Source organism: Micromonospora sp. KC213 (assembly GCF_004348325.1).
Classification (GTDB): domain Bacteria; phylum Actinomycetota; class Actinomycetes; order Mycobacteriales; family Micromonosporaceae; genus Micromonospora.
In genome coordinates this window covers 1-42,357 of record NZ_SMKF01000029.1, presented here as the reverse complement: position 1 = coordinate 42,357, position 42,357 = coordinate 1, and the positions used below count along the sequence as shown (strand labels likewise).

Annotated in this window: 35 protein-coding genes; 20 read left to right on the top strand and 15 right to left on the bottom strand. The window is 72.8% G+C overall.

The window, feature by feature from the left end; all coding sequences use genetic code 11:
- Positions 1-103 precede the first annotated feature (103 nt).
- Positions 104-538 carry a hypothetical protein gene (locus E1166_RS09570; RefSeq protein WP_132337657.1) on the top strand — a complete coding sequence of 145 codons (435 nt, stop codon included), beginning with the start codon at positions 104-106 and terminating at the stop codon, positions 536-538.
- Positions 539-569: 31 nt separating this feature from the next.
- Entirely contained in the window at positions 570-2,105 is a 1,536-nt protein-coding gene (locus E1166_RS09565) for a serine/threonine-protein kinase (RefSeq protein WP_132337655.1), read from the top strand.
- On the opposite strand, the gene E1166_RS09560 is transcribed toward E1166_RS09565, so the two are convergent.
- Complete coding sequence (locus tag E1166_RS09560; protein ID WP_132337653.1) at positions 2,092-2,406, bottom strand: hypothetical protein; 315 nt, start codon at positions 2,404-2,406, stop codon at positions 2,092-2,094. The genes E1166_RS09565 and E1166_RS09560 overlap by 14 nt on opposite strands.
- Positions 2,407-2,666: 260 nt before the next feature.
- Here E1166_RS09560 and E1166_RS09555 point away from each other — a divergent pair, with 260 nt between their 5' ends.
- The 3 genes from E1166_RS09555 (at position 2,667) to E1166_RS09545 (ending at position 6,579) form a co-directional block, all read left to right on the top strand.
- Positions 2,667-4,466, top strand: a complete 1,800-nt coding sequence (locus tag E1166_RS09555; RefSeq protein WP_132337651.1) for an alpha/beta hydrolase — start codon at positions 2,667-2,669, stop codon at positions 4,464-4,466.
- A gap of 137 nt (positions 4,467-4,603) precedes the next feature.
- Complete coding sequence (locus tag E1166_RS09550) at positions 4,604-5,542, top strand: transporter substrate-binding domain-containing protein (protein ID WP_132337649.1); 939 nt, start codon at positions 4,604-4,606, stop codon at positions 5,540-5,542.
- Positions 5,539-6,579, top strand: coding sequence for a hypothetical protein (locus E1166_RS09545; RefSeq protein ID WP_132337647.1), 1,041 nt, complete (start codon positions 5,539-5,541; stop codon positions 6,577-6,579). Before E1166_RS09550 ends, E1166_RS09545 begins: the two co-directional genes overlap by 4 nt.
- Positions 6,580-6,666: 87 nt before the next feature.
- Here the strand turns inward: E1166_RS09545 and E1166_RS09540 are convergent, their stop codons facing one another.
- Both E1166_RS09540 and E1166_RS09535 read right to left on the bottom strand, forming a co-directional pair.
- Complete coding sequence (locus E1166_RS09540; RefSeq protein ID WP_132337645.1) at positions 6,667-7,425, bottom strand: metallophosphoesterase family protein; 759 nt, start codon at positions 7,423-7,425, stop codon at positions 6,667-6,669.
- 174 nt (positions 7,426-7,599) lie between these two features.
- Positions 7,600-8,277: a Crp/Fnr family transcriptional regulator gene (locus E1166_RS09535; protein WP_088976469.1), complete on the bottom strand. Its 678-nt coding sequence runs from the start codon at positions 8,275-8,277 to the stop codon at positions 7,600-7,602.
- Between the two features lie 213 nt (positions 8,278-8,490).
- Between E1166_RS09535 and E1166_RS09530 the strand changes: the two genes are divergently transcribed.
- Genes E1166_RS09530 through E1166_RS09505 form a run of 6 tightly spaced genes read left to right on the top strand, consistent with a single transcriptional unit; the run spans position 8,491 to position 13,828 of the window.
- Positions 8,491-9,201: an adenosylcobinamide amidohydrolase gene (locus E1166_RS09530; protein ID WP_132337643.1), complete on the top strand. Its 711-nt coding sequence runs from the start codon at positions 8,491-8,493 to the stop codon at positions 9,199-9,201.
- Between the two features lie 11 nt (positions 9,202-9,212).
- Positions 9,213-10,379, top strand: coding sequence for a CapA family protein (locus tag E1166_RS09525; protein WP_132337641.1), 1,167 nt, complete (start codon positions 9,213-9,215; stop codon positions 10,377-10,379).
- 52 nt (positions 10,380-10,431) lie between these two features.
- Positions 10,432-11,220, top strand: coding sequence for an endonuclease III (nth, locus tag E1166_RS09520; RefSeq protein ID WP_347813016.1), 789 nt, complete (start codon positions 10,432-10,434; stop codon positions 11,218-11,220).
- Positions 11,217-11,879, top strand: coding sequence for a TlpA disulfide reductase family protein (locus tag E1166_RS09515; protein WP_132337637.1), 663 nt, complete (start codon positions 11,217-11,219; stop codon positions 11,877-11,879). Before nth ends, E1166_RS09515 begins: the two co-directional genes overlap by 4 nt.
- Positions 11,880-11,892: 13 nt before the next feature.
- Positions 11,893-12,591 carry a CoA pyrophosphatase gene (locus tag E1166_RS09510; RefSeq protein WP_132337635.1) on the top strand — a complete coding sequence of 233 codons (699 nt, stop codon included), beginning with the start codon at positions 11,893-11,895 and terminating at the stop codon, positions 12,589-12,591.
- 58 nt (positions 12,592-12,649) lie between these two features.
- Positions 12,650-13,828 carry a MarP family serine protease gene (locus E1166_RS09505; protein WP_132337632.1) on the top strand — a complete coding sequence of 393 codons (1,179 nt, stop codon included), beginning with the start codon at positions 12,650-12,652 and terminating at the stop codon, positions 13,826-13,828.
- Positions 13,829-13,865: 37 nt separating this feature from the next.
- Here E1166_RS09505 and E1166_RS09500 read toward each other — a convergent pair whose 3' ends face one another.
- The 3 genes from E1166_RS09500 to eccCa form a co-directional block, all read right to left on the bottom strand.
- A complete protein-coding gene (locus E1166_RS09500) occupies positions 13,866-14,618 on the bottom strand; it encodes a phosphatase PAP2 family protein (protein WP_132337630.1) in 753 nt (250 codons plus the stop codon).
- A gap of 40 nt (positions 14,619-14,658) precedes the next feature.
- The gene (mycP, locus tag E1166_RS09495; RefSeq protein ID WP_132337628.1) at positions 14,659-16,014 is read right to left on the bottom strand and encodes a type VII secretion-associated serine protease mycosin; all 1,356 of its coding nucleotides are present in this window, start codon (positions 16,012-16,014) and stop codon (positions 14,659-14,661) included.
- 75 nt (positions 16,015-16,089) lie between these two features.
- Complete coding sequence (gene eccCa, locus E1166_RS09490; RefSeq protein WP_132337626.1) at positions 16,090-20,049, bottom strand: type VII secretion protein EccCa; 3,960 nt, start codon at positions 20,047-20,049, stop codon at positions 16,090-16,092.
- A 101-nt stretch (positions 20,050-20,150) separates the two neighbouring features.
- Here eccCa and eccD point away from each other — a divergent pair, with 101 nt between their 5' ends.
- Positions 20,151-21,551 carry a type VII secretion integral membrane protein EccD gene (eccD, locus tag E1166_RS09485; RefSeq protein WP_132337624.1) on the top strand — a complete coding sequence of 467 codons (1,401 nt, stop codon included), beginning with the start codon at positions 20,151-20,153 and terminating at the stop codon, positions 21,549-21,551.
- Between the two features lie 54 nt (positions 21,552-21,605).
- On the opposite strand, the gene E1166_RS09480 is transcribed toward eccD, so the two are convergent.
- Entirely contained in the window at positions 21,606-22,112 is a 507-nt protein-coding gene (locus tag E1166_RS09480) for an inorganic diphosphatase (RefSeq protein WP_132337622.1), read from the bottom strand.
- 307 nt (positions 22,113-22,419) lie between these two features.
- Here E1166_RS09480 and dacB point away from each other — a divergent pair, with 307 nt between their 5' ends.
- The 3 genes from dacB to tilS all read left to right on the top strand — a co-directional run bounded on the left by dacB (position 22,420) and on the right by tilS (position 26,061).
- Entirely contained in the window at positions 22,420-23,910 is a 1,491-nt protein-coding gene (gene dacB / locus E1166_RS09475; protein ID WP_207914126.1) for a D-alanyl-D-alanine carboxypeptidase/D-alanyl-D-alanine-endopeptidase, read from the top strand.
- Between the two features lie 83 nt (positions 23,911-23,993).
- A complete protein-coding gene (locus E1166_RS09470) occupies positions 23,994-25,061 on the top strand; it encodes a zinc-dependent metalloprotease (protein ID WP_132264731.1) in 1,068 nt (355 codons plus the stop codon).
- Positions 25,062-25,071: 10 nt separating this feature from the next.
- A complete protein-coding gene (gene tilS, locus E1166_RS09465) occupies positions 25,072-26,061 on the top strand; it encodes a tRNA lysidine(34) synthetase TilS (RefSeq protein WP_132337617.1) in 990 nt (329 codons plus the stop codon).
- An 18-nt stretch (positions 26,062-26,079) separates the two neighbouring features.
- Here tilS and E1166_RS09460 read toward each other — a convergent pair whose 3' ends face one another.
- Complete coding sequence (locus E1166_RS09460) at positions 26,080-27,045, bottom strand: helix-turn-helix domain-containing protein (protein ID WP_132337615.1); 966 nt, start codon at positions 27,043-27,045, stop codon at positions 26,080-26,082.
- Positions 27,046-27,087: 42 nt separating this feature from the next.
- Between E1166_RS09460 and E1166_RS09455 the strand changes: the two genes are divergently transcribed.
- The 4 genes from E1166_RS09455 (at position 27,088) to folE (ending at position 31,192) form a co-directional block, all read left to right on the top strand.
- Positions 27,088-27,342: a hypothetical protein gene (locus tag E1166_RS09455; RefSeq protein ID WP_132337613.1), complete on the top strand. Its 255-nt coding sequence runs from the start codon at positions 27,088-27,090 to the stop codon at positions 27,340-27,342.
- Positions 27,343-27,433: 91 nt separating this feature from the next.
- Positions 27,434-28,009, top strand: coding sequence for a hypoxanthine phosphoribosyltransferase (gene hpt / locus E1166_RS09450; RefSeq protein WP_132264721.1), 576 nt, complete (start codon positions 27,434-27,436; stop codon positions 28,007-28,009).
- A 472-nt stretch (positions 28,010-28,481) separates the two neighbouring features.
- Positions 28,482-30,488 (top strand): ATP-dependent zinc metalloprotease FtsH, encoded by a 2,007-nt coding sequence (ftsH, locus tag E1166_RS09445; protein ID WP_132337611.1) that lies wholly within the window; start codon positions 28,482-28,484, stop codon positions 30,486-30,488.
- A 38-nt stretch (positions 30,489-30,526) separates the two neighbouring features.
- Positions 30,527-31,192: a GTP cyclohydrolase I FolE gene (gene folE, locus E1166_RS09440; protein ID WP_132264715.1), complete on the top strand. Its 666-nt coding sequence runs from the start codon at positions 30,527-30,529 to the stop codon at positions 31,190-31,192.
- 9 nt (positions 31,193-31,201) lie between these two features.
- Here the strand turns inward: folE and E1166_RS09435 are convergent, their stop codons facing one another.
- Positions 31,202-31,837 (bottom strand): hypothetical protein, encoded by a 636-nt coding sequence (locus tag E1166_RS09435; protein WP_132337661.1) that lies wholly within the window; start codon positions 31,835-31,837, stop codon positions 31,202-31,204.
- 92 nt (positions 31,838-31,929) lie between these two features.
- Positions 31,930-34,488 carry an FtsK/SpoIIIE domain-containing protein gene (locus E1166_RS09430; protein ID WP_132337609.1) on the bottom strand — a complete coding sequence of 853 codons (2,559 nt, stop codon included), beginning with the start codon at positions 34,486-34,488 and terminating at the stop codon, positions 31,930-31,932.
- Between the two features lie 201 nt (positions 34,489-34,689).
- Here E1166_RS09430 and E1166_RS09425 point away from each other — a divergent pair, with 201 nt between their 5' ends.
- On the top strand, positions 34,690-35,259 hold the full coding sequence (locus E1166_RS09425; protein WP_132337659.1) for a hypothetical protein: 570 nt from the start codon (positions 34,690-34,692) through the stop codon (positions 35,257-35,259).
- A 5-nt stretch (positions 35,260-35,264) separates the two neighbouring features.
- On the opposite strand, the gene E1166_RS09420 is transcribed toward E1166_RS09425, so the two are convergent.
- From E1166_RS09420 to E1166_RS09400, 5 genes are all read right to left on the bottom strand, one after another.
- Positions 35,265-35,867 carry a hypothetical protein gene (locus E1166_RS09420; RefSeq protein ID WP_132337607.1) on the bottom strand — a complete coding sequence of 201 codons (603 nt, stop codon included), beginning with the start codon at positions 35,865-35,867 and terminating at the stop codon, positions 35,265-35,267.
- Positions 35,864-37,054, bottom strand: coding sequence for a M23 family metallopeptidase (locus E1166_RS09415; protein ID WP_132337605.1), 1,191 nt, complete (start codon positions 37,052-37,054; stop codon positions 35,864-35,866). The genes E1166_RS09420 and E1166_RS09415 overlap by 4 nt, the downstream gene beginning before the upstream one ends.
- Entirely contained in the window at positions 37,051-37,608 is a 558-nt protein-coding gene (locus E1166_RS09410; protein ID WP_132337603.1) for a hypothetical protein, read from the bottom strand. The genes E1166_RS09415 and E1166_RS09410 overlap by 4 nt, the downstream gene beginning before the upstream one ends.
- Positions 37,605-39,557 (bottom strand): MFS transporter, encoded by a 1,953-nt coding sequence (locus E1166_RS09405; RefSeq protein ID WP_132337601.1) that lies wholly within the window; start codon positions 39,555-39,557, stop codon positions 37,605-37,607. The genes E1166_RS09410 and E1166_RS09405 overlap by 4 nt, the downstream gene beginning before the upstream one ends.
- A gap of 1 nt (position 39,558) precedes the next feature.
- A partial coding sequence (locus tag E1166_RS09400) for an ATP-binding protein (protein ID WP_243710262.1) occupies positions 39,559-42,357 on the bottom strand: 2,799 nt, incomplete at its 5' end.

The window sequence follows — 42,357 nt, the reverse complement described above, 5'->3', positions numbered from 1 at the left end:
GCCCGAGGTCTGACGGTTCCGGGGATGTGTGGGTCGGGGGATGCCGTTAGCCTCTGGGGTCCAAGAGGCCGCCCGCCGTGGTGGCCGTGGACGGGGAGGACGGATGAGGCTGCCGCGTTCCGGCGCCGGCTGGACAATCGCGGTCTTCGGCGTCCTGGCGCTGCTGCTCGGCGCGCTCGGTCTCGTCTGGCCCGAGACACAGCTGCGGCTGCTCGGCTTCCAGGTGCCGGCGCGACGGGAGGCCGGCGACTACACCGGCACGTTCCTCACCGCGGCTTCGATGGCCTCGTTCAACATGGGGGCCTACTACCTGCTGGCGGCGGCCACCGAGTGGCGGGCCTTCTACCGCTTCACCGTGGTCTTCCGGCTGGTCACCTTCACCGTCTTCACGTTGATCGTGCTGGCCGAGGTGGCACCGGCCGAGTTCTTCGGGGTGGCTCTCTGGGAGGGGCTCGGCGCGGTCGCCACCGCGATTGGCCTGCGGTGGGACGCCGGTCGTGTCGCCGGCCCCGGTTCCACCGTCGGTACGGTCGGCTGAGCGGCCCGGTGGGACAGGTATTTTCGAACCCGTGACCGACACCCCGCCTGGCGCCCTGCGGCTGCCCATTGTGCCCGGTCTGACCGATCTGCGGGTGTTCGCCCGAGGTGGCTATGCCACCGTCTACAAGGCCACCCAGATCTCGGTGGGGCGAGAGGTCGCCGTCAAGGTGGAGAACCGGACGCTGGACAGCGAGCGGGACCAGGCCCGGTTCCTCCGGGAAGCGCGTGCCGCCGGCCGGATGTCGTCCCATCCGCACGTGGTGGACCTCTTCGACGTCGGGGTCACCGTCGACCAGCACCCATATCTGATCATGGAACTCTGCGACGGCTCGTACGCCGAGCGGATGCGCACCTCCCCGCTCGGTGCCGCGGAGGCCCGTGACCTCGGCGTCAAGATCGCGGACGCGCTCGCCCACTCACACGCGGCGGGGGTGCTGCATCGCGACGTGAAGCCGGCGAACATCCTCTACTCGCACTTCAATCCGGCCGTCCTCGCCGACTTCGGGCTCGCCGTGCTGGCCGAGGCGCGCGACGCCTCGGTCACCCTGGAGGTGCTGACCCCCGCGTACGCGCCGCCGGAGACGTTCAACCACGACCCCCCGTCGCCGGCCGTCGATGTGTACGCGCTCTGCGCCACCCTCTACGCGGTGATGTACGGTCGCCCGCCGCGCTGGCAGTCCGAGCGGAACCCGAGCCTGGTCACCGTACTGGAGCTGTTCAACCAGCCGATCCCGGAGCTGCCCGGGGTGCCGACCGAACTGGTCGACGTGCTGCGTGCCGGGATGTCCAACGATCCCGGTGCCCGCCCGTCCGCGATCGAGCTGCGCGACCTGCTCCGCGCCCTGCCGTTGGACCCGGCCTCGGCGCCGGTCAGTGGCGCCCCGGTGAGCGGCACCCCGGCCCCGGGCGGTGCCACCACCACCGGCGGCAGCATCTTCGGCAGGTACACAGTGGATCCCTCCGGCCCGCCCCGGCCGCCGGCGGCGGGTAGCCAGCCGCCAGCGCAGCCGGGCCGGCGGCGGCGACGGTGGTTCCTCGGCGGTGCCGGAGTGCTCGCCCTGGCCGCGTCGGCGAGCGCCGGGGCGTGGGTGGCCGGTGGTGCCCCGCTGGTGGTCGCGCCGACCCCGACCCCGGTGGCCGGCGCCACCTCCGGTCCGACCGCGAGCTGGGGCACCCTGCCCGGATGCTCGGGGGCGACCATGGCGACCCTGCCGCCGGGGGCCGGCTGCACGTCGCAACTGGAGTGCTTCGGGCCGGTCCGGCTGCGTGGGGGGCGGGCCGAGGCGGCCGAGGTCTCCTGCGACCGTCGGCACACCTGGGAGACCTACGCCCAGGGCGAGCTACCGGTCGCGCTGGTCGACGCGGAGCACGCCGAGATCGTCGCCCATCCGGCCGTGAATCAGGTGTGCAGTCTGCGGACCTTCCGGTTGACCAGCGGGATAGAGCAACCTCAGGGGTGGCGCCTGGAGGTGCTGCCGCCCAGCACCGACTCCGACCGGACCTACCGCTGCCTCGCCGGCAGGGGCGTCGACGCGCTGCTGGCTCCCACCCTCACCGGTCGTTGAGGCCCAGCTGGGCGCGGACCGCCGCACTGTCCAGGGCGTCCAGGGTGTCGGCGTCGAGACCAACGGGCAGGACGTCAGGCTGATCTGGCGGTGCCTCACCGGTGCTCGACCGGTCGGTCCGCTCGCGCGCCGCGGCCACCGCCGTGCCGGTGATGGTGGTGAGCACGACGCAGAGCAGCGCCAGCCCCACCATGAGGAGGTTGGCGGGATGCCAGACGACCAGTGCCGCCAGCGTCGCGACGGCCGCGAGCGACGCGAGCAGCGCCACGACGCGCGCGTCCGGCCGGAGGATTCGCCTCACCCGACAAGCATCGCCGCGTCGCGCCGGGTGTCAAGCCGGGGGTGTCGGCCCGGTGCGCCCACCGCGACGGAACGGTGATGCCTGGAGACGGTACGGAGAAAACCAGCGTCGATCATGAAAAATTCGTTACATCGGTCGAAAAAATCGGATGCTTTACGGCGTTTGTCGGGCTGCTTGTGTTGCCGTTCGTCCCTAGAGTGACGGAGGCCGAGAGGGTTGCCCTCTTCGGCAGTCCCCATCCTTTACCGGAAGGCATCCACATGCCACGTACGTCCCGGTCCCTGGCCGCAGCCGGAGTCGCCGGCCTCTTCCTCGCCGGATCGGTGGTCGCGCCCGCGACCGCGTCGCCGAGCAGCGCCAACTGGGGCCGTCCGACCACGTCGGACCGCACCAGCCCGGCCGAGGCCAAGCGGGTCGACCGCGTGCCGACGCCCAAGCTCGACTGGTACGCCTGCTACGACTACGCCGAGTGCGCCACGGTCGACCTGCCGCTCGACTACGACCAGCCCAAGGGCGCCACCACCGAGGTCGCCCTGCTGCGGGTCAAGGCCCGCGACCGGCAGGCCCGAATCGGAAGCCTCTTCGTCAACCCGGGCGGCCCGGGCGGCTCCGGCACCGACATCGCGCTCGCCGCGCCGTACTTCCTCTCCGACGAGGTGCTGGACCGGTTCGACGTGGTCGGGATCGACCCGCGCGGCGTCGCCGCCAGCCAGAACGTCAAGTGCTTCCCCTCGGTCAAGGACCAGACCCGGGCGTACGCCGGGCTGAACGTGGCCTTCCCGTGGACGAAGGCCGAGGAGAACGCGTACATCGCCTCGTCCCGGGCGGTCGGCAAGGCCTGCTCCATCACCGGAAAGCCGCTCACCGGCGCCATGTCGACCGCCGAGGTGGCCCGCGACATGGACGTGCTGCGGCGGGCCGTGGGCGACAAGAAGCTGAGCTACCTCGGCTTCAGCTACGGCAGCGCGCTCGGCCAGTACTACGCCAACATGTTCCCGGACCGGGTCCGCGCGGTCGTCATCGACGGCGTGCTCGACCCGAACGCCTGGGTCGGCCAGGGCAAGGCCCGCGACCAGCTCCAGGAGACCCGGCTGCGCAGCGCCGACGGGGCGTACAAGGCGCTGCGCGAGATCCTCGACCGGTGCAAGAAGGCCGGTACGGAGAAGTGCTCCATCGCCGCCAACCCCGTCGCCGCGTACGAGAAGGTGGCGAAGCGGCTGCAGAAGGCTCCGCTGGTGATCGAGGACCCGGGATTCGGCACCGTCACCATCAAATACTCCGACTTCGTCGGCGCCAGCCTCGGCGCGCTCTACAGCCCGAACGGCTACTCCGACATCGACGCCATCACCGCCGAACTGCTGGCCCTCATCGAGCCGACGTCGGTGAGCCCGGCCCGGCGGGCGGAGGCGAGCAAGAGCCTCACCGCGCGGGCCGAGCGGGCCCGCCAGCAGCGCCGGTTCGACTTCCCGTACAACAACGGGCTGGAGACCTTCCTCGGAGTCGACTGCACCGACGGGTACCACCCGAAGAAGGTGGCCGACTGGCCGGCGCTGAGCGCCGCGGAGGACAAGCGCGCCCCGTACTTCGGCCGGGCCTGGGCCTGGGCCACCGCGTCCTGCGGCCGGGACGCCTGGACCGTCCGGGACGAGGACGCCTACACCGGTCCGTTCAACCGGAAGACCGCCGCCCCGGTGCTGGTGGTCGGCAACTACTGGGACCCGGCGACCAACTACGACGCGGCGGTCAGCTCGGCCAAGCTGCTGCCGAACAGCCGGCTACTCAGCAGCGACAACTGGGGTCACACCGCGTACGGCACCTCGGACTGCGCCACGGGGGCCATCGACGCGTACCTGCTCAACGGCACGCTGCCGAAGAAGGGCACCGTCTGCGTCGGTGACGTGCAGCCCTTCATGGACCTGCCGGAGGAGCCCGAGGTGACCCGGGCCGCCGAGTCGAAGAGCACGCTGGCCCGCGAGGGCCGGCCGGCCCGGGGCGAGCCGAAGCGGCTCCCGCCGGTCGTCGCGCCGCTGCCCGCGGTGGGGATTCTCACCCTCCGCTGACAGACACCGGGGTACGACGGGTGCTCGGGCCACCCGTCGTACCCCGGTTCCCTTCGGACATCCGGACGATCACCGCAGTGGAGTGTGGCGGCTACGCTGGGTGCTTCGCAGACCCGTGCCCGTCAGCGAGGTAGCCGATGTACCACCTCTTCACCCACCGGCTCCGTTCGGTCGCCACCACTCTGGCGGTGGCCATGACTCTGAGCCTCTCCGCGGCGGCCGGCTGCGACAACCGGCGGGAGCCGTCGCTCCCCTCGGTGCTGGACAAGCTCCGCGAGTCGCAGATCGACGGGCAGCCGCGGATCAGGATCGGCGTTGCCGCAACCGAGCCGCTGATGGGCGAACTGCGCAACGGCACCTACGTCGGCTTCGACGTCGAGATCGCCCGGTACATCGCCTCCTCACTCGGCTACGAGGGCGACCAGCGGATCGAGTTCGTCCCACTGGCCACCGAGGACCGCATCCCCGCCCTGCAGGGTGGGGTGGTGGATCTGGTCGTCTCCAGCTTCTCCATGAACGAGGACCGCAAGAAGCTGGTCGCCTTCGCCGGGCCGTACTTCGTCACCACGCAGGAGGTGATGGTGCCGAACCGGCTCAAGGACAGGATCCGCACCATCGAGGACCTTCGCGACCCCGCGTACAAGGTCTGCACCAGCGGCGGCTCCACCACCGAGGCCGAGCTGGAGAAGCACCAGATCAAGGCGCTGGTGGTGAAGCGGGTCGCCGACTGCGTCAAGGGCATCCGGGAGGGCCGGTACGACGTGGTCAGCTCCGACGAGACGATCCTGGCCGGCTTCCTCTCCCAGCACCCGACCGAGTTCGAGATCGTCGACATGCCGTTCGGCACCAGCGAGACGCTCGGCATCGGGGTGTCGATCGGTGATCCCGCGCTGCGCGACCTGGTCGCCTTCTTCCTCGACAAGAGCTACCAGCAGGGTCGCCAAGGGCTGACCAGTCCCTGGCTGGCCGCGTACCACCGGACCCTCGGGCCGTGGATGAAACAGCCCAAGACGCAGCCGCAGCCGCTGGACGTGCCGAAACTGGTGGACTTCGACGACAAGGCGCCCCGGCGGTGAGCGCCCCGGCGGCGCCCGTCACGGAAGGCGTGGCCCTCGCCGGGGCGTACCAGGACGGGCCGGACCGGGCCGAGCGGCGGGCCCGCGCCAGCCAGTCCTTCTGGACCGCCGTGGTCGGCGTGCCCGCGGTCTTCTCCGTGCTGCGCCTCGGCGTGGAGGCCGGCGGGGAACTCCAGACCACGCTGCTGCTGGTGGCGAACGTCGGCCCGGTCAACCTGCTGGCCGGCTTCCTCACCACGGCCGCACGGCTGCTCTCCACCGGCCTGGTCGCCGTGTTCGCCCTCGGTGCGGTGCTGCGGGTCAGCGTGGAACGGATGCCCCCCGGCATCCGCCGGCCGCTCTTCGTCCGTTGGATGGACATCGTTCCGGCCTGGTTCGTGGTGGCCAGCTTCCTGCTCGCCCTGGTCACCTGGCCGCTGCTCTATCTGCCGCTGCTCATCCCGGCGTTCGTCGCCGCGTTCCAGCTCACCCCGGCCCGGCTGCACGAGCAGCGGATACCTCGGTTGCTCCTGCTCGCCGCGCTCCTCGCCGGGTACGGCTGGCTGCTCGCCCCCACCCTGATCGAGGCCGGGCGGCAGCGGGAGGTGCTGGCGTTGCTGCTGTTCGTCGCCCCGCCGGTGTTGGCGTTGGGCGTCACCGGCCCACTGCCGGCGGCGGTGATCCGGCCCCTGGCCTCGGTGACCGAGGCGGCCGTGCTGGCGATGCTGGTCTGGGCGGCGCTGCCGGTGATCAGCACCCCCGTGCTGCCGCTGACGGTCACCACCGTCGAGTCCACCGAGGGCGTCACCGAGGACGTGCGGGGGCACGTGGTCACCGTCGACGACGTCAACCTGGTGCTGCTCCAGGAGCGGGGCGGGGTCCGTTACCTGCCGGTGGACCGGGTACGCGCGCAGGTGCTCTGCCCCAGCGAGGAGGAACTGCCCCGACGCCAGCTACGGGTGCGGGACATGCACGTCGAGGACTCGCTGCTGGAGGGACTGGGCCGCCGGGTCCGCCCGGTGCACCGGATCGACGCGGCCTGCCGCACGGCGCGCTGAGTGGGGGTGGCCGCACCTCGGCCCACGCGGCCTGCTGCGGGCGTGTGCCCAGCGATCGTGTTGGTGCCCCTGCCCGAGCCCTGCGCTCTACAGGGAAGCGCTGCGGCCGTCGTACCGGGCGAACACCGTCAGCGCGTCGGTGTCGCTGTGTTGGGAGCGCACATACTCATCAGCCCACGCGGCGGCGTCGGGGTAGCTCGACCCGGCAGTGACCCGGGCGCAGGCGATGTCCACGTCGAGGATCGTGCGCCGGAGCTGTACCCCCGTCGGGCCGAGCAGAGCCCAGAAGGCACCGGGACCGCCGTACGGCATACCGACGCTGCCCGGATTGACGACGAGCCGGCGGTCGACCAGTCGGACGAACGGCATGTGGGTGTGCCCGCAGACCACCGTGCGGACCTCGGCCGGCACTGCGGCGAGCACGTCCACCCAGTGCTCCAGCCGCGAGTCGACCAGGACGACCTCCTCGTCGTCGCGGGGTGTGGCGTGACAGAAGAGCACCGGACCGATGCCGCCGATCTCCAGGGTGACCGTCAGCGGCAGCGCCGCCAACCGGGCGACCTGGTCGTCGCGGAGCTGCCCGGCCGCCCAGTTCGAGACGTCGATCGGGCTGGGACGCCCGGCCCGGGCCTCGACCAGTTCCCGGTCGGCGTTGCCGCGTACCCAGCACACCTGGTCGCCGAGCCCGGCTAGCCGGTCCAGCACCTCCACCGGCTGCGGGCCCGCTGCGACGTCGCCGTTGACCACGATCAGATCAGCGCTCGCCACGTCCGGTTCGGCCAGTACGGCCTCCAGCGCCGGCAGGACCCCATGTACGTCGGACAGGACAGCGACTCGGTAGAGCATGGCTCCACCGTCACCATCCTGAGCCGACATGTCGAGGGATTCTGCGTCGGGCAGAAGCGGCGAGCCGGTCCCGGGCAGCTTGATCGACTCGACTGTGCCGCAGGCGGGGCTGTCGCGGGTACGGGATGCCCCGGCTGCGGCAATCGGGTGTCGATCAAACCCGGCCGGGTGGCGTCAGACCCGCGCGCGGCGGGCCAGGCGCTCCGGGTCGAGGATGATGATGCTCTTGCCGTCCAGCCGCAGCCAGCCACGGGAGGCGAAGTCGGCCAACGCCTTGTTGACCGTCTCCCGGGAGGCGCCGACGAGCTGGGCGATCTCCTCCTGGGTCAGGTCGTGGGTGACCCGCAGGACGCCGCCGTCGCGGGTGCCGAACCGGCCGGCCATCTGCAGCAGGTTCTTGGCGACCCGGCCGGGCACGTCCGTGAAGATCAGGTCGGCCAGCGAGTCGTTGGTCCGGCGCAGCCGGCGGGCCAACACCCGCAGCAGCTGCTCGGCGATCTCGGGCCGGTTGTTGAGCCAGGGCCGCAGCGCCTGCTTGCGCAGGCGTACCAGTCGGGTGTCGGTCACCGCGGTGGCCGTCGCCGTACGCGGACCGGGGTCGAAGAGCGACAGCTCGCCGACCATGTCCGACGGGCCCATCACCGCGATGAGGTTCTGCCGGCCGTCGGCCGCCCGGCGCCCCACCTTGATCTTGCCCGACAGGAGGATGTAGAGACTGTCGCCGGGCTCGCCCTCGTTGAACACGACCTCGCCCTTGCGGACGTCGATCGTCTCCATCTCCTTGGCGAGTGCCTCGGCAGCCTCCGGGTCGACACCCTGGAAGATCCCGCTGCGGGCCAGTACCTCGTCCATCGCGCACCTCCGGTTGCGCGCCGCCGTCCGTCGGCCGGGTCCGCCGTCCGCTTATCCCTCGCGCGCCGCCAAGTCTAAGTGCATGTGAGCACGAATCAGAGCTGCACCCCTCGAAACTTGATCGTTGGACGTAACCTTCCCGACCTGATCAAGGGCTAGTATCCGGCGGCCCGTCACTTCGGGTCGCCGCGACGGGGCCGTAGGGTGACCGGCGTGCTGACCGAGCCCTTCCTCACCACCCGCCCCGAGGACGGATGGGACATCCCGATGTTGGTGTGGCGGGTCGACACGCCCCTGCGGGCGGTCAGCTCGGGCCCCCTCGGCGGCGGGGTCGGGGTACGGCACTGGGTCGTCAACGCGACCGTGCCGATGTCGTATCACCGCGACGACCCGGCGGACCACCTGGCCGCGCTCGCCGACCGGCTGGGCCTGGCCGGGCCCGGGGTCGGCCTGCTGACCGGCGTGGACGTCGCCGAGGTGGTGCGCCGGGTCGACACCGGCGTCCGGGTCTGGGCGACGGTCGGGCTGGGCAACCCGATGCAGGCCGCCGCGCCAGCCCCGGCAGCGCCGGCCCAGCGGGTGGGCACGGTCAACATCGTGGCGTACGTCCCGGCGGCGCTCGGCGACGCCGCCCTGGTCAACGCCGTCGCCACCGCGACCGAGGCGAAGACCCAGGCGATCCGGGAGTTGGGTCCGATCGCCACCGGTACGCCCACCGACGCGGTCACCGTCCTCTGCCCCGCCGAAGGGCCAATCGAGCCGTACGCCGGACCCCGCTCCACCTGGGGCGCGCCGCTGGCCCGGGCGGTGCACGCCGCCGTCCGCGACGGCGGTGCCGTGCCCTGCGTGCCGTGGTCCGACCGGCGGGTGGCCGGGCGATTTCCGGCCGATCGGCGGGCGGCGGAGCGACACCCGCCCGAGTAGGGTCCCCGGCGATGCCCTCTTCCGTGCCTGTGCCCTACCGTTCCGCCCGCCGTGCCGCGCTCGCCGCCGGGGCGGTCCTCGCCGTGCTGCTGGCCGTCGGTTGCGGCCGGTCGGCGGACCCCGGGGCGGTGTGGCAACCCGGGGCTGGTGCCGGGGCCAGCAGTTCCCCGCCGCCCGGCGGCGGCAGTGCCGAGCAGCCCGCGCCGCGCGCGGCGATCTCGCTCTCCGCGACCGGCGACATCATCATGGGCAACGCCCCGTCCCGGCTGCCCGCGAACGGCGGTCGGGGATTCTTCGACGAGGTCGCCGACGCCCTCTCCGCCGACCTGGTGATGGGCAACCTGGAGGAACCGCTCACCGAGGACACCGGCACCGGCAAGTGCGCGCCGAACTCCACCGCCTGCTACCAGTTCCGGGCCCCGCCCGGTTACGCGGCGCACCTCAAGCAGGCCGGCTTCCAGCTGCTCAACCAGGCCAACAACCACGGCCACGACTACGGGCCGCAGGGCTACGCGAACACCCGCAAGGCGCTGGAGGAGCACGGCCTCAAGCACACCGGAGCACCGGACCAGATCACCGTGGTCGACGTCAAGGGCGTGAAGGTGGCGGTGGCCGGCTTCTCGTCGTACGCCTGGTCGAACAGCCTGACCGACATCGACGCCGCCACCGCGGTCGTCACGAAGGCCGCCACCATGGCCGACCTCGTCGTGGTGCAGGTGCACATGGGCGCCGAGGGCGCCGACAAAACCCGGGTGAAGCCCGGCACCGAGATCTTCTACGGCGAGAACCGGGGCGACCCGATGAAGTTCTCCCACGCCGTGATCGAGGCCGGCGCCGATCTCGTCGTCGGGCACGGCCCGCACGTGCTGCGCGGCATGGAGTTCCACCAGGGCCGGCTGATTGCGTACAGCCTCGGCAACTTCGCCGGCGGCGGCCGGTCGCTCAACCCGAGCGGTCGGCTGGGCTGGGGCGGAGTGCTGAAGGTGTCGCTGCACCCCGACGGCAGCTTCGCCGGCGGCTCGTTCACCTCCACCCGGATGAACTCCGTCGGCAAGCCGACCATGGACCCGGCGAACCAGGGTCTCGGCCTGGTCCGGCAGCTCAGCCGCAACGACTTCCCCAGCACAGCGGCCCGGTTCGGCACCGACGGGACGATCAGCGCGCCGGAGGCCGGCTGAGCCGGCGGGCGTGACCGACCGGTGGTCGCAGCGGCGACGTAGGCTGGCCGGCGTGACTGTCAGCTCTCCCGACCGGGCCGAGACGGACCTCGGTCGTACCCGACGGGCCCGGCGGATCGGTCGGGCACTGACCGAGGCGCACCCCGACGCGCACTGTGAACTCGACCACGCCAATCCGCTGGAACTGGCCGTCGCCACCATCCTCTCGGCGCAGTGCACCGACAAGAAGGTCAACGAGGTCACCCCGAAGCTCTTCGCCCGCTACCGGGAGGCCGCCGACTACGCGGGGGCGGACCGGGCCGAACTGGAGGAGCTGATCCGGCCGACCGGTTTCTACCGCAACAAGACCAGCTCGCTCATCCGGCTCGGCCAGGCCCTGGTGGAGCGGTACGACGGTCGGGTCCCCGGCAGGCTGGCCGACCTGGTGACCCTGCCCGGCATCGGCCGCAAGACCGCCAACGTGATCCTCGGCAACGCCTTCGACGTCCCGGGGATCACCGTCGACACCCACTTCCAGCGCTTGGTGCAGCGGTGGCGGCTGACCGCCCAGACCGACCCGGTGAAGATCGAACACGAGATCGGGGTGCTCTTCCCGAAACGGGAGTGGACCATGCTCTCGCACCGGATCATCTTCCACGGCAGGCGGGTCTGCCACGCCCGCAAGCCCGCCTGCGGAGCCTGCACGCTGGCGAAGCTCTGCCCGGCGTACGGGACCGGGCCAACCGAGCCGGCCGCCGCCGCGAAGCTGCTCAAAGGCCCCCGCGCCCGGGACCTGGCGGCCGCCGCCGGAATCGACCCGGACCTGGTGCCGGCACAGGCGGTCGCCGCGGAGGTGCCGTGAACCGGCGACTCGCCGCCCTGCTCGTCCCCGCGCTGCTCGCCGTGGCCGGCTGCACCGGCACCGAAGCGCAGCGGTCCACCATCCCGACCGGCCGGGCCGAGCGGCCGTCACCGTTCGCCGACTGCGCCGCACTCACCCGCCCGCCGGGCGACGCCGCGCCCGGGCCGGCGGGTACGCCCACGCCCGGGCCGGCCGCGACCGTCACGGCGGGTACGCCCGCGCCGGCCGGCGACGGGAGTCGCCTGCCCGCGCTGACCCTGAACTGCTTCACCGGCGGCGCCCCGGTGGCCTTGCGCGACATCCAGGGTCCGGCCGTGATCAACCTCTGGGCCTCCTGGTGCCCGCCGTGCCGCAAGGAACTCCCCGCCTTCCAACAGCTCAGCGAACGGACCGCCGGCCGGCTCCAGGTGCTCGGCGTCAACAGCCGGGACACCCGCACCGCGGCCCAGGCGATCGGAGAGGATTTCGGCATCCGTTTCCCCGTCCTGGTCGACCAGGGTGAGGCGCTGCAACGCGAGCTGAGGCGCAACGCCATCCCGCTCACCCTGCTGGTCGACGCCGAGGGCCGGGTCCGCCACGTCGACGCCAGCGGCGCCCTCGACGACGTCCGTCTCGCCGCGCTGGTGCGGCAGCACCTCGGCGTGGCGGTGCCGGCGTGAACGGGGTGCGCCGGTGACCGGCCGTCCGCCCGACTGGATGGGCCCGCTGCTGGCCCGGCTCGGCACCGCCCGGGCCGAGGACTTCACCCGGCTCACCACCCCCGAGGAGGGCGGCCGGGAGAGCGCCGTGCTGGTGCTGTTGGGCGAGGAACCGGCGGTCGGGCCGGACGTGCTGGTCCTCCAGCGCGCCGCGACGTTGCGCAACCACGCCGGCCAGCCGGCGTTCCCCGGCGGCGCAGCCGACCCGGAGGACGCCGACGCGCCGGCGACCGCGCTGCGCGAGGCTAACGAGGAGGTCGGGCTCGACCCGTCCAGCGTCACCGTCCTGGCCGAGCTGCCCCGGCTCTGGATCCCGGTCAGCGACTTCGTGGTGACGCCGGTGCTGGCCTGGTGGCACACGCCACACCCGGTGCACCCGCGCGAGCCGGCCGAGGTCGCGCACGTCGCCCGGCTGCCCGTCGCCGAGCTGGTCGACCCGGAGAACCGCATGCAGGTACGCCATCCGAGCGGCTGGATCGGTCCGGCCTTCTCCGTCCGGGGCATGCTGGTCTGGGGATTCACCGGCGGGGTGATCGCCACGCTGCTGGAGATGGGCGGCTGGGCCCGCCCGTGGCCGCGCGGCCGGGTGGTCGATCTGCCGCCCACCGGGGGCGCCCCGGCGCCGTCGGCGGGCACCGACGAGGTGGACGAGATGGCCGGTCCGCTGACTTGATCGTCACGTTCCGCATGCACAGCGCCCCGGTCGGGCGTGCTGCCCGTACCCTTGATCCGTGTCCGCCGTGGATCTCCTTCTGCTCCTGCTCATGCTCGTGTTCGCGATCAGCGGATACCGCCAGGGCTTCGCCATCGGGGCGCTGTCGCTCTCCGGCTTCTTCCTGGGCGCGTTGCTCGGCCTCCAGGTGGGCCCGATGTTCGCCCGGCAGTTCGTCGACAGCGGCACCCGGGTGCTGGTCTCCCTGATCGCGGTCTTCGGGCTGGCGGTGCTCGGGCAGGCGCTGGCGGGCTGGCTCGGCTCACACCTGCGCAGGACGATCACCAACGACGTGGCGAAGCGGGCCGACGACATCGGCGGTGCGTTCGTGTCACTCTTCGCGGTGATGCTGGTGGCCTGGCTGGTGGCCGTCCCGCTCGGCTCGTCCTCGCTGCCGTGGCTGGCCGCCTCGGTCAAGAACAGCGCCCTGCTCAACGTGGTGGACCAGGTTCTGCCGGACCAGGCCCAGGAGCTCTCCACCGCGCTGCGCGACACGGTGGACACCAACGGCTTCCCGGAGGTCTTCAGCGGCCTGGGCCGCACCCAGGCGCGGCAGGTGTCCCCGCCCGACCCCGCGCTCGCCGGTTCCCAGGTGGTGGCGAACAGTCAGCGCTCGGTGGTGAAGGTGCTGGGGTCCGCGCCGAGCTGCTCCCGCCGCATCGAGGGCTCCGGTTTCGTGTACGCCGACGACCGGGTGATGACCAACGCGCACGTCGTCGCCGGCACCCGCTCCGTCGCGGTCGAGCTGCGCGGCGAACGGTACGACGGTGAGGTGGTCGTCTACGACCCGGACCGCGACCTGGCGGTGCTGCACGTGCCGGGGCTGCCCGGCCCGTCGCTGCGGTTCGCGGCAGGCACCGCCGGTGTCGGTGCCGACGCGATCGTGCTGGGTTTCCCGCTCGACGGCCCGTACGACGCGCGCCCGGCCCGGATCCGGGACATCGACCGGATCACCGGCCCGGACATCTACTCCTCCGGCGACGTCACCCGGGAGATCTACACGATCCGGGCGCTGGTCCGCAGCGGCAACTCCGGCGGTCCGCTGCTCTCCTCGAACGGACTGGTGCTCGGGGTGATCTTCGCCGCCGCTGCGGACGACCCGAACACCGGCTTCGCGGTGACCGCCGCCGAGGCGCGGTCGGTGGCGCTGGCCGGCGCGGAGCGTACCAGCGGGGTGGGCACCGGCGACTGCACCTGACGCCGCGGTCGCGCGGAGGGCCGGCAGGCCGGGTCGGCTAACCGTCCCGGCCGTCAGCGCGCAGCGGGTCGCCGGGTGGCCGGTCCCGCCAGACGGCGAACGTGGCGCAGGTGGCCGCCAGCACGGCCGCCCCGAGCAGCCAGCCGGCCAGCACGTCGCTGGTCCAGTGCACGCCCAGCGCGATGCGGCTCAGTCCGGTCACCCCGGCGAGCGCCAGCGCCGTCACCCAGAGCGCGCCCCGGGCCCTCGACCGGTCCCGGACGGCGGGCAGGAAGATCACCAGCAGCACACCGGCCGCCAGGGTGGCGTTCAAGGCGTGCCCGGACGGGAACGCGTACCCCGTCGCGTCGGACACCGGATCGAGCAGGTCCGGACGGTGGCGCCCGACCAGCACCTTGAGCAGCGGGCCGAGCAGACCGCCGACGGCCATCGTGGTGACCACCCAGACCGCCAGCCGCCGGGCGCCCCGGCGCCACAACCCGATCACCAGCGGCAGGGCCGCGATCCGCAGCGGCCCCGGCCCGAACACCTCGGTCCAGACGTTCATCGTCGACGTCCACGCCGGGTTGTCGAGCGCGTACCGGTGCATCGCGCCGGTCACCTCGACGTCCAGCGCGTGCAGCGGCGGCCAGCTTCCCACCACCAGCGAGGCGAGCAGCGCGAACGGCACCAGCACCAGGAACGCCGCCACAGCGGCCAGAGTCAGGCGCAGGCCCAGCACATGGTCGCGGTCGAGCCGGCGGTCCCGCCAGGACCGGGCTGGGGAGCGTACCGGGGCACGGGTTTCCATGGTCGACTTGTTACCCAACGCCAAACCCGTCACGCCCGGCTCATCGGCCCCACTGCCGGAACCGGCGGATCGTCAGCGCGGCACCGGTGACCAGCGCGACGAGGATGGCCACCCCGGTCCAGAGCCGACGGGGCGCCGAGTCGTCCGTGGCACCCGCCGGCCGGGCCTCCCACCGGGTCTGCTGGCGGGGGGCGGTGAAGCCGAGGGGTTCGCTGCCGGTGCCGCCGGCCCGCGTGTCGTTCGCCGAGCCGGGAGCCGGACCGAAACCGACCACGCCCGGGGAGTTGTTGTCGTCGAGCGGGTTGTGGTGCACCAGCGGCACGTCTCTGGTCAACGCCGCGACCGGGTCGACCCGGCCGTACCCGAAACGGTCGTCGCGGCCGACGGGCCCGATGTCCTTCGCGGTGGCCAGCAGCCGGTTCACCACGTCCCCGGCGGACATCTCCGGATACCGGGCCCGGACCAGGGCGGCGGTGGCCGCGACCAGCGGCGCGGCGAAGCTCGTGCCTTGGACCCCCCAGTAGCCGCCGGGACGGGCCCCGACCAGCCGGGTGGCGGGCGCGCTGAGGATGGTGGCGCCGCCGGTGATCGAACCGGACCACAGATTCTCGCTGGCGCCCTCCAACCCGGCCACGGCGATCACGCCCGGCTCCCGGGCCGGATACCAGACCCGGGGGCTGGTCGAGGTGGCGACGTTACCGGTGCAGGCGACCACGACGACGTCCCGGGCGAAGGCGTAGTCCAACGCGGCGGCCAGGGCCGGGCTGTCCCCGCTGCCGCCCAGTGACAGGTTGATCACCCGGGCCCCGTGGTCGACCGCCCAGCGCACCCCCCTGGCGACGATCATCGCGTCGTCGTAGCGGTTCTCCTCGTCGAGCACCCGGACCGGCAGGATGCGCACGCCCGGCGCGAGCCCGGCCACGCCCTTCTTGTCGTCGTTGCGCCCGGCGATCAGGCTGGCCACCGTGGTGCCGTGACCCACCGGGTCGGGCTGGGCGGACCCGCCGGGGGAGACCAGGTCGATGCCGGGCAGCACCTGGCCGGCGAGATCCGGGTGGGAGCCGTCCACGCCGGAGTCGACCACGGCGACGACCACCCCGCGCCCGATCGAGGTGCGCCAGGCGGTGGTGGCCCGCAACTCCTCGAGCTGCCACTGGTCGTCGCGGATCCGGTCGGCCCGGGCGGCGGTCTCAACCGGGGCGAAATCCGGCTCGGTCAGCGGTCTGACGACCGCGGGCAGGGCGGCGGTGAGCGGCCGGTGACCGGCCGACGCCGGGGGCGGAGCCACACCGACGACCGTCACCGCGGTCGCCGCCGCGCCGAGCAGCGCCCGCCGGGCGAGCCGGTGCAGGCGGCTCGGGGAGCCGTACCGAACCCTGGTCACATCCTCAGCCATTCGTCGCGACGACAACATGCTGCTGGGAGATTACCGGTTTTCCCGCGTGTCACGGGTCGTTCCGCGCCGGCCAGGTCACGGCACCGGAAGGTGTGCCAGCTGGACCAGGCGTACGCCCTCCCGCCGGGTCACCAACCGGGCTCGACCCGGGGGTAGCGGGCCCGGCCGGACCCCGCCCACGAGTTGCCCCTCCTCCGGGCTGCCGCTCATCACCAGACCGGCGGTGGCGAGTTCCCGCAACCGTTGCGCGATCGGCTCGTACTGGGTCCGGCCCGCGCCGCCGCACCGGCGGGTCAGCACCAGGTGCAGCCCGATGTCGCGGGCCTGCGGCAGATGCTCCGCCAGCCCGTGCAGCGGGTTCGTCGGGCCGCTGGACACCAGGTCGTAGTCGTCCACCAGCACGAACAGCTCCGGCCCGGTCCACCAGGACCGCTCGCGCAGCTGCGCCGGGGTGACCTCCGGCCCCGGCATCCGGGCCGTCATGTAACCGGACACCGACTCGATCAGCTCGGTGGTGTACGGCGCCGCGCTGCCGTACCCGATGCAGTGCGGCAGTTCCTGGAGGCTGAACAGGCTGCGCCGGTAGTCGACCACGATGATTCGGGCCTGCTCCGGGGTGAACCGGGTGGCGATCGAGGTGGCCAAGGCACGGAGGAAGGACGACTTGCCGCACTCGGCGTCGCCGAAGACCATGAGGTGCGGCTCGGCGACGAAGTCCAGCAGCACCGGACGCAGGTCCGCCTCGGCCACCCCGACCGGGAAGGCCAGCCCGGTGCCGGCGGCGACGTCCAGTTCGGCGTACGGCAGCACCGGCGGCAGCAGGCGGACCGGTGGCGCCGGCGGGCCGGACCACGCCGCCCCGACCGCCTTGACCAGCTCGCCCGGGTCCGCGCCGGTCAGCTGCGGCAGGGCGGTGAGGAAGTGCAGACCCTGGGCGGTGACGCCCCGGCCGGGCGTCTTCTCGGGCACGGTCGCCGCCGCCGGCCGCTTCGCCACCGAATCCGACGGGTCGCCGAGGCGCAGCTCGACGCGGGAGCCGAACAGGTCGCGGATCCCCGGGCGGAAGTCCATCCAGCGCACCGCGCTCGCCACCACGTGCACCCCGTACGACAGACCCCGGGTGGCCAGATCGGTGATCAGGGGTTCCAGGTCGTCGTACTCGCTGCGCAGCGTGGCCCAGCCGTCCACGACCAGGAAGACGTCGCCGTACGGGTCGACGGTCGGCTGCCCGGCGGCGGCCAGCGCCCGGCGTCGCTGCCGCCAGGCCGCCATCGACTCCACGCCCAGCTCCGCGAAGCGGCGTTCCCGGTCGACCAGCACGGCGGCGATCTCGCCGACGGTGCGCCGGACCGTCGTCGGGTCGGCCCGCCCGGCCACCCCGCCCACGTGCGGCAGATCGCGCAGCGCGGCCAGCCCGCCGCCGCCGAAGTCCAGGCAGTAGACCTGCGCCTCGGTGGGGGTGTGGGTGAGCGCCAGCGCGGTGATCAACGTGCGCAGGGCGTGCGACTTGCCGCTCTGCGGCATGCCCACCACCGCGACGTGCCCGGCCGCCCCGTCCAGCGCCAGCCAGAGCAGGTCGCGGCGCTGCTCGAACGGCTTGTCGACCAGCGCCACCGGCACCTGGAGGGCGCCGTGCAGCTCGGGGTTGGTGACCGTGAGGCCGCGCTGCGGGTCGACGCCCGGCGGGCCGAGCAGTTCCTCCAGCGTGGGTGAGGGGCCCAGCGGCGGCAGCCAGACCTGGTGCGCGGGTGGGCCCTGCCCGGCCAGCCGGGCGACCAGCGTGTCGAGCAGGCTTTCCGTCTCCTCCTCCCCGGCGGGCGGCGTCGCGGGCGTGGCCGGTTCGGGCACCGGCACCAGGTGGGTGGAGAAGGTGAGCAGCCGGGGTGTGCTCCCCGCACCGACACCGGCCGCGCCGCCCCGGCGCCGTACCGGCCCGGAGACGTACGCGGCCCGGAACCGGACCAGCGGGTCGGTACCGGCCCGCAGGTACCCGTGCCCGGGGGAGCGGGGCAACTCGTGCGCGTCCGGCACCCCGAGCACCGTCCGGGACTCCAGGGCGGAGAAGGTCCGCAGCCCGATCCGGTACGACAGGTGGGTGTCCAACCCGCGTAGCCGCCCCTCCTCCAGGCGTTGGCTGGCCAGCAGCAGATGTACGCCGAGCGACCGGCCCAGCCGTCCGATCTGGACGAACAGGTCGATGAAATCGGGCTTGGCCGACAGCAGTTCGGAGAACTCGTCGCAGACGAGCAGCAGCGACGGCAGCGGGGCGAGTGGGGTGCCGGCGGCCCGGGCCCTCTCGTAGTCCCGCAGGCTGGCGAAGTTGCCGGCCCGGCGCAGCAGCTCCTGCCGGCGCATCAGTTCCCCGTTGATGGCGTCGACCATCCGATCGACCAGCGGCAGCGCGTCGACCAGGTTGGTGATCACCGCGGCGGTGTGCGGCAGCCGGTCGAAGGAGGCGAAGGTCGCCCCGCCCTTGAAGTCGACCAGCACGAAGTTGAGCTGTTCGGAGCTGTGCGTGGCGGCGAGCCCCAGCACCAGCGTGCGCAGCAGCTCCGACTTGCCCGAGCCGGTCGCCCCGATGAGCAGCCCGTGCGGGCCCATGCCGTCCTGCGCCGACTCCTTGAGGTCCAGTTCGATCGCGCCGCCGTCGGCGCCCACGCCGATCGGCACCCGCAGCCGGTCCCTCGGCGCGCGGGGCGTCCAGCCCTGCTCGGCGGTGAACCCCTCCGGGTCGCCGATGCCGAGCAGTTCGGGCAGGCCCAGTTCCGTCCCCGGCGCGGCCTCGCCGCCCCGGACGGTACTGGCCAGCCGGAGCGGGGCGAGCCGTCGGGCCACCGCCTCGGCGTCCGCCGGGTCCAGCCGGTCGGCGGCACCCACCTCGGCGTGCTCCTCCGCCGACCACGAGTGCAGTCGCCCGTCGCGCAGTTCCAGCAGCACGGCGTACCGGTCGAGCAGGCGGGGCGGCGGGGTGTCCAGGTCGATCACGGTGACCGCGTCGATGCCGCCGTCGCCGGTCAGGTCGACGGCGCCGGTCGGGTCGCCGCCGTCGAGCAGCACCACCACGTGCGGCCCGTCGGTGACCGGCCCGGCCGGATTGAACCGAGACCGGTTGGCCAGCACCTCGTCGAGGAGGCGTTCCAGCGCGGCGGCGGAGCTGGTGACCAGCCGCACCGGGCCGAGGGCGTCGGTGCGGCTCGGGTGATGGGCGTGCGGCAACCACTTCACCCACTCCCAGAGCTCCCGCCGTTCCGGGCCGGCGCAGACGGCGATCAGCAGCTCGTCCGGGGCGTGGAAGACGGCGAGCTGGGTGAGCACGGCCCGGGCCAGCGCCTGCGCGGCCGGGGAGCCGGTGTGCGGGGCGCCGCCGGGGCCGGGCTCACCCTTGACGTACACCCGGGCGAAGCTGCGCAGCGAGAGCGCCACCGGAAGGTCCGGCACCACCGAGTACGCGTCGAGGAAGCGCCGCAACGCCCCGGCGGTCATCGGTTCCAGCTCCTCCAACGGCCGGGTGACCGGGGGAACCAGCGGGGTGGCGAGGGTCTGCGGCCCGACGGCGACCCGGACCACCGCGAAGTCGGGGTCGGCGGGGCGGCGCTCCCAGACCCGGTGGCTGTCCACCGTCGACCAGAGCCGCCCGGGGTCGGGATGCCGGTAGTAGAGCCCGGCCCGCTGCTGCCCGGCGGCCTGTCGGACCCGGCGGCGCAGCGCGGTGAGGTGCCGCAGGTACTCCCGGCGGGCCGCCATCATCTCGGACTTCTTCGGGGTGCCCGAGGCGCTGCCCCAGGAGGTCATCAGCATCGCCAGCGAGGAGAGCCCGAACAGCCCGCCCACCAGGTACGAGTAGGGGCCACCGCCCCGGCCGAACATCATCGCCATCGCCACGCTGCCGCCCAGCATCGGCAGCACCATCAGCGCCTGCTGCCAGCGGCCCCCGGTCACCGGCGGGATCTCGGGGGGTGCCTCGACGGGCAGCTCACCGACCGGGATCTCCGGCGCCGGCCGGCGCGGCGGCCGTTTGATGACGACAGTGGACACGACGGCCTCCCTGTAGCGCTCGGTAACCCGAGCCTGGCTCATGGTAGGTAAAGTCCCCTTCGTTCGTCAGCCGTCGTCCCCGATCGATATGGAGACCGTCGATGACCACCGGGCTGGCAAAGGTCACCATCAGCGCCCCCGGGCGCCGCGTCGACGTGGCCCTGCCGGAGCAGGTTCCCCTGGCCGAGCTGCTGCCCGAGGTGCTGCGGCACGCCGGTGAGGGGTTGGCCGACGACGGCGAGCGGCACGGCGGCTGGCTGCTCCGGCGCACCGACGGCACCGTCCTGGTGACCGCGCAGGCGCTGCTGCCGCAGGGGGTCCGCGACGGCGAGGTGCTGCATCTGGTGCCGGCCCGGGAGCAGTGGCCGGAACTCGAGTACGACGACGTGGTCGAGGCGATCGCTGACGGGGCCCGCCGGCGGGGCAGCGCCTGGTCACCCCCGGCCACCCGGGCCGCCGCGCTCGCCGGTGCGGCGGTACCGCTCGCCGTCGGTCTGGTCGCCGTGTTGGCCGGTGGGCCGCAGCACCGCGCCGGGTGGTCGGTGGCGGCCACCGTGGCGCTGGTGCTCGCCGTCGCCGGCACGGTCGCCTCCCGGGCGTACGGGGACGGCACGACCGGTGCCACCCTCGGCGGGTACGCCCTGCCGTACGCCTTCGCAGCCGGCGCCGTCGCGGTCTCCTCCGGAGATCCGGTCGGGGTGTTCCGGGCACTGCCGTGGCTGGGCGCCCCCGAGCTGCTGGCCGGTTCGGTGGCGTTGGTGCTGGTCGCGGTGCTCGGCCTGCTCGGCGCAGCCACCTGGCTGCGGGTCTTCGTGGCCGGCGCGACCGTCGGCGTGGTCGGCGTGGGCGCCGCTCTCGGCGGGCTGCTGCTCGACCCGGCCGGCACGGCGGCGGTGTTGGCCTGCGTGCTGGTCTTCGCTCTGGGCGTGCTGCCGCTGCTGGCCATCCGGCTGGGCAAGATGCCGCTGCCGCCGATCAGCCTGCCGGCCGGGCCGACCGGTGGCCCCGACGGCGTACGCGACCTGCCGGATCGGGGCCGGGTGCACGCGGCGGTGGCCCGGACCGAGGAGATGCTCACCGGGATGCTGCTCGGGCACGCCGTGCTCACGGTCGGCGCCGGGTACGTGCTCGGGGTCGCCGGGGGCGGGGCCGGGCGGCTGCTGGTGGCGGTGATCTCGGCGGTGCTGCTGCTGCGTTCCCGGCTCTTCGTGGCGGTCCGACACCGGGTGCCCCCGGTGCTGGCCGGGCTGGCCGGCGCCACGGTACTCGGGGTGCTGCTCGCCGCCCGGGCCGGTCACGCGGGCCTGCTCGCGCTGGCCGTGGGCGGCCTGCTGGTGGCGCTGACCGCGGTGGCGGCCGGTACGACGTACGCCCGCCGGCCGGTCTCGCCGTACGTGGGTCGGGTGGCCGACCTGACCGACACCGCACTGGTGGTGGCGGTGGTGCCGGTGGCCTGCGCGGTGCTGGACCTCTACGACGCCGCGCGCGGACTGTTGGGCTGACCGTACGACGAAGGCCCGGGCCAGCAACGCCCGGGCCTTCGTCGACGTGGATGGTCAGTGCGTGGACTCGCCTCGCGCCTCGGCCTCCCTGGCCCGGCGGTACGACGCGGCGATCTCGGCCTCGGCCTCGACCCGACCGACCCAGGTGGCACCCTCGACGGACTTGCCCGGCTCCAGGTCCTTGTAGACCTCGAAGAAGTGCTGGATCTCCAGCCGGTCGAACTCACCCAGGTGGTGGATGTCGCGCAGGTGCTCCTGGCGGGGGTCCTCGTAGGGGACGCAGAGGACCTTGTCGTCGCCGCCCTTCTCGTCGGTCATCCGGAACATGCCGATGGTGCGGCAGCGGATCAGGCAGCCGGGGAAGGTGGGCTCGGGGACGAGCACCAGGGCGTCCAACGGGTCACCGTCCTCGCCCAGGGTGCCCTCGATGAAGCCGTAGTCGGCCGGGTACTGGGTCGACGTGAACAGGGTGCGGTCCAGCCGGATCCGGCCGGTCACGTGGTCCACCTCGTACTTGTTGCGGTGACCCTTCGGGATCTCAACCGTGACGTCGAAATCCATCTCCCACGCTCCCTCGTCTGCCCACGTTGGCTGAACGGAACCACTGACGCCCCGGCCCGGGTGATCGCCACCCACCGGCTCCGGACGCCGCATAGTCTTCGGACCGAAGTAGTGTCGCCCAAGGCTGTTGCGGAGGACGGAGGAGGGGTCCGTGGGGAGGGAAGATTCACACTACCGCCCGGAGGAGGTTGCCGGACGTGGGTCGCAGCGACCCGCTTCCGGCGGTGCCACCGGGCGGGTCCGGGTGCCGGGGGCGCACCCGTCGGACCGATCCCCGGCCCCGGCTCCTCCGCCCGTGGCCGCCCCGATGTCCGCGCTGCCCGTGGGCGCGGGGCCCGCGGCCCCGCCCGCGCCGCCGCGCCGCCGCCGGCTGCTGCCGGTCGCGTTGCTCGCCGTCGTGCTCCTGGCGCTGGCGGGGGCCGCCGTGGTGATCCGCCCCGGCCCGGTCGCCGGGTGGTTCGGTGACCCGGCCGCCGCGCCGTCGACCGCCCGGACCCCCGAGCCGGACCCGGTGCCGGTGCTCGCCGGGCCGGACGCCACCGCCCCGCAGCCCACCCCCGACGGGGTACGCGCCGCCATCGAGCCGCTGCTCGGGCAGGCCGTGCTCGGCAGCCGGGTCAACGTGTCGGTGACCGACGTGACGACGGGGCAATCGCTCTACGCGCGGGGCGGCGACGACGGCACCGTGCCCGCCTCGGTGACCAAGCTGGTCACCGGGGTGACCGTGCTGGCGGCGCGCGGTCCCGGCCATCGAATCCCCACCCGGGCGGTCGCCGGAGCCACCCCCGGCGAGGTGGTACTCGTCGGTGGCGGCGATCCCACCCTGGCGGTGAACGGCGACGGCTTCTACCCCGGCGCGGCCCGCCTCGACACCCTCGCCAAGCAGGTGAAGCAGGCGCTCGGCGGGACGGCACCGACCAGGGTGACGGTCGACTCCACGCTCTTCCCCGGGCCGGTGCAGGGCCCCGGTTGGGACGACGACATCCCGACCGGCGGGTACGGCGCGTCGATCACCGCGCTGATGACCGACGGCGCGCGACGCGATCCGGCGACCGCCCGGCGGACCTTCGACGACACGAACGGCGCGGCGGTGCGCTTCGCCCAGCCGGACCTCGCGGCCGGGCGCGCGTTCGCCCGGCTGCTCGGCCTCGGCGACGACGCCCGGGTGGGGAAGGGGAAAGCCCCGGCGGAGGCCGGCGGGTCCACCGGTGCCGCCCCGGCGCCCGGCACCGAGCTGGGCAAGGTCGAGTCGCTTCCGATGATCCGGCTGGTCGACATCATGATCAGCGACAGCGACAACGTGATCGCCGAGGCGTTGGCCCGGCAGGTGGCGCTGGCCCGCAACCAGCCGGCCTCGTTCGCCGGTGGGGCGGCGGCGATGGACGCGGTGGTCGCCGAGCTGGGGTTGCCGGCCGACGAGATCCGCCTCGCCGACGCCAGCGGCCTGTCCCGGCAGAACCTGATCAGCCCGTCCCTGTTGACCGACCTGATCGCGCTCGCCGGCAACGGCCGGCACCCGGAACTCGCCGCGATCTTCGGCGGCCTGCCGGTCGCCGCCTGGTCCGGCACCCTCGGCGGCCGGTACCGGGTGGCCGCGACCAGGGCCGGGGCCGGTGCGGTACGGGCCAAGACCGGCACGCTGACCGGCGTGCACTCCATCGCCGGGCTGGTCACCACCGCCGAGGGGCGGCTGCTCAGCTTCGCCGTGCTCACCGACCGGGCGGTCGGCGACACCGACCCCACCCGGCAGGCGCTCGACCGGATCACCGGCGCCCTGGCGAGCTGCGGCTGCCGCTGACCCACCCGCGGCGCGGGCTCCGGTGGCCGCCCGGGCCGGCCGCACGCCCGGCCGGGGTGTTCCGCCGCGGGTACGGTGGGTTCATGGCGCAGTTCGTGGACTGGGATCTGGCCGCCGCGACCGCGGGGGCGCTGGGCAAGTCGGGCCCGCGGGTGTCGTACGCGGAGGCCGCCGAGGCGGTCGGCGACCTGCGGCGGCTCACCGACGAGGCGGCCGGGCACGTCGCCGACTACACCGGACTGCGTTCGCAGGTGGCCCACCCGCCGGTGCGGGTGGTGGACCGGCGGGACTGGGCGGCGACCAACATCGCCGGGCTGCGCGAGGTGATCACGCCGCTGGTCAGCCGGCTCTCCGGTGACAAGCAACCCGGTCCGCTCACCGAGGCGGTCGGCTCCCGGGTGACCGGGGTGCAGGCCGGCACCGTGCTGGCCTACCTCTCCGGGCGGGTCCTCGGTCAGTACGAGGTCTTCTCCGCCGACCCCGGGCAGTTGCTGCTGGTCGCGCCCAACATCGTCGAGGTCGAGCGGAAGCTGGCAGCCGACCCGCGCGACTTCCGGCTCTGGGTCTGCCTGCACGAGGTCACCCACCGCACCCAGTTCACCGCCGTGCCGTGGATGCGGGCGTACTTCCTGGGTGAGGTGCAGGCGTTCGTGGACGCCTCGCAGGGCGGGGAGCACCTGCTGGAGCGGCTGCGCCGGGGGGTGAGCACCCTCTCCGACGCGGTGAAGGATCCGCACAGCCGTGCCAGCGTCCTCGACATCGTGCAGACCCCCGCGCAGCGGGCCGTGCTGGACCGGCTCACCGCCCTGATGACCCTGCTGGAGGGGCACGCCGAGTTCGTCATGGACGGCGTCGGCCCGCAGGTCATCCCCAGCGTCGAACAGATCCGGGCGGGGTTCAACCGGCGCCGGGAGGCCGGCAACCCGCTGGAGAAGGCGATCCGCCGGCTCCTGGGCGTGGACGTCAAGCTGCGCCAGTACGCCGAGGGCCGCACCTTCGTGCACGGGGTGGTCGAGCGGGTCGGCATGGCCGGCTTCAACAAGATCTTCGATTCCCCGCTGACCCTGCCCCGCCTCGACGAACTGGGCGACCCGGACGCCTGGGTGGCCCGGGTGCACGGGCCTGGCGACACCACCCCGGCCGCCGGCTGAGCGGACGGCCGTGGCCGCTCTCGCTCCGCCGGTCGCCGCGGTCCGGGCCGCCGTCCGCCGTGCGTTGACCGGGCTGTCCGGCGACGGGCCGGTCCTGGTCGCCTGCTCGGGCGGGGCCGATTCGCTCGCCCTCGCTGCCGCCGTCGCGTTCGTCGCGTCCCGGGCGGGTCGCCCCGCGGGCCTGGTCACCGTCGACCACGGCCTGCAGGCCGGTTCGGCCGGGCGGGCCGCCGCCGTGGCCCGCTGGGCGGTCGAGGTCGGGCTGGATCCGGTGGAGGCGGTCCCGGTGACCGTCGCCGGGCGGCCGGGCGGTCCCGAGGCGGCTGCCCGCGACGCCCGCTACCAGGCGTTGGCCGCCGCGGCCCGCCGGCACCGGGCCGCCGCGCTGCTGCTCGGACACACCCGCGACGACCAGGCCGAGACGGTGCTGCTCGCGCTGGCCCGGGGGGCCGGGCCGCGCGGTCTGGCCGGAATGCCGGCGCGCCGCGACCTGGACGGGGTGCCGCTGCTGCGCCCGCTGCTCGACGTCACCCGGGAGCAGACCCGGGCGGCGTGCGCCGCACTCGGGTTGACACCGTGGCAGGACCCGCACAACACCGACCCGTCGTACGCCCGGGCGCGGGTCCGCGCCGACGTGCTGCCGGCGCTGGTCGGCGCGCTCGGCGAGGGGGTGCTGGACAACCTGGCCCGCACCGCCCGGCTGGTTGCCGCCGACACCGCCGTCCTGGACGAGTTGGCCGCCGCCGCGCTCGCCGCCGCGCGGGTCGGGACGGAGGGTGCGCTGTCGGCCGGCGCGCTGGCCGCGCTGCCCCGGGCGGTGCGTACCCGGGTGCTGCACGCCTGGGCACGGGAACTGGGCGCGTCACCGGCCGCGCTCTCTCACCGGCACGTCGCCGCGCTGGACGCACTGGTCACCGACTGGCACGGGCAGGGCGCGACGGCGCTGCCGGGGGGAATGCGGGTGGCCCGCCGGGACGGCCGGCTGCACACCGTCGACTGAGACCCGCCCGGGGGCGCGTCAGACGGCGGGTTCGAGGCGGTCGCGGAAGGTGCTGCGGTATGCCTGGGGTGTGGTGCCGACGCGGCGGGCGAAGTGGTGTCGTAGGGCGGCGGCATCGCCGAAGCCGGCCCGGTCGGCGACCTCCTCCACGGTCAGCCGGGTCTCCTCCAGCAGCCGTCGGGCCAGCAGCACCCGCTGGTTGGTGAGCCAGTCGTGCGGCGTGGTTCCGGTCTCGGCCCGGAACCGGCGGGCGAAGGTACGTGGTGACATGCCGGCCCGGGCGGCCAGCTCGTCCACCGTGGTCGGCCGGTCCAGGTGCCCCATCAGCCAGCGCAGCACCGGCTCCAGGGTCGGCGCGTCGGGGGTGGCCGGGATGGGCGCCTCGACGTACTGGGACTGTCCCCCGTCGCGGTGCGGTGGGACGACCATCCGCCGGGCCAGTCGGGTGGCGGTGGCCGAGCCGTGCTCCTGACGTACGAGATGCAGGCAGGCGTCGATGCCGGCGGCGGTGCCGGCGCTGGTGAGCACCGTGCCGTCGGCGATGTAGAGCGAGTTGCACCGGACCCGGGCCAGTGGGTGGCGGGCCTGCAACTCGTCGACGTACCGCCAGTGGGTGGTGCACTCCCGGCCGTCGAGCAGCCCGGCGGCCCCGAGCACGAACGCTCCCGAGCACACGCTGAGCAGGTACGCGCCGCGCTCGGCGGCCCGGCGCAGCGCGTCCAGCACGGGCGGCGGGATCTCGCCGCCCTGGGCGTGGGCGGGGACGGCGACCAGGTCGGCATCGTCGACCGGGGCGAGATCGGCGTGCGGGGTGAGGCCGAAGCCCGAGGAGGTACGAACGGGGCCGCCGTCGGCGGTGCAGACGGAGAACCGGTAGCCGGGGAACCCGTCGGCGGTGCGGTCGGTGCCGAAGACCTCGGCGAGCACGCCGAGTTCGAAGGGGGCGACCCGGTCGAGGGCGACGACGGCGACCGAACGAAGCATGTGACGAGGGTAACCCCACCGGCGGCAGAAAATCGAGGTGCGGTGGCATTTCTGCCACTGTTCGACCCGGCGGGCCCGGCGGAGACTGGTGTCAGTCCGGTGCGCACCGGCGGCGAGAACATCCAAGACAACGCGAAAGCGAGCGCCGCCATGGAGTTTCTGCTGCTTCTGCTCTTTCTGGTCGGCCTGGCCGTCGCCTCGGCGGCCGGTCTCACGGCCGACACCCGGGACTCGGCCGACTGGAAGCCGACCGACCAGGGCCGCCGCTGGTGCTCCCGGGTCCGCTGGGGTAATTAGTCCGGGTTGCCGGAAAAGTTTGGGGTGGGGTCGCTCCCGGAGGGGCGGCCCCGTCGACGGAGGCCAGTCGCCATGGGGCAGGCTAGGAGTCATGGCTGACGGCTCCTGGTACGACGCCGACATCGATCACGTCATCATCTCCGAGGCGCAGATCCGCGAGAAGACCGCGGAACTGGCCAAGCAGGTCTCGGCGGACTACGCCGGCGTCGACGACGGACTCCTGCTCGTCTGCGTGCTCAAGGGCGCGGTCATGTTCATGGCCGACTTCGCCCGGGCGCTGGGCCGGCACGGCCCGCCGGTCGAGCTGGAGTTCATGGCCGTCTCCTCGTACGGCCAGGGCACCTCCTCCTCCGGTGTGGTCCGCATCCTCAAGGACCTGGACCGGGACATCGCCGGCCGGCACGTGGTCGTGGTGGAGGACATCGTCGACTCCGGACTCACCCTCTCCTGGCTGCTGCGTTACCTGGAGTCGCGGTCGGCCGCCAGCGTCGAGGTGGTTGCCCTGTTCCGCAAGCCGGAGGCGGTGAAGGTCACCGTGCCGGTGAAGTACGTCGGCTTCGACATCCCGACCGAGTTCGTGGTCGGCTACGGCCTCGACTTCGGCGAGCGGTACCGCGAGCTGCCGTACGTCGGCGTGCTCAGGCCCGAGGTGTACGCCCGGGCCTGAGGTCGAACCCTCGCGCCGGCGTCGCGGTTTGCGGCAGGTGGGGGTGTTCGGCGCGGTGGGCGCCGCCGCGTGACGCAACCGAAGTCGATCACATCGCGGGTCGTGGGCGGTGCGGCACGGGCTGGACGTTCAGCGGGCTCTCAGTGAATCCGGCTACGGTAGGTCGCGGTGACGTGGGGGCGATTCCGCGTCCGGCTCCTCGACCGCGTGACCGGGCGGACGGACGGGCCGGTCGGGAGCTTCTCGTCACGCCGGCTGAAACCTCGGTTCGCCCTCCGCGTAAGTGCTGGGCTCACAAGCTCACATCTGGCACGAACGGTGTACGGTCGAATGACCGCGACGCGGCAGTTCGCGCGGCGTGGGGTCGAGGCCGGCCCGCACGGCGGCTCGGCGCCGCCGACGGCGGCGACACCATTCAGACGGTCAGGACGTCGATCAGGAGGATGCGGGCGCCCCGGTGCCCGACAACAGCATGGAACGTACGCGTTTCTTCCGCCGACCGGTGGTCTGGATCATCCTGGTCATCCTCGGCGCCGTTGTGCTCAGTCAGCTGTTCACCGCTGGTCCCAGCTACCACCGGGTGGACACTTCCGTTGCGCTCGACCAGCTCCACACTGCCAAGATCAATAAGGTCGTCTTCCAGGACAAGGAGCAGACGCTCCGGCTCGACCTGGCCCAGAAGACCAAGTTCGGCGGCACCACCACCGACCGGATCGAGGCCCAGTTCCCGTACGAGGTCGGCGACGAGGTCTGGAACGAGGTCCTCGAGGCCAAGGCGGCCAACCGGGTCACCGGCCCGGCCGACGTCGAGGTGTCGTCGGACAGCATCTGGGTGAGCCTGCTGGTCAACCTGCTCCCGATCGCCCTGCTGGTGCTTCTGCTGATCTTCTTCATGTCGCAGATGCAGGGCGGCGGCTCCCGGGTGCTCAACTTCGGCAAGTCCAAGGCCAAGATGATCACCAAGGACACGCCGAAGACCACCTTCGCCGACGTGGCCGGGGCCGAGGAGGCCGTCGAGGAGCTGCACGAGATCAAGGACTTCCTGCAGAACCCGGCGAAGTACCAGGCCCTGGGCGCCAAGATCCCGAAGGGCGTGCTGCTGTTCGGCCCGCCCGGAACCGGTAAGACCCTGCTGGCCCGCGCGGTCGCCGGCGAGGCGGGCGTGCCGTTCTACTCGATCTCCGGCTCCGACTTTGTCGAGATGTTCGTCGGTGTCGGCGCCAGCCGGGTCCGCGACCTCTTCGAGCAGGCCAAGGCGAACGCCCCGGCGATCGTCTTCGTCGACGAGATCGACGCCGTCGGCCGGCACCGCGGGGCCGGCATGGGTGGCGGCCACGACGAGCGCGAGCAGACCCTCAACCAGTTGCTGGTCGAGATGGACGGCTTCGACACCAAGGGCGGGGTCATCCTGATCGCCGCCACCAACCGGCCGGACATCCTCGACCCGGCACTGCTGCGCCCCGGCCGCTTCGACCGGCAGATCCCGGTGGACGCCCCCGACATGGAGGGCCGCAAGGCGATCCTGCGGGTGCACGCCAAGGGCAAGCCATTCACCCCCGACGTCGACCTCGACTCGGTGGCCCGCCGTACCCCGGGCTTCAGCGGCGCCGACCTGGCCAACGTGATCAACGAGGCCGCGCTGCTCACCGCCCGCAAGGAACAGCGGGCGATCAGCAACGACTCGCTGGAGGAGTCGATCGACCGGGTGATCGCCGGCCCGCAGCGCCGGACCCGGGTGATGAGCGACCAGGAGAAGAAGATCACCGCGTACCACGAGGGTGGGCACGCGCTGGTCGCCTGGGCGTTGCCGCACGCCGCACCGGTGCACAAGGTGACGATCCTGTCCCGCGGCCGCTCGCTCGGCCACACCCTGGTCCTGCCCACGGAGGACAAGTACACCCAGACCCGCGCCGAGATGATCGACACCCTGGCGTACGCGCTGGGCGGTCGCGCGGCCGAGGAACTGGTGTTCCACGAGCCGACCACCGGCGCCGGCAACGACATCGAGAAGGCCACCCAGTTGGCCCGCGCGATGATCACGCAGTACGGCATGAGCTCCAAGCTCGGCGCGATCAAGTACGGCACCAGCGGCGACGAGCCGTTCCTCGGCCGCAACATGGGCCACGAACGGGACTACTCCGACGCGGTGGCCGCCGAGATCGACGCCGAGATGCGCGCCCTGGTCGAGCTGGCTCACGACGAGGCCTGGGAGATCCTGGTGGAGTACCGGGACGTCCTCGACAACATGGTCCTGGAGCTGATCGAGAAGGAAACCCTCTCCACCGCCGACATGGCCCGCATCTGCGCCCGGGTGGTCAAGCGCCCGCCGATGGCCCCCTACAACGGCTTCGGCAAGCGTCAGCCCTCCACCGAGCCGCCGGTCCTCACCCCCGGCGAGAAGGAGAAGCTCAAGGCACAGGCCCAGGCAGACGGTGCGTCCGTCGGCGGTGCCTCGAACAACTCGGACGGTACGCACTGAGCAGCGACGCCGCGGCCAGCCCCGACCACCACCCGGGGCTGGCCGCCTCGTCCACCGAGCCCGACGGTGACGAGGCGCTCGACTACGTCGCCGCTCGGCTGATTAGCGGCAAGCTCACCGGCCGGCCGGTCGAGGACACCATGGACCTCGCCCGGATCGAGAAGGCGGTCCGGGAGATCCTCATCGCGGTCGGGGAGGACCCCGACCGCGACGGACTCCGGCAGACCCCCGCCCGGGTCGCCCGGGCCTACGCCGAACTCTTCGCCGGCCTGCGGGTCGACCCGGCCCAGGTGCTCAGCACCACCTTCGAGGCCAACCACGAGGAACTCGTGCTCGTCCGGAACATCGACGTGATGAGCCTCTGCGAGCACCACCTGCTGCCGTTCCGCGGCAGCGCCCACATCGGCTACATCCCCGGCCCCGACGGCCGGATCACCGGCCTGTCCAAGCTGGCCCGACTGGTCGAGGTGTTCGCCCGTCGCCCCCAGGTGCAGGAGCGGCTCACCTCACAGATCGCCGACCTGCTGATGAGCAGGTTGCAGCCGCGCGGCGTCGTGGTGGTGCTCGAATGCGAACACATGTGCATGGCGATGCGCGGCATCCAGAAGAGCGGCGCGCAGACCATCACCTCAGCGGTGCGGGGCACCCTCCAGCACGACGCGAAGTCGCGGGCCGAGGCGATGGCCCTGATCATTCCCCGCTGACCTCGGCGATCAGCCGCCCAGCATCGCCAGCATGAGCCCGGCGGTGGTCGCCACCGCCGGCACCAGGCAGGTCAACGCCCCCAGCCGGGGGGTACGGTCCAGCCGTTCGCCGGCAGCGGCCGGGAAGAACCGCCCCACCGCGACCCAGCCGACGGCGAACGTCACCGCCGGCATCGGCACCCCGACGACCAGCGCCGCGACGCTCACCGCGCCCGTACCCGCCACCAGGAAGATCACCAGCTGCGCCAGTGGCACCAGCAGGGCGAGCGGGCCATACACCAGCAGGTTGCGCAACCGTGGCGGCCACGCCGACGGGCGCAGCGGCCCTCGCGTCGCCAGCGTCGCCTCCGCGGCGTCCACCACGCCCAGGGCCACCCGCAGCGCCGTCAGCACCGCAGCCGGACCCCCCACCATCGACCGGGCCGCCTCGGTCAGCTCCGGCGGCGTCGGGGTCAGCGAGATCGACGGTACCCCCAACCCACGCAGTCGGGCCTGCTGCGGCGCCAACCGGGCATGCACCCGAACCAGTTCCTCCCGGGCCGCCTCCACCGCCCGGGCCTGCTCCACCGCGGCGGTCGCCGCAGCACGACGTACCCCGTCGAGCTGTCGGGCGGCGGCCAGGTACTCCGTCCACGGGTCCGCCACCGCCCCGACCGGCTCGTCACCGACCCGCTGCCGGGACGGTCCGTCGACGCCAACCCCACCTTTGGGAGGTCCCGTCGTCTCCGCCGCCCCGCTCACGACCACCCCGCCTCGTCGGCGGCGAACGGCACCAGCACGACCCCCCGCTCACCCGGGCCGTCGAAGAGCACTGCCCGGCCGGGGCGGGGCCGCCACTCCATCGGACGGCCGAAGACCCCGCCCAGCGTGGCTCCCGGCACGTCCACCACCACGACGGCCGCCAGCTTGTCCACCGCGTCCTCCGGATCCAGCAGCGCCGCGAACGGCGGCACCGTACGCCACCACCCCAACAGGTGCATTCCCGCCGGGGGCCCGTCCCGCAGCAGCGCCCGCAGCCGCTCGACCGGCAGCTCCGCCGGCCGGGCCGAGTCCGCCCCGAACACCACCAGGTACGCCGGCCCCTCCTCGTCGACCACGCTCGACAGGCCCGGACCGTCCACCGTCCGCACCCGGTGCCGCTCCGCCAGCTCGGCGGCCAGAGCGGCCACCAGCGGGGCCGTACCGTCGGCCAGCGGCGCGAGCACGAAACGGGCGCTGCCCGGCGCGTGGTGGGCGGCCGTGCTCCGCACGGCGGTCACCAGCAGCTCGGCTGCCTCCGCACCCGCGCCCAGGATGGCCACATTGCGCCCCGCCACCGGGCCCAACGGCACCGAGACGGTGCTCCGGGCCACGTCCACCGCCCGGCCGAGCAGTGCCGCCGGCCTGCCGGCCCGCCCCGCCAGGGCCGCCCGCATCCGGGGATCATTACCCAGTAGCGGCCGGGCCCAGCCGGCGAAGACCACCGGCGGGATCGCGTCCTCCGGCCGGGCCGCGAAAAGCCGGTGCCGCAGCCGCTCGACGGTCTCCGGGTCATCGTGCGGATCCGGGAACCGCACCAGGCGTTCGTGCCCCCGGGTCGCGCCACGCGGCCCGCCCAGGCCACCTGCGGTGTTCACCACCGCACTGCCGGCCGCCAGCCCGGCGGCCGAGTCGTTGGTCGGCATCAGCACCGCGCCGCCACCGGAGAGCGCAACCCGGACGGGAAACTGCCCCAGCACCGAGTCGCGGGGCGCGGCGCCGGCCCCGATGCCCAGATCACCCGCGCCGGCCAGGACCAGATGGACGCCGTACGCCCGCCCCGCACGGGTCAGCCCGTCCAACCGGGCCAACACCTCGGCGGCGACCGGATCCCGGTCGGCCAGCAGCAACGGGAAGTTGTCGAGCACACAGACGACCCGCGGCAGCGACTGGTGTTCCCGCAGTTCGGCGAAGCGCTGCCCACCGGCCCGGGCAGCAGCCTCCTCCCGCCGGCGGGCTTCTGCCGTCAACTGGTCGAAAAGGTCCCGGACGTACTCCGGGTCGGCGGCCATCGCCGCCGACCGCACCTGCGGTATCCAGGTCCGGTCCCGCTCGGTCTGCAGGAACTCCACGAAGGACTCGTTCTCCCCGAGATCCACCAGGTGCAGGACCAACTCGTCCGGGCCGTAGCGAGCGGCGAGACCGAGCAGCGCGGTGGTGAGGAACGCGGCCCGACCCGCGTCGCAGCGGCCACTGACCAGCCAGTGCGGGGTGAGTTCGGTGAATCCGACGGTCACCGCCCGGCCGGCGGCGTCACCGACCGTGGTGGACAGCCCCGCCGTGGACGAAACCTGCCACAGCGGGTCCGTCTCCGCCGGCAGCAACTCGGTCAGGCCCAACCGGGAACCGGCCTCGATCTGCGCGGCCAACCGCCGGCAGACCGTTTCGATCAACTCCGTCCCCGGATCCTCGTCCACGAACACCGGAGCGTTCAGCCCGCCGCCGGACTCGGCGCCCGGCCCGCTGAACGGACTGCCCGGCGGATCGCCCAGCAGCGCGTACGCCGTCCGCAACGCCAGCCGGGTCGCTCGCGGCAGCGGCGGCCGGCCAGCCACCGGCCAACCGGCGACCAGCAGATGCAGTCCGGCCTGCCGACCTGACCCAGCCAGTGCCTCCAGCCGGGCCAGGTCGTCGGTCGTGGTGTGCGCCGGGAACCCGGCGACGACCAGCAGCAGCGTCCGATCGTGCCGGCGGGGACGGCCCGCGCCGGGGGAGACCCACTGCTCGGCCTCGGTGAGCATGGCGCGCAGGCTGGTCACGTCCACCGCGGGCGGCGGCAGCAGCCCGGCGTCCGCCAGGGCCGCGAAGGGCGTGAACGTGTCGCCCCCACCCACCCCGTCCACCGCGCGGACCAGCAGGCAACCGGCCGGCGTCGCCGCCAGCAACCGCAACAGCACGGCCCGGAGCAGCCCTACCGACCGGGGCTCCCGGGCATCAACGTCGAACGTGAGGTGACCGGTGCCGAGCAGCGGCACCAGAGCCGGGAAACGGGCGTCGTCCAGCGGCGCGGCCATGCCGACGCGAACGAAGGGCGGGTTCTCCTCGCCGGCCGGGGTGTCCGGTGGAAGTGACTCCAGCCCCGCACCGGCCCAACCCGGGGCGAGCCGGGCCGCAGCGGTCCGTAGCCGGTCCGCCAGCTCGTACTGCCGGCGCTGGTCGGCCGGGGCGGGACGGATCTCATCGAGCACGTTGGCCGCCGCGGCGGCCGTGGCGGCGGCCCGCCGGTGCAGGGCCGCGGCACGGTTCGTGCGACCCTTCGGACCGGCCACCGTGTCCACCCCTCTTCCCGAGGTTGGAAACCTCCCCGAGCAGACCGTATCCCAGGTGCTGTCGCCCGCCCGGGAAGCTGCCCGGCGCTGCGCCAGGCTTGTCGTACCTGGTGGGCAACTCTCACGTCCCGGGGTCACCCTGTCACCATCCGCAGGATCTGGGGCATTGGGTACGAGCGGTTCAGCCGATAGCCTCAGGGAGTGGAATCAGTGCAGCCCCCCGCCGGTTCCCAGGTCTCCCGCGTACCGGCGCAGCGGACCCCTCCGGATCAGCTCGCGCCACCCGTCACCACCCCGGTGCCGCCGCCTCCGAAGCAGCGACGGGTCCGCACCGTCCTGAGTGTGGCCGCGGCGGTGATGGCGCTGCTCTGCGCCGGCGGGGCGGCGATCGGTTACGTGCTGTACGACCGGGCCACGGCACCGGATCGGAGCGCACCAGACGTGGTGGTGGACAACTACCTGCGCGAGTTCCTCGTCAACCGGAACGACATCCGGGCCGATCAGTTGGTCTGCGAAGGCGGAACCGCCAACCTGAAAGCCGTAGAAGCCTTACGTACTGAGGTAGAACAGCGAGAAGTGAACTTCGGTGTGGTCGTGCGTATCAGCTGGGGACCGTTGACCCGTGGTGGGGCTGCCGATGGTGGGACAGTGAGCACCACCTTGACGATCGCAGGCTCGTTGAACGGGCAACCACGCAGCAGCCGTCGCGAAGATTGGATGTTCGACGTGGTCAACCGGGACGACCAATGGAGAGTCTGTGGAGCTCGGAAGGTATCCTGAGACCACTACTCGATCCACAGCAAGTGCACCGGCACCTCCATGGTGCTGGGGGGCTGACCACGCCAGGCCCAGCGGTACCACTCCAGTTCCGAAGTGACCCGCACACAGATGTCACCCTCGGCGCCGGAGTAGGTTTCGGTCACAGCCCGCAGATCCCGGCGCTCGACCCCGTCCTCCACGTACACCACCCGCCGACCAGCGACCGAGTCGACCTCGAACACGGGAGTGGGGGACCGGTGGCTAGGGCCGTCGAGGGAGACCAGCCGAATGCCGGACTCGGTGCGGGGTGCCTGCCGCGAGGTGTGGTCACCGAGGGTTTCCACCCACACCCGTTCGACGGGCACCAGCGGGGCGAAGACCTCGACCTGGTCCGACTCGGCGCGGTACCACTCGTGTTCGGGGATGACCGGGACGTAGGTGCTGCTTCCCTGCACCACCCGCTCGTCGGCCCGGAGGTCGCCGCGCCAACCCAGGCGGGGCAGCCCGACCAGCACCCGCCGGCCGCGCAGCTCCACCCGACTGGTGGCCGGCACGATCTTCACAGGACGTGGTGGCCGGGGGGCCCAGTCCGGCTGACCGGCGAAGGGATCCGGGAGCGGATCGCTCATCGCTGGGCGACTTTCGCCGACGCGGTCAGGGCGGCCCCGCGCTGCCGCATGAAGTGCACCGGGTCGATGGCACTCAGCGAGGAACGGTCGCCATCCCGGTGCACCTCGAAGTGCAGGTGTGGCCCGGACGAGTTACCGCTGCTGCCGACCCGCCCGATGACCTCGCCGGCCCTCACCACCTGGCCGGGCACCACCAACGGCTTCTCCACCATGTGGCAGTAGCGGGTGACGTATCGACCGGCGTGCAGAATGTCGACGAACCACCCGCATCCGCCTTTTCCGGGCGACCCGTCGACATCACAGTCCCGGCGGCCGTTGTGGTCCGGATCGCACCGGGCCACCAGCACCCGGCCGGCGGCGGCGGAGTGGATCGGAGTGCCCTTGCGGGCGGCGATGTCCACCCCGTTGTGCCGCGGCCGGCTCGCGGTACGGAAGCCGGAGCCCACCCTGCCCGGGATCGGAGCCGTCCACCCTGAGGCGGCGATGTTGTCGCCGGAAGCCTGGTCGCAGACCGCCCTGTTCGCGATCTGCACGGTCTTGGCTGCACCGCCGGCGAGGACGTTGATGATCTGGCTCGCGACTTCCTCGTGTTTGGCGTACGCGTCCGGGTAGGCGCTGATCTGTACCTTCTGGGCGGCCAGGGTCAGTGGCAGTTGCTGCCAGTTGTCGACCTTGAGCAGCTTCTCGTAGAACTTCCGGGCCGCGTACTCGGGCGTCATGCGTTGCGCGACACTGCCCCAACCGGCGCGTTGCTGGAACAGGCCGACCGAGTCGTGGTCCCGACCGACACCCTCGTGGGGGAGTTGCCGGGACCTCACGACGGTGCTGTTCGCCAGGTTGCGCAAGGCTGACTCCTGCATGGCCGTGGCCACCGCGATCACCCAGCCGCGGGGTGGCACCTTCATCTCCTGGCCAACCCTGATGATGATGGCGGCGTTGCGCAGCTGGCTGTCGCCGTACCTCGACATTCGGGGCATGTCGCCGGTCACCTTGACCTTGTGGTCCTGCTGACAGGCGATCTCGTTCGAAACGAGGGTCTCCTGGTCGCCGCCGAGATTGGTGAGGAAGAAGGCGGCGCTGCCGCCGCCGCAGCACAGCAGGGTGAGGGTGGCGGTCAACGCGGTGAGCAACGCACCGACCCGAAGCCGGCGACGGGGGTGCTCGCTCCCTGACTGTTCGGTGTTCATGTCCGCTCCCAGTCGACCGCGTCCACCAGCCAGCGCCCGTCCGGCGCGACCAGCTCAAGTCGGAGCCGGCCACTCTCCAGCGGCACCAGGACCTCGGTGAAAGCCTCGGTCCGGGGACGGAGGGTCACCGCCCCGGTGACCCTTTCCGGCGGCACACTGGTCGGATCCGCGTCACCCAGCTTCTCGATCAGTTCCGGTGTCGCCAGCGGGCGCAGGCTGGCCTGCCACTTCTCTGCGGTGCTGGCCGGGCCGCCGAGCCAAGCGGTGGCGAACCGGCCTGCGGTCTGCTCCGGGGTCAGTTCCCCGGGCAGGGTCTTCGGAGACTGCGGCGTGGGGCTGGCGAGCACGCCGTCGTCGCCATCCTCCGGATCCACGGTGGTGATGGGCTGGCTGGGACGACTGCTCAGCCCGATGGTCGAACCGCCAGGACCGGAGACCAGCCGGGCGGATCCGATCACCACGAAGACCAGCACGGCGATCGCGACCGCGATGCCGAACCGGGACCGTAGGACTCGGGTGAACAGGAGTTCCAGCGCCCGCCGCATCGCCGTCACCGGGCCTCGGAGCGTACCCGGGGCGCCGGCTTGGGCGCTGGCGCCCGTTCTGCCGAATCGGGCCGGTACACCACAAAGGAGGGGGCCTCTTCCGGCACGTCCGGCTCCGTCCAGCTCGCCGGCCGGCGGCGGGGACGCGGAACCGGTGGCTTTTCGGCCGTAGGTAGCCTTTCCTGCCGTTGGTCCGTCTCGTCGGGGCGTTCCCGGCCATCCGGGCGTTCCCGGGGCTCGCGGCTCGCGGGCGAATGCGACGGATCCTCAGCGCGGGCCTCGGGGCGCAGCGGTGATGGTTCGAGGGCCAGGCCGCGTCTGCGGGCGAGAACGGGTTCGGCGGTACCGCCCGGCTCGGCCGCGTCGAGCCGGGCGGCGACCCGCATGTCGCGGAAGAAGCGGCGATGCCACGAGCCGGCGGAGCTGACCGCCTCGCTGCTGTCCTTACCACCGAGCTGAGTGATCCGCCGATACGGGCGCAACAGCAGCCAACCGACCACGCCGCAGAGCCAGACGAGCACCACCTGGAGCCAACCCGGCAGGGTCGGCGTACTCATGATCAGGTCAACGGCGAAGAGGTAGATCGCCGCGCCGGTGCCGAAGATGGCGATGTTGAAGACGGCGGCGACGACCGCGTTGCCGAGCCGGCGCAGGCCGGCACTGGCCGGTCGCAGCAGGCCGATGGTGCCGAGGATCGGTGCGGCGATGACCGCCCATCGGAAGATCAGGAAACCGAGCAGTACCAGCAACGACGCGGTCAGGTCGAACATCGCGAAGAGCAGGGCGGCCAGCACCGCGATGAAACCGGAGCCGATCCGGTCCATGTCCCGGGTGCCCTTGAGGTACTCGTAGGCCTCCTCGTCCTCCCTGCTGATCTGTTCGGCAACGCGTGCCCACTGCTGCTGTTTGGCCTTGATAGTCGCCTCGCGGGTACCCGGGTTTTGCCGCAGCTTCTGCGTTTCCTCCCAGGACAGTGACTTGGCGTCGTAGAGCGCGGGCCCGTACTTTTTGGCCGTTTCACTGTCCGCCGACCCGAGCACGCCGCGCAACCAGTTCCGGTAGAGCATCGACTCCGTGGCGGTGTCGCTCGCGCGAACCGCAGGAGGCCGGTTGTCTTTGCAAGCCTCGGGATTCGGATCATCACACTGCCCTGCTGGGGTATCGCGGGCAGCCGGGCCGACGGCATCGTGGACGACGCCGAGCGAGGTGATGAGGGTGCCGTCGGCGATGCTCGCGGACTTGACCGGCCAAGCGGCCAGCGCCGTGACCGCCACCATCACCAGCAGTGCCCAGCCGGCGGTTGTCATCGCATTGCTCATGTCCGACTGGCGTGAGCGCCAGAGAAGGTACAGGCCGACGACACAGAGCGTGATGATCCCGAAGACGCTGAACACCTTCTGGTAGACAGCCTTCGTAGCCTTCTCCACCAGGGGGTCGGCCCAGTTCCACATCGAACGCGGATTCCAGGCCCGCTCGCGTAGCGCGTTGGAAGCGCCCACGATCGCGGTAGCGACCATGAACTCCCCATTGGCCACTGTCGTCGTGAACTTGTATTCCGGGTGCAGCACGGACGAGGCGCAGCCTTCGTCGAGATCGTATGTGGCAAAGCTGTAGCCGGCGTAGCCGTAGTCACTGTAGAGGCCCTTCGGGCCGGGAAGTTTTGACGAGTCCGGCTGGGAGGCGAACCAACCAGCCAGCCCTGAATCGGGTGCCGACGGGACCGGCGCGTTACGGCATTTCACCTGGTCCTCGCTGACTTCCTGGAGCTTCGCGACGCAGGCGCGGAAGTCGGCCTGCCACTCCTCGGTGCTGCACAGCTCCGCCCTCGCCTGGGCCGGGGTGGGTGCCGGGGCGGCGTGCGCCGGTGTCGGGGCGAGCACCGGCCAGGCGAGCGTGGCACCGGCGAGCACGCCGAGTGCGAGGAGGAGCGCCGTGATCCGTGCCCGGGCCCTCGCCATGTCACGCCTCCAGATCAGCCAGGACGGTCGGCAGCTGCCCGGCCGCCTGGGCGGCCGCGGCGGGGGTGGTGTCCAGGTGTTCCAGCAGCCCTTCCACGTACGACACGTCGACGCGGACCTTCTGCACGCGCCCGTCGACGTCGCGCATGACGAACTCGCGGAAGCCGAGCCGGGCCGCGGAGGTGGCGTCGACGGCGGAGAGGGAGGCGAGGGTCGCCTCGTATCCGTCGTCGACCGGCACCCGGAGCAGCCGCAGCGCCTCGGAGGCGATCTCGGTGTCCTCGGCGATCCGGCCGACGAAGACGGTGGAGACGAGGTTCTGCACGTCGAGGCCGAGGATGTCCTTCGGGTTCTGCGACGCGACCAGGGCGGCGAGGTTCCACTTGCGGGAGTCTCGGGCCAGGCGGACCAGGAACGACCGGCCGGAGCGCCAGCCTTCCATGAAGTGCGCCTCGTCCAGGCCGACCAACTTGCGCGATGACATTGAGCCGCCGTAGCAGCGGCGGACGGCGAGCCGGTGCGCGGTGTGCAGCATCGGCAGTGCGAGGGCCTCCTCGGCGGACCAGTACTCTCGTTCGATCTTGAGGTCGGGCAGCCGCAGGCCGGCCATGGTGATCACCGTGAGCGCCGCGTCGGCGCCGAGCAGCCCCTCCGGCGGGCGGCCGAAGAAGAGCATCGCCAGCGGCATCTCGGCGGTGTCCAGCAGCAGGTTGGCCAGCTCCCGCCCGGCGTCGTCGTCCATCCCCTGCAGGCAGGCGACCACGTCGTCCAGGGTGGAGGTCTCCTCCGCCGGCACCTGTCGTACCGCGTGCCGGAACAGGGTGGCGGTGGACGCCTCCCGGGCCACCTGTGGTGGCACCAGCATCATGCAGATGTCCTGCACCAGCATCCGGCGCTCGGCCCGGGCGTTGGAGACCGCGATCTCGAACTCCCGGTCGCCCGCCGCCCCACTGCCGAACTCGCTGCGCAGCGGCGTCGGGATGAGCGAGTACGGCGCCAGCGTCCCTGGTTCGGAACCGGTCAGGTTCAACACCCGCGCGTACGGCCGCAGTTCCGGCATGGCGCAGAGCCGGGCCAGCGGGCCGGACGGGTCGAGCAGGGTCACCTGCACCCCCCGTCGGGCGGCCAGGTAACCGAGCGCGCCGAGCAGGGTCGACTTGCCGCCGCCCGGTTCGGCGACGAAGACCGCGAGGCCGGAGCGTTCCCGTACCTCCATCGGGAAGTGCAGGTCGAGGAAGACCGGCCGCCGGCAGGTGCCGGCCGTCCGGCCGATCAGGTCACCGCGGCGGTCGCCGACCGTGGACGCGGCCTGCGGTAGCGCCGCGGCGAGCAGGTTGACCGGCATTCGGCGGACGTACCCGGTGTTGGCGATGGGCTCGCCGGGGATGAACTCGCGGGCCAGCCAGTCCTGGTTCTTGGGGTGCTGGAGCGAGATGCGCAGTTCCCGGGAGTAGAGCTGGATGAGCCGGCGGGCCCGCTCCAGGCACTCCTCGCGGGTGCGGCCGCCGACCGCGATCCGGTGCCAGCCGTGCGCGCGGGCCGAGTCCACCGGCAGGCCGGTGGTCATCTCGTCGCCGATCACCAGGGCCCGCTTGGCGAGCCGTTCCAGCTCCGGCGGCGCGTCGATGCCGTGTTCGGCGTAGTCGAGCTGCTGGGAGCGGATCATCCGCAGCCGGTGTTCGAGGTTACGGAACGAGTCGTTGGAACCGAGGATGTCCACCCGGGTGGAGATCTCCATCGGCCAGGGCAAACGCTCGTGGAAGTGCAGCCATGGCTCGTGTCGCTCGGGAATCTCCAGCGGCTCCATCCGGCCGACGGCGAGCACGGCGACGTGCCGCTCCTCGCCGGTCATCCGGTTGACCAGTTTCAGCGTCGAGCCGTACGGGGTGCGGTAGCGCTCGACCTGTTCGGTGAGGGCCAGCAGGTCACCCCGTTCCCACCGGCCGTTGGTGACCGGGGAGAGCACCCCGGGTGGGGCCATGCAGAGCGCGACGGAGCGGTAGAGCAACCACTCCAGTTCCTGCGCGGTCACCCGGCGCCCGCGCATCCCGAACGCGCCGAGCACCTCGTCGAACTGCTCGACGGTGCGGCCCAGCTTGCGGCGTTCGCCGTCGGCGGTGCCCCGGCCGAAGACCCGCAGCAGTCGCTCGGTGAGTGAGTCGCCGAGCGACCGGCGGGCGAAGGTGACGCCCAGGTAGGTCTGCCCCTCGGCGTGGTTGACCGACATCAGGTGCCGTTGGGCGGCCACCAGGTGGTCGGCCCAACCGGCGGTGCCCGGGACGTCGGGCAGCGGCGAGGTGGTGTGGGCGTCGATGGTGCGGGCCCACTCGTCGGCCGGGAACGGGCGGGTGGTGCGGCGCAGGTGCAGTCGGAACCCGGCCAGGCCGGCGTACTGCTCGGAGATGGCGGAGAGCAGCGCCTCCCGTTCGGCGTCCGGGCGGAACGCCCAGCGCACCTCGGGCAGCCAGTACCAGGCGGTGACGGTGTTCGGGGTGAAGGTCAGGTGCCCGGCGATCTCGGTGATCGCCAGATCGATCGACGGGTCCCGGTCACCGAATTTGATCTTCGGTGGGCGTACCCGGACGGGTTTGGTCGGGGTGTCGCGTCGGCTCGCCGCGCCCTGGCGCGGCGCCAGTTCCCGGGAGGTCCGTTCCGCCGGTGCCGGCGGGACCGCCTCGGTCAGTTCCCGCCGGCCGGCTTCGGTCGGGTCGGGGTGACCGACGTCGGTGGCGGACCCGGCCGCGATCCGGAGCGGCTCGGCCTCCTCGGGCCAGGGGGGTGCGACGGGTACGGGGGGTGC

What these genes read in the sequence shown, in the direction of transcription:
- E1166_RS09570 (WP_132337657.1), top strand. Translation starts at nt 104, where the DNA reads ATGAGGCTGCCGCGTTCCGGCGCCGGCTGGACAATCGCGGTCTTCGGC.
- E1166_RS09555 (WP_132337651.1), top strand. Translation starts at nt 2,667, where the DNA reads ATGCCACGTACGTCCCGGTCCCTGGCCGCAGCCGGAGTCGCCGGCCTC.
- E1166_RS09550 (WP_132337649.1), top strand. Translation starts at nt 4,604, where the DNA reads ATGTACCACCTCTTCACCCACCGGCTCCGTTCGGTCGCCACCACTCTG.
- E1166_RS09540 (WP_132337645.1), bottom strand. Translation starts at nt 7,425, where the DNA reads ATGCTCTACCGAGTCGCTGTCCTGTCCGACGTACATGGGGTCCTGCCG.
- E1166_RS09535 (WP_088976469.1), bottom strand. Translation starts at nt 8,277, where the DNA reads ATGGACGAGGTACTGGCCCGCAGCGGGATCTTCCAGGGTGTCGACCCG.
- E1166_RS09525 (WP_132337641.1), top strand. Translation starts at nt 9,213, where the DNA reads ATGCCCTCTTCCGTGCCTGTGCCCTACCGTTCCGCCCGCCGTGCCGCG.
- E1166_RS09500 (WP_132337630.1), bottom strand. Translation starts at nt 14,618, where the DNA reads ATGGAAACCCGTGCCCCGGTACGCTCCCCAGCCCGGTCCTGGCGGGAC.
- mycP (WP_132337628.1), bottom strand. Translation starts at nt 16,014, where the DNA reads ATGGCTGAGGATGTGACCAGGGTTCGGTACGGCTCCCCGAGCCGCCTG.
- eccD (WP_132337624.1), top strand. Translation starts at nt 20,151, where the DNA reads ATGACCACCGGGCTGGCAAAGGTCACCATCAGCGCCCCCGGGCGCCGC.
- E1166_RS09480 (WP_132337622.1), bottom strand. Translation starts at nt 22,112, where the DNA reads ATGGATTTCGACGTCACGGTTGAGATCCCGAAGGGTCACCGCAACAAG.
- dacB (WP_207914126.1), top strand. Translation starts at nt 22,420, where the DNA reads ATGTCCGCGCTGCCCGTGGGCGCGGGGCCCGCGGCCCCGCCCGCGCCG.
- E1166_RS09470 (WP_132264731.1), top strand. Translation starts at nt 23,994, where the DNA reads ATGGCGCAGTTCGTGGACTGGGATCTGGCCGCCGCGACCGCGGGGGCG.
- E1166_RS09460 (WP_132337615.1), bottom strand. Translation starts at nt 27,045, where the DNA reads ATGCTTCGTTCGGTCGCCGTCGTCGCCCTCGACCGGGTCGCCCCCTTC.
- hpt (WP_132264721.1), top strand. Translation starts at nt 27,434, where the DNA reads ATGGCTGACGGCTCCTGGTACGACGCCGACATCGATCACGTCATCATC.
- ftsH (WP_132337611.1), top strand. Translation starts at nt 28,482, where the DNA reads ATGGAACGTACGCGTTTCTTCCGCCGACCGGTGGTCTGGATCATCCTG.
- E1166_RS09420 (WP_132337607.1), bottom strand. Translation starts at nt 35,867, where the DNA reads ATGAGCGATCCGCTCCCGGATCCCTTCGCCGGTCAGCCGGACTGGGCC.
- E1166_RS09415 (WP_132337605.1), bottom strand. Translation starts at nt 37,054, where the DNA reads ATGAACACCGAACAGTCAGGGAGCGAGCACCCCCGTCGCCGGCTTCGG.
- E1166_RS09405 (WP_132337601.1), bottom strand. Translation starts at nt 39,557, where the DNA reads ATGGCGAGGGCCCGGGCACGGATCACGGCGCTCCTCCTCGCACTCGGC.